This is a genomic window from Bacillus sp. S2(2024) (assembly GCF_050474045.1).
GTDB classification, from domain to species: domain Bacteria; phylum Bacillota; class Bacilli; order Bacillales; family Bacillaceae_G; genus Bacillus_A; species Bacillus_A yunxiaonensis.
Genome location: NZ_JBFLUS010000003.1, coordinates 2,676,647 through 2,734,317, shown reverse-complemented (window position 1 = coordinate 2,734,317; position 57,671 = coordinate 2,676,647). Strand labels below are relative to the sequence as shown.

The following is a 57,671-nucleotide window of genomic DNA, read 5'->3' as shown; positions in this document are numbered from 1 at the left end:
CTACTATAAACGAAGGGAAGAATAGCATGTCACATTCAATCGAACAACTTTCTATCAACACGATTCGCACATTATCCATTGATGCGATTGAAAAAGCAAACTCTGGTCACCCAGGAATGCCAATGGGTGCAGCGCCAATGGCATATACAGTATGGACGCAATTTATGAAACATAATCCAAATAATCCAACATGGTTTAACCGTGATCGTTTCGTATTATCTGCAGGGCATGGCTCAATGTTACTATACAGCTTACTTCATCTATCTGGTTATGACGTAACAATGGATGATTTAAAGAGTTTCCGCCAATGGGGAAGTAAAACACCAGGTCATCCTGAGTTCGGGCACACACCAGGTGTAGATGCAACAACAGGTCCACTTGGACAAGGTATCGCAACAGCTGTTGGTATGGCAATGGCTGAAAGACATTTAGCAGCGAAGTACAATCGTGATGAGTATAACGTTGTTGATCATTATACATACGCAATTTGCGGTGATGGAGACTTAATGGAAGGCGTTTCTGCTGAAGCATCTTCATTAGCGGCTCATTTAGGATTAGGCCGTCTTGTTGTGTTATATGATTCTAACGATATTTCATTAGATGGCGATTTAAATCGTTCTTTCTCTGAAAGCGTAGAGGATCGCTATAAAGCATACGGCTGGCAAGTAATTCGTGTTGAAGATGGGAACGATATCGGAGCGATTGCGAAAGCGCTGGAAGAAGCAAAAGCTGACGAAAAACGTCCAACATTAATCGAAGTAAGAACAACAATCGGATTCGGTTCACCAAACAAATCTGGTAAATCAGCTTCACACGGTTCTCCACTAGGTGTAGAAGAAACGAAATTAACAAAAGAAGCATATACTTGGGCATTTGAACAAGATTTCTATGTACCAAAAGAAGTGTATGAAAACTTCCGTAAAACAGTACAAGATGCTGGACAAACAGCAGAAACTGAGTGGAATGCAATGCTTGATGGATACGCAAAAGCTTATCCAGAATTAGCAGCTGAACTACAAACAGCAATGAAAGGTCTTCTTCCAGAAGGTTGGGATAAGAACTTACCAACATACGAAATGGGTTCAAAAACAGCAACTCGTTCATCTTCAGGACAAATTATTAATGCAATTGCTGAATCTGTACCATCATTCTTTGGTGGATCTGCAGACCTTGCTGGTTCTAACAAAACATACATGAACAAAGAAAAAGACTTCACAAGAGAAGACTACAGCGGTAAAAATATTTGGTACGGTGTACGCGAGTTCGCAATGGGTGCAGCAATGAACGGTATCGCACTTCATGGCGGTTTAAAAACTTACGGTGGTACGTTCTTCGTATTCTCTGACTATTTACGTCCAGCAATCCGTCTTGCTGCGTTAATGCAACTGCCAGTAACATATGTGTTCACACATGATAGTATCGCAGTTGGAGAAGATGGACCAACGCATGAGCCAGTCGAACAGCTTGCAGCTCTTCGTGCAATGCCAAACGTATCTGTTCTTCGTCCTGCTGATGGTAACGAATCTGTTGCAGCTTGGAAGCTAGCGTTAGAATCTACAAAAACACCAACAGCATTAATCTTAACTCGTCAAGATCTTCCAACATTAGAAGGTGCTAAAGACGATACGTATGAAAAAGTAGCAAAAGGTGCATACGTAATTTCTGCAAGCAAAAAAGAAACTGCTGATGTAATCTTACTTGCAACTGGATCTGAAGTAAGCTTAGCAATTGAAGCGCAAACAGCATTAGCGCAAGACGGTGTTGACGCAGCTGTTGTCAGCATGCCGTCTATGGACCGCTTTGAAGCACAATCTGCTGAATATAAAGAATCTGTATTACCAAAAGCAGTAACAAAACGTTTCGCAATTGAAATGGGTGCTACTTTCGGATGGCATCGTTACGTTGGTCTTGAAGGAGATGTACTAGGTATCGATACATTCGGTGCTTCTGCTCCTGGTGAAAAGATTATGGAAGAATACGGATTCACTGTAGAAAACGTTGTTCGCAAAGTAAAAGAAATGCTTTAATGATTTTGGAAAAATCTCTCCGGCATGGAGAGATTTTTCTATATAAAAGAGTTTATTCCGTTGCTCAGGAGCAGTAAGAATCTAATCGGTGAGAATTTTCTATCAATGGAGGGGGAAAATCTCTATTGATGAAAGTGTCACTTTATTCGACAGAAAAAGTTTTTTCTTTCTCCGCAGTCAGACAATCATTGCATATTTGTTTCTATATAATGAAAAGAAATGAAGTTGTCCAATGCGGGAGGGAAAGTATGAGAACGTATGAACTGTACTTAATTCAAGAAGATGTTACGAAGTTATATTTCGGTCGTGAGTTTTTATTGTTTGATTTGTTTGCTAGTTTTGCACAGTCTCGTTCCCTTTCAGAAAAGAAAGTGTTGTATAAACAAATGAAGTATATTACGTTGCCCTTACAAGTAATGAAATTACATCATAAAATAGAACAGGTACTACGAACTTACGGGAAACATGAAAGAAATGAGCATATGCATATTGTATCCAATGAAAATGTGTATGGAGAAGTGAGTATTAAACCACAATATATTCGAATGCGTACTTCTAAAAATGTTGAAATGGAAACAGCCATTTTTGAAGTACTTAGAAAATGTGAATTAACATTTCTTGCGATGGATTATGAGAGTAAACAATACGGATGGTTAAATCCTCTCAAACAAGTGCGTACTTATATATAAAAAATGTCGAATACAATCTTGTCTTATTGAAAAGGTTTTAGTACACTGTAAGGTAGACAACATGAAGGAGGAAAATATATGTCAATTTGGGTAGTTGTTCTAGTGGGCGTATTAGCACTAGTAGCAGGCGTTGCGTTAGGGTTTTTCATCGCACGCAAATATATGATGAACTATTTACAAAAAAATCCACCAATTAATGAACAAATGTTAAAAATGATGATGATGCAAATGGGACAAAAACCATCCCAAAAGAAAATCAATCAAATGATGAGCGCAATGAATAAACAACAACTGAAATAAGCGCTATAAAAGGCACTCGTATTCGAGTGCCTTTTTATTTTGTTTCTTGAAAATGTTTTAAACTTTAAAAAATTCAGTAATTTTGATAAACTGAAAACATCGCTCATTTGGGATAGGAGGTATAAAATGAAAGTTTTTTTAGATTTGGCATGGTTTTTTAAACAAGAGAAACGAGCGTACATAGCTGGTATTTTTTTATTGTTTGGCGTTGCTCTTCTTGAACTTGTGCCACCAAAAGTGATCGGCATTGTTGTTGATGAAATTAGCAATCATTCATTAACAGCTGAGAAGCTATTACAATGGGCAGGGATTTTAGTTGGTTCTGGGGTGACGATGTATATTTTGCGTTATGTGTGGCGCATAATGATTTTCGGCTCTTCTTTAAAGTTAGCCCGTCAATTACGTCAAAAATTGTATAAGCACTTTACAAATATGAGCCCATCATTCTACCAACAGCATCGTACTGGTGATTTAATGGCACACGCGACAAATGATATTCAAGCAGTTCAGCAAACAGCTGGTTCTGGGGTGTTAACGCTTGTAGACTCATTAGCGGTGGGCGGATGTGTTCTTGTTGCGATGGGGTTTACGATTAGTTGGAAGTTAACATTAATCAGTTTAATTCCAATGCCAATCGTAGCGGTTGCGACAAACTATTATGGAACGTTGTTACATCGTCGTTTTCATAAAGCGCAGCAGGCTTTTTCAGAAATCAATGATAAAGTTCAGGAAAGTATGAGTGGAATGAAGGTAATTCGTTCACTTGGTCAAGAAAAAGAAGATTTACAAGCATTTCGTGATAAATCGGAAGATGTAGTACAGAAAAATATTCTTGTTGCTCGCATTGATTCATTATTTGACCCAACAATTTCTTTAATTGTAGGTTTTTCTTTCCTAATTGCAGTATGTTATGGTTCTGTATTGGTTGTTCGTGGTGAGCTTACGATAGGAGAACTTATTACGTTTACTTCTTATTTAGGGACGCTCGTATGGCCGATGTTAGCGTTTGGTTGGCTATTTAATATTATGGAGCGTGGGCGTGCTTCTTATGATCGTATTCAAAAATTATTCATGCAAGTATCGGATGTTGTGGATAGAGAAGGGGCAAGTAAAGAAGTAGCAAGTGGTAATATCAAGTTTGATATTGATACATTCTCGTACAAGAAAAATGAAGTGATAAATCTACAAGATATTCATTTTTCTTTACAAAAAGGGGAAACTTTAGGGATTGTAGGGCGTACCGGTGCAGGAAAAACAACATTATTAAAGTGTTTAATTCGAGAATATGATCATTTTGATGGAGCGGTACGTGTTGGAGAAACCGATATTCGAGATATGACGTTACATGCCATTCGTTCCGCTATTTCGTATGTACCACAAGATCATTTCTTATTTTCTGCAAATATAGGAGAAAATATCGCATTTGGAAAACCGGATGCTACATATAAAGATATTGTACACGCAGCTACGATTGCATGTATTCATGAGGACATTACGAAATTCCCAGAAGGATATGAAACAGTGGTTGGTGAACGCGGCGTTTCTTTATCAGGTGGCCAAAAACAGCGTATTTCGATTGCGCGTGCATTATTAACAAATGCTGAAATTTTAATTTTAGATGACTGTTTATCAGCAGTAGATGCAAAAACAGAGGAAACGATTTTAGCGGCATTAAAGCGTGAACGTGAAAATAAAACAACTATTATTACAGCACATCGGTTAAGCGCTATTCAGCATGCAAATTTAATTCTCGTTATTGACGATGGAAAGATTGTACAGCGTGGAACGCACGACAGTTTGATGCAACAAGACGGCTGGTATAAAGACATGTATGAAAGTCAACAATTAGAATCACTAGTTGAGAAAGGAGGGGTATGATGAACGAGAAAAAGCGAAGTGACCTATGGCGTCTATTATCCTATATGAAGCCATATAAGAAACTGCTGACGCTAGCGTTTTTATTTTTAGTTGGTGCAACTATAGCGGAAATGATGGGCCCTTTTTTAATTAAGAAATTTATTGATGAGCATTTAGTTCCGAAGAGTTTTGAACAAAATGTATTAGTGACGTTATTTGTTGTGTATATAGTCTTTCATTTATTAAAAGTGTTCTTTACGTATTTGAATTTATTATATTTCCAAAACATTGCCTTCAAAATTGTGCAAGATATGCGTGTAGAGGTATATGAACATGTACAAAGTTTATCGCTTAGCTTCTTTGATCGTACACCAATTGGAACGCTCGTTTCTCGGATAACGAACGATACGGAGGCGATTAAAGATTTTTTTGTAAGTGTATTATCTACTTTTGTAAAAAATATTGTGTTTTTAATCGGTATTTTAATATCTATGTTTCTACTAGATGTGAAGCTTGCCTTGTTTTCATTACTTCTTATTCCAACTATGATTACGATTATGGCTTTTTATCGTCGCAAGAGTTCAGTCTTTTATTTAGAACTTCGCAATCAATTAAGCATATTAAATGCAAAATTGAATGAATCTATTCAAGGTATGAACATTATTCAAGTATTCCGCCAAGAAAAACGGATGCGTAAAGAATTTGAAGTAGTAAATGAAAAACACTACGGAGCAGGACGCCGCAATTTGAAATTAGATGCACTGCTTTTACGTCCGGCGACTGATCTTGTTCATATTTTGGCAATTGTATTGGTGTTGACGCTGTTTGGAATTGATGCAATGCATAGTCCTGTTGAAGTTGGTGTATTATATGCTTTTGTTAACTACATTCATCGTTTCTTTGATCCAGTAAACGAAATGATGATGAAATTATCTTTCTTCCAGCAAGCAGTTGTCTCATCATCGCGTGTGTTTCATTTAATGGATGAAAAAGATTTAGCACCAGTACAACAAGGGAATGGAACTCCTTTCATGACGGAAGGGGAAATTGAGTTTAAAAATGTTACGTTCTCTTATGATGGAAAACGTGACGTACTGAAAAATGTATCTTTTCATGTAAAACCGGGGCAAACTGTTGCTTTTGTTGGGCATACAGGTAGTGGGAAAAGTACAATTATGAACTTATTGATGCGTTTTTATCATGTTAATCAAGGAGAAATTGTAATTGATGGAGTTCGATTAGAGAACTTTCAAGAGATGGAAATACGAAAACGTATCGGTCTTGTATTACAAGATGCTTTCTTATTTGCTGGAACAGTTAAACAAAACATTCGCATGTATGATGAAAGTATTACGGATGAGGAAGTGGAAGAAGCTGCAAAATTTGTGCAAGCTAATACATTTATCGAACAGTTATCAGATCAATATGATACAGAGGTAGTTGAAAGAGGAGCGGCGTTTTCAAGCGGTCAAAGACAGCTTGTAGCATTTGCGAGAACTGTTGCTACAAATCCGAAAGTATTAGTGCTGGATGAGGCAACAGCGAACATCGATACAGAAACAGAAGAAGCAATTCAAACGGCATTGCAGCGTATGCGAAAAGGGAGAACAACTATTGCAATTGCGCATCGTTTATCGACAATTCAAGATGCTGACCAAATCTTCGTGATGCATGATGGTCAAATTGTTGAGAGAGGAACACATCAAGAGTTGTTGACGCAACAGGGGTTATATTACAATATGTATTTGTTGCAGAATAAAGGAAGCCTTCAGAAAGCCTTGTAAGAACAAGGTTTTGAGGGCTTTATTTTTTTAAAATGAGCATATTAAATTTAATGCTGGATCCCCAGAAAGTTTTTATATTATGTTTAATAGGATTTAAATATTTGTTTTTTGTTCATTCATTACTTAACAATAAGGATTGTATGAAATGGTGTAATTTATATTTTAATCGAACGAATATTCTTTGGATGGGTTGAAATATGGTATAAATAGCTTAATTATAGGAGGAGGAGAACTTGACGATACATCGTTCACATATGTTATTATTTATTAGTTTTTGGATCGCTTTATTTATCTCAGGAATACAGCCGAAAGATTTGTTTACATGGTGGCTAGAAGTATTACCGGCTATTATTCTTGTATTGATTTTAGCGGCGACATATCATCGTTTTCGATTTACGACATTTACGTATGTTTGGATTTGGCTTCATATGCTTATATTACTTATTGGCGGACGTTATACATATGCAGAAGTACCTCTCTTTAACTGGTTACGCGATACGTTTCATTTAGAAAGAAATTATTATGACCGCGTAGGTCATTTTGCGCAAGGCTTCGTTCCTGCTCTTTTAACACGTGAGGTTCTCATTAGAGTGGTAGAAATTCAAAAGAGAGGATGGTTATCAATCCTTGTAATTGCTATGTGTCTAGCATTTAGTGCACTATATGAATTGCTTGAATTTTTAGTTGCCAAATTGACAGGAACGGCAGCAAGTGCCTTTTTAGGTACGCAAGGAGATCCATGGGATACACAGTGGGATATGACTTTAGCGCTAATAGGTGCAATTTTAGCTCTACTATTGTTTAGAAATGTACAAGATAGAAAGATGAAATAAGAGATTAATATGTATTACATATTAATTATATATGTAATACATATTTCACATATAAAGAAGATTACTATACTATAATAAATGTAACATTTGAATGTTTGATGTATTACCGGTAATATCCCTATCCCTTTTTTAAAAATGCGAACTCGATTGATTTCTTTTCCTGTACGGAAAATATTGTTCGATATCCATTATGGAACGTACATAATGGAAAAAATCCCGATTTCCTAGAGGATGCCCCTAATCTTCATGTGATAATGTGTACGGAGAAAACATAAATGTTTCTTCCGTTTACAATCGGAAAAAAGAAAGCTGGCCATTTTGGTCAGCTTTCTTTTTTTCCTGCAATGATGTCCTCTTTTACAATCTCTGTTTTCAATAATAATGCTTTTCCAAAACGGCGCTGACATTCTTCAGTTATTTTTTGAACTGCCAATGTGTTAGAAGAAGCAGCAACAGTTACTAATGTTTGTCGTGTTCCTCGATTTTCCTCACAAAACACACAATCCACAACATACTTAGAAATTTTCACAGAATCCTTCCTTTCTGTTTTTTAGGAATGCGCTGTCTTTGAAGTTGCTAAAAGTATTCGATAAATTACAAGCTTCTTCCTCTTTTTTCGAGGAAAAATTAGGTGAAAGACAGAATAATATGTATGGGAGGGATAGAGGATGAAGCGTTGGATTGGAGCAGCAGCAATTTGTATGAATGATAATAATGAAGTATTAATGGTCTTACAAGGAAAGCCAGAAGAAGAAAAACGTTGGTCTGTACCTTCAGGTGGCCTAGAAAAAGGAGAAACGTTAGAAGAGTGTTGCATACGTGAAGTATGGGAAGAAACAGGGTATCGTGTTGAAGTTATTGAAAAAGTGCACGAAAAAATAGGTGTTACATTCAATATTCCTGTACAAGTTCACTATTATGTTGTGAAAATAGTAGGGGGAGAAAGAAAAATTCAAGATCCGGATGGATTGATTTATAGGATTGAGTGGAAGCCGCTTCAAGAACTTAAAAATCTTCCTCTTTCATTTCCGGAAGATTATGAGTTGTTGTGTCAGTTGTGTATATGCTAGGAAATGATTGAGGCAGGAAATACAAAAATGGATAAAGGGAGATAATTAAATATTGAAGGGGATAAAAGAAAACGTATATTAGGACTCCCTTGTATACGTTTTTTTAAATCCCGTAAAAGCCCGATTGGTGAGAGCTTTCCATCATTGAGGGCGTTTTAAAAATATTTGTCTAATATATAATTCTTATGTTATTAATTTATTATATATATTAATAAAAAAGGGTGTTCTATATGGAATTACGGCATTTACAATACTTTATTGTTGTAGCAGAAGAGCTTCACTTTGGAAGAGCGGCAGCTCGCTTACAGATGACGCAGCCACCGCTTAGTCAACAAATTCAACAATTAGAACAAGAAATGGGAGTTACACTATTTTCAAGAACGAAACGAAGAGTAGAGTTAACAGAAGCAGGAGAATTGTTTTTAAAGGAAGTGAAAAAAGCTTTTACGCAAATTGAGAAAGCGGTCGAAGTTGCTCAGAGGGCACAAAGAGGAGAGATTGGATCGCTGTCTATTGGTTTTGTTGGTTCAGCAATGTATGATATTTTGCCGCCAATTGTTCGAGAATATCGAAATAAATTTCCGAATGTATCCGTTGTACTGCATGAATTATCTACACCAGAACAAGTAGATGCACTTCATGATAATCGAATTGATGTCGGGATGCTGCGTCCACCTATTACAAGTCAGTTATTACAATTGGAAACAGTTCAACATCTTCCTTGTACACTTTGTTTACCGAAGGCACATCCGCTTGCGAGTAAACAAGCAATATATATTGAAGACTTGCAAAAAGAATCCTTTGTTTTTATTTCTCGAAATGTTTGGCCAACATTATATGATAATATTCTCTCTTTATGCCGAGATGCAGGATTTAGTCCGCAAATTGTACAAGAGGCAACAGAGTATCAAACAGTAGTAGGACTTGTTGCCGCTGGAATTGGGATAACGGTAATACCAGTGTCTGCAAATAAATTATATCAATCAGAAGTTGTATATAAAGAAATATGTGATTCTAATTTTGTGGCGGAACTAGCGGTTGCGTATCGAAAGGCAAATATAAATCCAGAATTACAAGAGTTTTTGAAAATAGCGAAAGCAAGGAGAATGAATTTATCCCGCACTAACGGGCAGTAAAACTGCGGAAGAACAGGAAGGAAAACTGCCCGTAAGAGCCCGATTGGTTCAACTAACCATCTGAGAAAAGGCACTCCGATGGAAGTTTCACGTTATCCCGCACTAACGGGCGGTAAGGCTGGAGAAGAACGGGCAGTAATACCTCCACCTCAAAATTCCGAGAGAAGCGTAGAAGATAAGTGGAGGGTAAAGAATCCCCCGCTGATAGAAGTTTCACTTTATAAAATGACGAGAAAAATGACAAAACTGTAAGACTGTACTGAAGCATGTAAGGAAGTTCGATGTTTTCCTCATTCTTTTTTTATTATAGTGAAAGAGAAGAAAGAATAAGGAGATGTCATGCTCATGAAGATACATATTTTGATAAAAATAGAAAAAGCGTGGGAGGGGAAAAGAGATGACGTTTTCTCAACTTGCGTTTAAAAACGTTAGTCGAAATATACGTGCATATGCCGCGTATTTTTTAAGCAGTGCATTTTCAGTTATGATTTTCTTTTTATATGCTTTATTTATTTTTCATCCTGATATTTATGGAAGTAAGGAATTTCCGGGTGCTGTGCGGCAAGGAATGCTTGTTGCAGAATACATTATTTATTTCTTTTCTTTTTTCTTTATTTTTTACTCTGTTAGTTCATTTTTAAAGGTTAGGAATAAAGAGTTTGGTATTTTTGTTATTCATGGTATTACAAAGCGGCAATTGATTCGGATGATATTCTTTGAAAATATGATTGTCGGTATAAGTGCTCTTATAAGCGGTATTGCTTTCGGTTGTTTATTTGGAAAGTTATTTTTCATGTTAGCAAGTACAGTGATGAACTTAAAAAGTTTGCCGTTTTATATGCCATGGCAAGCTATGAAATTAACAGCGGTTGTGTTTTTGGTATTGTTTTTCATTGTTGCTTTTATGACAAGTTTATTTGTGCAAAGCAAAAAAGTGATTGCGCTATTAAAAGGGAATAAGAAGCCCAAGCCTGAACCGAAAGCTTCTATTTTATTATCTATAGTTGCAGCAGGTCTGATTGCAATTGGATATATTTTATCTATGGCAGCAACACCTGGTACTATCATGTTTTTATTATTACCTGTTACAACAATTGTAATTATTGGTACTTACTTTTTATATTCACAACTTAGTGTATTTATCATAAGGTTTTTAAAACAATGGAAACATATATATTGGAAGAAAACAAATTTATTATCCTTTTCTATGTTAGCCTACCGCATGAAAGATAATGCACGTATGTTCTTTATGGTAACGATTGTGTCGACTGTTTCTTTTTGTGCCATTGGAACGTTTGCTGCTTTTTTAGAAGCACAAAAGAATGAAACGATGAATAACATACCATTTGCTTTTAGTTTGATGACTTATAATGAACATCAAGCACAGAAAGAACAATACGAAAAAGAAATTGAAGCTACTTTTCAAAAGGAAAAAATTATCTATAAAAAGGTCAGTGCAAAGTTGAGTTTTCAAGCAATTTCTAATCAGACGCAATCAGCGGTTATTATGAGTCAGGCTGATTATAATATATTTGCAAAGCAGCTTGGTTATGAAACGGTGGCATTAACAGGGAAAGAAATAGCTCGTGTCCCTTCTTTTGGACAAAGTAATCTTATTGATACTTCTAAAGAAACAGATGTAACGTTACAAGAAAGCGAAACACAATTTCATGTTTCTCGTGTGTTGCAACATAATATTTTTTCCGGCGCTGTATTTCCGGGACAAATTCTTGTTGTTTCTAATGAAATGAAACAATTGATTACAGAGGGACAAAAAACAGTAAGTTATACAGCGTATGAAGTGAAGAACTGGGAAGAAACGACGCAAGTAGCAGAGCAATTAGAGAAACAAATAAACCAAAAAGGGCAATATGAATTTTCATCACGCATTACAACTTATAATGAGATTAAACAAATGACAAGCATTATTTTATTTATCGGTTTGTTTGTCGGAGTGATATTTTATTTATCTGCTGTCAGCTTTTTATATTTTCGTTTATTTACTGATTTAGAAACGGATAAACAATACTATCAATCGCTTATGAAACTAGGTATGGGCGAAGACGAAATGAAACGAATTATGACTGTACAAATGGGAGCATTATTCTTTGTTCCGATTCTCATAGCTGTTTTACATACGAGTGTAGCTTTAATGACGTTGCAAAAATTATTCATAACAGAGATTCTTCGTTCTTCACTTATTGTTATGGGGGTATTTTTATTCGTTCATACATGTTACTTTTTACTATTAAAAAAACGATACTTTTTACAACTGAAAAAGCAAATTATGCGATAAAAACAGCGATGTTACTTTGTAACATCGCTGTTTTTATCGTCAATACAATATGTATTTTTCAATCTAAGTCTAAAGACTTAGATATAATTCCTATTGGAGTTCGATGCGAAGGCACATATCATTTTATATACTAATTTGTAGTATAGGAAGTTGTACGGAGGAGTTGTTATGTCGTTATTTCAATTAGCACGAAAAAATATACAAGAGCATGCAGTAGAACGTATACAACATTTTGTTGTTATTTCTTGTAGTGTGATTGTATATTTTCTTTTCGTATCCATTCAATATAATAAAGCTGTTGTAGGGGCAATAAATCATAGATCGTTACTAATGAATTCTTTATATTATGGATCAACAATAGCCCTCGGTTTTTCATGTCTTTTCATACTGTATGTACATGCTTGTTTTATGAAAAAGCGACAAAAAGAATTACAATCGCATCGATTAACTGGCCTGAAAAGAAAGCAAATAGGGCTTATTTTATGCTATGAGCAATTTATGATAGGGGGAGGAGGGCTTATAGTAGGGCTTCTTCATGGTATGTTATTTTTAAAGTTATTTACTATTGTTATTTTGAGAGTAACGGGTTGTCACGGAATAAGCAGTGCACCGATTACGATATATGGCCTTTTGTATACAGTTATTTCATTTATTATGATTATTTTATTGACAGCGGGACAATGTTATCGATGTGTGTATCAATTGAGTAGTGTAGATTCAAATGAAGTGACTGGCAAATTATGAATGTTTGATGTATATGTTAAACATAATATAAAATGAAAACCGGGCTTCTTAGAGAAGTCCGGTTTTCATTTTATGCTGCCACTTTTTTATGTGTATGCTGTCTTGTGTATCGGCCGCGCATTTTATATGCAATTTGAGGAATTGTAATGCCGACAAGGATAAGCGCAACACCAAGCCATTGTGAAGTAAGTACAGCTTCTTTTAAAAGAACTACCGACATGATTGTTGTAACAGGTAATTCAGCAGCACCTAAAATTGTAGCTAAACCAGAACCGATTTTGGGAATTCCGATTGTAAATGTAATGGTGGGAATCACAATACTAAATGTTCCTAATGCTAGCCCATATTTCCATAATCCATTTGTAAGTGCACCATTGTATATAAACGTTGGTGGGAAAGTAATCATTACTAATGTTAACGCGCCTGCCATAAGCAATACGCCGCGAGGTAATGATGGGACTTCTACTGCCACTCTTCCGCTCACGAAAATATAAAAAGCAAATGCAATTGCTGATAATAATCCGAAGAAGATACCTTTCATATCAAAACTTCCTGCCGATTGTTCGAGTAATCCGCTTGAAAGAAACGTTCCAGCTAGTAAGAAAAGTACAGAAATCATTTTCTCTCTAGAAGGAAATGTCTTTGTTGCAACTGCTTCAATAATAATCCCGATCCAAACAAATTGGAATAATAAAACAATAGCGATAGAAGCTGGTACAGTCTGTAAGGAACCGTAATAAAAAATACCTGTTAAGCTGGCTGATGTGCCTGCGATAAATAAAATAATCATTTGCTTTAATGGTACACGATGCCTAGAGATTACTAATGTAATCGCAAGTAAAATGAGCCATCCGAACAAATATTGACTTCCGATTACTTCTCCTAGTGTAAATCCTTCACTGTACGCAAATTTAACAAAGATTGCTAAAATACCGTAACTGCATGCTCCTAATAAAACGAGTAATGAATAACGAAGCACCCTATATTCCTCCAATCTATTTTATTAGTAACTATGTTCCAAAACGAACAAATATAGCTAGATGGAAGTATACAAAATTAAAAATGTAGGGTCAACTGAAAGAAAAGTGTGACATTTTATAGAATAATAATAAAAGTATGATATTTATGCATAATGATGAAAAACGAGGGATATATTGCTGAAGAATATAACAGGAATATGAATATAACTTTCATTATAAAAAAATATTTTATAATAATAAATGAAGTGAAATATATAAGTCCAAATTAAAAAACGACATAAAACCCTTTTTCTTTTTAGGTGGGCAAAAGCATCTAATGCATAGCAGCGACTTATATGTTGAAAAATCAAAATGGATTTATCCTGCTATTCGCGGACAGTAAGACTCCCGACTGATGGAAGTTTCACTTTATATAAAAAAGTAAATATCAATATTACGAATAGAATTTTACGATATTCATAGTGATAATAGTAAGTTCATGAATTTTTCATGGTATTCGCTGTGAATTTTGCTACAATAAATGAGAAGAGAGGAGGCGGAATATGCAAGACATTAATATCTTTTTAGCGTTTGGGGCAGGTTTTTTATCGTTTATTTCTCCATGTTGTTTACCGCTCTACCCAGCATTTTTATCGTACATAACAGGGATGTCTATTTCTGATTTAAAAGAGGAGAATGCCATGCTTCGTAAACGAAGTATGTTGCATACAGCATTTTTCTTAATTGGGTTTTCGATTATTTTTATTGCAATCGGTTTTGGAACAAGCTTTGTAGGGACATTTTTTGTAGATTATCAAAATCTAATTCGTCAATTAGGAGCAATTTTTATTGTTGCTTTTGGTCTTGTTATAACAGGGGTGTTTAAACCAACATTCTTAATGCAAGATAAAAAAATTACATTTAAAAGTAGACCGAGTGGTTACTTTGGCTCTACTTTAATTGGAATCGCATTTGCTGCGGGATGGACACCTTGTACAGGACCGATTTTAGTGTCAGTTATTGCACTTGCTGCGACAAATCCACAATCAGCGATGTTATATATGATTGCTTACATACTTGGTTTTGCAATTCCATTCTTTATTTTGTCGTTCTTTATTACAAAAATGACTTGGATTAAAAAGCATAGTGCATCGTTCGTTAAAATTGGCGGTTATATTATGATTGCAATGGGTGTATTACTTTATTTTAATGGTCTTACAAAAATCACTATATTCTTTTCGAATTTATTTGGTGGATTTAAAGGATTTTAGTTTTTTTTATAGAAAACTGGCAATACTAAAAGAAAAGCATATAATGAGACTATATTTCCAAAATAAAGGGTGAGTACGAATGAATTTAGCTCTTTTATCAAGTATTATGGCGGTTTGTATGGCTGTCGGAGTCATGTTTATTCGTTTGAAAGCAGCAAAGAAACCAGCTACTTTGAAGAAAATTGTACTTCCACCAATCTTTATGAGTACGGGTGCAATTATGTATCTTCTCCCTGAATTTCGTCTAACAGGACAAGAAATATTAGAAGCAATTATTGTAGGGTTAATCTTTTCTATTTTTCTTATTAAAACATCAAAATTTGAAATACGTGGACAAGAGATTTATTTAAAACGTTCTAAAGCGTTTGTCTTTATTTTAATCGGTCTACTTGTTGTTCGCATTGCGTTTAAATCATATTTAAGTCAGTCACTTGATGTAGGACAATTAAGTGGAATGTTTTTCTTACTTGCATTTGCTATGATTATATCTTGGCGCGTTGCAATGTATCGTTCGTTTACGAAGTTGCAAAAAGAAATGAAAAAACAAGATGATTTTTATAATAAAAACGATATGAAATTAACGTAAAAACCTCAAGAATTCTTGAGGTTTTTATCATACATGGTAATTCATCCCCGCACCTCAAGCGCGAAGCATTAGGTGCGGGGAAGCTCAATTGGCTAGCAATGATTGATAACGTGAGTAGTCAATTTGCTTTTCTTTTAATTTTTTAATTAAAAATTTATGATCCCGTTTTGGAGTTGCTAGAATATATCCTTTAATGATTAAATCTTCCGTTATTTGTGATGCTTGTTCTTCTAAGGCGAGTTCTCCAATTTTACCAGCAATTTTAGACCGAGCGACGTCGCGAAATAGCTCTGGAACAGGGCTGACAAGTTCTTCTAATAAAGCTTTTTGCTCAGCTTTCCATAAATGCCTCGTTTCATCGATATAATGTTGTTCCCAATCTAAAATGGACATACCATCTTCTTTCGGTAATCGTTTTAAGAATTTTCGGAACATAAAGTATCCACCAATGGACATGAGCCCTAGTAAAATAACTGTCCATATGACAATAAACCAACTGAACCATCCTTCAAGCAACATAATTCCCCCTTTATGTTATTAGAAACCGATTCTTTTTTTTATTATAAGCAGTGAGATTCATAGAAAGCAAGAAAGCTTGACCTATTGGCCAAGCTTTCTTATACAAAGTATAATTGTTCAATTCGGAATGTTTCTGTATCATCTTCGAAATATTCGATGATTAGCGTGCCAACTTTGCGATTTTTATCCTCGGTAGTGAAAATAGAATAAGAAGTAAAGCGTGCTATTGATAAGCCGCTAATATGTGTAGGAAGGGCAATATATTCGTTGTTTTGAAAGAAAGTCATAAGTTCAATGTCTTCAAACTGCTTGCGATTTTCAACTGCTTCTCCAGTATAACGCTTTTGTAATTGTTTCAATGTTTCGTTCCATGATCGTACCTTTGTGTCGTATACCATTGTTCAAGCTCCTTACTGTATGTAGTAAAAAGAACATATGTTCCTATATAGTATACTCCTTTTAAAAGAAAAGGAAAAGCAAAAAATAATGTAAGCTTGGTTTTTCAAGCTTACATAACGGAAAAATACGTTCAATTTAATCTCTGTTTTTTATTATAAGACAGATGGAAAAAGGAAACAAGGTAAGAAGTATCTTGCTTATAATTTTGAAAATTCCATATAATTAATAGAGAAGATTTTTGTAGGGAGGAAAATTATGAAAACGATTGGGCTTATTGGTGGAATGAGCTGGGAATCAACTGTAGAGTATTATCGGATTATTAACGAAGAAATAAAAAACAAATTAGGAGGATTACATTCAGCAAAGTGTCTTTTATATAGCGTTGATTTTGAAGAAATTGAACGTTATCAATCAGAGGATAACTGGAAACAAGCAGGTGAAGTGTTGGGGGAAGCTGCATTTTCATTAGAAAAAGGTGGGGCTGATTTTATTATTATATGCACAAATACGATGCACAAAATTGTAGATGACGTAAAAGAAAAAATCGATATTCCTATTTTACATATTGCCGATGCTACAGCTAATCAAGTAAAAAAGAAAGGAATTAGCAAGGTAGGTTTACTTGGGACAAAATATACGATGGAGCAAGATTTTTATAAATCACGATTAGAATTCAATAGTATAAAGGTTATAGTACCAAATGAAAATGATAGAGAAATTGTAAATAAAGTGATTTACGAAGAATTGTGTTTAGGGAAAGTGTGTCAAAAATCAAGAGATTACTACAAAAAGGTAATTGAACGCTTAGTTGATAACGGAGCTGAAGGAATTATATTAGGTTGTACAGAGATTGGATTATTAGTAAAACCAGAGGATTCTAGCGTTCCATTATTTGATACGGCTTTCATACATGCTGTTGAAGCTGTTAATAAATCTTTAGAAGATTGAGGGGATCCAACTACAATTAAAGGAGCAATCGGATTAATGGTTAAACAAAAAACTGTTTGAATAATAGGTTTAAAGAATAATAAAAAGGATGAAGAAAATGAGAGGGATTATATCATTACAAGGGTCTATGGCAAGTGGAAAAACAACGTTAGCAAAAAAGTTAGAACAAAAGGGAATACGGATTGTGTACGAAAATCCGTATTCAATTGTCCAAAAGAGGAAAGAAATGCAGTTAGATATTGGTACAAAAGAAGGATTTATCGCAAATCAGAAACTTTTTATTGAAGCGAAAATAGAAGAATTTCAGCAGTTACCTAATGGTATTACCATTTTTGATCGCGGACCCGAAGATATTGAATTTTATACATTGTATTATCCGAAATTAATAGGGAAAGATTGGGATATTGAAAAAGAAATGTCCGATGAATTAAGAGAGCTACGGAAATGTCGTTCACAGGCTATTTTTTATTTAATTGCTTCAAAAGAAGTGCTACAAAAAAGAAAAGAATTGGATGTAAGACAACGAAGTACATTTGAAGAACAAATAAAATTAATAGAAATAGAGAAAAGATGGTATGAACAATTTCCAGTCACGTATTTGAATGTAGATGCAAAGTCAGTAGAGGAAGTGGAATACTGTTTTACAAAATGGTTAGAGGAGACTGGTAAGTGGGGGATTGATCTAACCCTGTAAGCTGACCTTGGTGACCAAATTTTTGTAATGTTATAAGAAACTTTCCAGATGCACAGCCAATGTCTAATATTTTTTCTTGTGCTGTTAATTGCAATTGAGAGATTACTATTTTATCTAAATCTACTGGTTTTTCTTCATATTTTAGATGTGTATCGACTCGTACTTGCAGATGGTCATTCACTGTATATTGCCGTTTTACATCATTCATCTTTTGAGATTCCACTTGCACACAAAAATTTCGAATGGCATGCGTTAACACTTCTGTTTTGTTAAGCCCTTCATATGCCAAAGCTGAATCAAATCTTTCTAGCAAGTCTTTACATATTCTAAAATGAATATCTTTTCTTTTGACCATTTTCTTCCTCCTCTAAGCCGTTAGAGAGAATATAGCATGCGTCAAATTTTGCTGTAAACAAATTGTGTACACAATTGCAGGTTACTTTTGTAAAAAAATGTGTGATAAATATTTTTTATTAAAATTTTTATAGTAAACCATTGACGATTTAAACGTTTTCATTTATTCTTAAATTAAGAAATATTTAAACAATTCAAAAGAAAAGAGAGAGTCACATGCTTCTTCATGGAACACAACGAATTGGTCGCATGGCGATGCTTCTTGCACTTGCGGAGGAACACGAGAGTCCGATTTTATCCCTTCCAAAAGGATGGACATATTGTACGGGCAAAGTTGGTTCAATGAATTCGCAAAAAGTTGTTGCTGCAATGGAAACAGCTGCACGTAGTAACCATGTTATTCAAACAGACGTTTACAGAGAAACACACGCGCTTTACCATGCAATTATGGAAGCGTTGTACGGAGTAACGAGAGGACAGATTCAGTTAGCAGACGTTCTTCGTACAGTAGGGCTTCGATTTGCGATTGTGCGCGGCACACCATACGACGGTGAAAAAGAAGGCGAATGGGTTGCTGTGGCGTTATATGGTACGATAGGTGCGCCTGTGAAAGGATCTGAGCATGAGGCGATTGGATTAGGTATTAATCACATATAAAAAACTGCCCATAGTTAATTAGTTAAGAGGGGGCCTTACTTTTTAGGACATTAGTCTGTCTTAAAAAGATAAGGTCCCCTTTTGCTTTTTTTAAAAGGAGGAAAATTATGATTACGTTAACTGGACATTCATTAACATTACAAGAAATGAAACGAATACTGTTTGAAAGAGAGCAGGTAACTGCTTGTCCAAATAGCATGCAAAAAGTTACAGAATGTAGGCAAGCTGTAGAACAAATTGTTGAAGAAGGTAAAGTAGTTTACGGCATTACAACAGGATTTGGAAAATTTAGTGATGTACTAATTCAAAAAGAAGATGTGAAAGCGCTTCAACATAATTTAATCCAATCTCATGCATGTGGTGTTGGGGAACCTTTCTCTGAAGAAGTATCACGCGCTATGCTTGTGTTACGTGCAAATACAATGTTGAAGGGTATTTCTGGTGTTAGACCACTTGTTGTAAATATGCTTCTTGAACTTGTGAATCGTCAAATTCATCCCGTTGTTCCACAGCAAGGCTCACTTGGAGCGAGTGGAGATTTAGCACCGCTTTCTCATCTTGCTCTTGCTTTACTAGGAGAAGGGGAAGTGTTTTATAAAGGCGAGCGTGTTCACACGATGATCGCTTTGACAAAAGAAGGTTTAGAACCAATCACATTAGAAGCAAAAGAAGGATTAGCGCTTATTAACGGAACACAAGCAATGACTGCACAAGGGATTGTAGCGTATTTAGAAGCAGAAGCAATCGCTTATCAAGCGGAATTAATTGCTTCAATGACGATTGAAGGATTACAAGGCATTATTGATGCATTTGATGAAGATGTTCATCTTGCACGTGGATATAAAGAGCAAGTAGAAGTTGCAAATCGTATTCGTAATGTGCTTCATGATAGCAAACTTGTTACGAAACAAGGGGAACTTCGTGTACAAGATGCGTACTCACTTCGCTGCATTCCACAAGTGCACGGAGCATCTTGGCAAGTGTTGAATTATGTGAAAGAAAAGTTAGAAATTGAAATGAATGCTGCAACTGACAATCCGCTTATTTTTGACGGAGGTCAAAAAGTAATTTCTGGTGGAAACTTCCACGGACAGCCAATTGCGTTTGCTATGGATTTCCTAAAGGTAGGAATGGCAGAGCTTGCAAATATTTCTGAACGTCGTATTGAGAGACTTGTCAATCCGCAGCTAAACGACTTACCACCGTTTTTAAGTCCAGAACCGGGTCTTCAATCTGGTGCGATGATTATGCAATATGCTGCAGCAGCGCTTGTTTCAGAAAATAAAACGTTAGCTCATCCAGCGAGTGTAGATTCTATTCCATCATCAGCAAATCAAGAAGATCACGTAAGTATGGGAACAATTGCGTCGCGTCATGCACATCAAATTATTCAAAATGTACGCCGCGTGCTAGCAATTGAAACAATTTGTGCGATGCAAGCAGCTGAGTACCGCGGTATTGAACAAATGAGCACGCAAACGAAAGCGTTTTATCACCAAGTTCGCCAAATCGTACCATCTATTAAAAATGATCGTATTTTTTCAACAGATATTGAAAACACGGCTCATTGGTTAAGAACAACAAATTGGACAATGGACCGCATTAATGCAAATACAACACTATAATAAGGGAGAGATTACAATGGAAAATGTAAAACAAACAATTCGCGCACCAAGAGGTACTGAGTTAAATGCAAAAGGTTGGGTACAAGAAGCAGCACTTCGTATGCTTATGAATAATCTTGATCCTGAAGTAGCAGAAAAGCCGGAAGAGCTTGTTGTATACGGTGGTATAGGCCGTGCTGCTCGTAACTGGGATAGCTATCATGCAATTGTAGAATCTCTTAAAAATTTAGAGAGTGATGAAACATTATTAGTTCAATCTGGGAAACCGGTTGCAATTTTCAAATCTCATGAAGATGCACCGCGCGTTCTTCTAGCAAACTCAAATTTAGTACCAAAATGGGCAACATGGGAGCATTTCCGTGACCTTGAGAAAAAAGGCTTAATGATGTATGGCCAAATGACAGCTGGTAGCTGGATTTACATTGGTACACAAGGGATTTTACAAGGAACGTATGAAACATTTGGTGAAGCAGCACGTCAACATTTTGGTGGTTCATTAAAAGGGACATTAACAATTACTGCTGGTCTTGGCGGTATGGGTGGTGCACAGCCGCTTGCTGTTACGATGAACGGCGGTGTTGTGATTGCAATTGACGTTGATAAACGCAGCATCGATCGCCGTATTGAAAAGAGATATTGTGATATGTATACAGAATCTCTTGAAGAAGCATTAGCTGTTGCGAAGGAATATAAAGAAAAGAAAGAGCCTATTTCCATTGGATTATTAGGTAATGCAGCTGAAATTTTACCAGAGCTTGTAAAACGCGGCATTACACCAGACTTAGTAACAGACCAAACATCTGCACATGATCCGTTAAATGGTTATGTTCCAGTTGGTTATTCATTAGAAGAAGCTACTGTGCTTCGTCAAGAAGATCCAGAGCGCTACGTACAATTATCAAAAGAAAGCATGAAAAAGCATGTGGAAGCAATGCTTGATATGCAAAAGAACGGTGCAATTACGTTTGATTATGGTAACAACATTCGTCAGGTTGCATTTGATGAAGGCTTAAAAAATGCATTCGATTTCCCAGGATTTGTTCCAGCATTTATTCGTCCGCTATTCTGTGAAGGAAAAGGACCATTCCGCTGGGTAGCACTTTCTGGTGATCCAGAAGATATTTATAAAACAGATGAAGTTATTTTACGTGAATTTGCTGATAATGAGCATTTATGTAATTGGATTCGTATGGCTCGTGACCAAGTTGAATTCCAAGGACTTCCATCTCGTATTTGTTGGTTAGGATACGGAGAGCGTGCGAAATTTGGCCGTATTATTAATGAAATGGTAGCGAACGGTGAATTATCTGCACCAATCGTTATCGGCCGTGATCATTTAGACTGCGGATCTGTTGCTTCGCCAAACCGTGAAACGGAAGCAATGAAAGATGGCAGTGATGCTGTAGCTGACTGGCCAATTTTAAATGCGTTAATTAACAGTGTAAACGGCGCGAGCTGGGTGTCTGTTCACCACGGCGGCGGTGTTGGTATGGGATATTCTCTTCATGCGGGAATGGTTATTGTTGCGGATGGAACGGAAGCTGCGGCAAAACGAATTGAGCGCGTCTTAACTTCTGACCCTGGAATGGGTGTTGTTCGTCACGTTGATGCTGGATATGACCTTGCGGTGCAAACAGCGAAAGAAAAAGGCGTTAATATTCCGATGATGAAGTAAGGGGGAGAAACTATGCTAGACATTTTACTAACGAATATCGGTCAATTATTAACAATGGATCAAGAAGATGGATTACTACGACGGGAAGCGATGAATACGCTTCCTGTCATTGAAAACGGTGCGGTAGGTATTGAAAATGGTGTTATCACATTCGTAGGAACAATGGAAGAAGCGAAGGAACTACATGCAAAAGAAGTTGTGGATTGCGAGGGGAAAATGGTTTCACCAGGTCTTGTGGATCCGCATACACACCTTGTATTTGGCGGCTCTCGTGAAAATGAAATTGCTCTCAAACTACAAGGTGTACCGTATTTAGAGATTTTAGAAAAAGGCGGCGGAATTCTTTCTACTGTAAATGCTACAAAACAAGCAACAAAAGATGAACTTGTTGAAAAGGCAAAATTCCACCTAGACCGCATGTTGTCTTTTGGTGTAACAACAATGGAAGCGAAGAGCGGTTATGGATTAGATGACGTAACTGAGTGGAAACAATTAGAGGCGGCAGCACAAGTTCAGAAGGAGCATCCAATTGATGTTGTGTCAACGTTCTTAGGGGCTCATGCAGTGCCGAAAGAATATAAGGGAAAATCAAAAGAATTTTTACAGTGGATGCTTGACTTGTTACCAGAAATTAAGGAAAAGCAATTAGCAGAGTTTGTTGATATTTTCTGTGAAACAGGAGTATTCTCTGTTGAAGAATCAAAAGAATTTTTACTCAAGGCAAAAGAACTTGGTTTTGATGTGAAAATGCATGCGGACGAAATTGATCCACTTGGCGGTGCGGAAGCAGCTGCTGAGATTGGTGCAGCATCAGCTGACCATTTAGTTGGAGCATCTGATAAAGGGATTGAGATGTTAGCAAATTCAAATACAGTTGCTGTACTGCTGCCAGGTACAACATTCTACTTGAATAAAGAAAGCTTTGCTAGAGGCCGTAAAATGATTGATGATGGTGTAGCAGTAGCTTTAGCGACTGATTTCAATCCTGGTAGCTCGCCGACAGAAAACATTCAACTCATCATGAGTATTGCGATGTTAAAGTTAAAAATGACACCAGAAGAAGTATGGAATGCTGTAACAGTAAACTCAGCGTATGCAATTAATCGCGGTGATATAGCTGGAAAAATCCGTGTTGGGCGTAAGGCGGACATCGTATTATGGGATGCATACAATTATGCGTATGTACCGTACCATTACGGTGTTAGTCATGTAAATACAGTATGGAAGCAAGGGAATATTGCGTATACAAGAGGTGACAAGGTGTGGAGCAAGGCCACTATTTAAAGAAAAATGCAAAGTTTATTGACCGTGAAGTAACGAAATGGAGCGATATGATTAAGAGATGGGATGAAAGCGAAGAAATCTTCGGAGCAGCATTAATTGGTGCTCCGCTTTCAAAACCATCCATTAGCCATTCAGGAGCATGCTTTGCACCGAACACGATTCGAGCGATGTTAGATGCTTATAGTACGTATGCAATTACAGAAGAGCATGATATGAAAGATAGTGTTCTGTATGATTGCGGTGATATTACGATGCATGTCACGGATATAAAAGAAAGTCATGCTCGTATTGCGAAGACGTTAGAGAGTCTTACAAAGTTGAATCCACAGATGGTACCAGTTGTTCTTGGCGGAGATCATTCTATTAGTTTTCCAAGTATAAGTGGTTTTGCAAAAAGCAAAGGCAAAGTTGGGATTATTCAATTTGATGCCCATCATGATTTGCGAAATTTAGAAGATGGCGGACCGTCAAACGGTACACCATTTCGTAGTTTACTAGAGAATGATGTGATTACAGGGAAACAATTGGTGCAAATTGGGATTCGAAACTTTTCTAATGCCCGTACCTACCATGAATATGCAAAAGAACATGGAGTAACCGTATATACGATGCAACATGTTAGAGAGCGTCATATAAAGGACATTATTACAGAAAGTATTGAATTACTACGCCATCAAGGTGTTACATCTATTTATATTTCTGTTGATATGGACGTATTAGATCAAGCTTTTGCACCAGGGTGTCCGGCAATTGGGCCAGGCGGTATGGATAGCACCACGTTACTTGATGCAATGACGGTACTTGGGCAAGAATCTCTTGTGGCGGGTATGGATATTGTGGAAATCGATCCAACGCTGGATTTTCGCGATATGACAAGCCGCGTGGCAGCACAGGTAATTATGAGTTTTTTACTAGCGCGCGAAACGGTATTTGCTTCTTGTGAAAAGTGAAATTGCCCCATGGATGAGATATCATACTAATGTATAAATGAAACAGAAAAGCTAACAATCAGTCGGCTTTTCTGTTTTTTATTTGTGAAGGGTTATGTTTTATGTTGAAAAATGATATTTTTTTATTTAAATTGTCGAAATATATTTACAATTATTAGAAAATAATGTATATTCTAAATAATTGGTTTTTCAGTTATGGATATAAAATTTATATTATGGAAACCATTTATTTCGTTTTATGGGGGTAAAGACGTTATGGGACAAAAAAAGAAAAATAAAGCGGTTGTAGCGGTGCTTACTACAGTGCCTTTGTTGTTTTCAACAACGGCATTCGCGGAAACAAATCAAACGGGACAAGCAGTACAAATAGCGAATGTAGCAAAAGAGATAAAACAACAGCTAGCTAATACTTCTTCACCTGATGTACAGTTTAACAAGAAAGAAGAAGTGCGAGTTATTGTGAAATTAAAAGAGAAGTCTGTTCTTGAATATGCACAAGAAAAAGGGATGGACTATGCAAAAACTTCTAAAAGTAAAAAAGAACAAATTCAAAATCAGGTGCAAAGTCAGCAAAGCAGTGTAAAGAAAAAGATTAAAAAAGAGGGCATTCAAATGTCCTATAAGGAAAGTTTTGATACTGTATATAATGGTTTCAGCGGTAGTGTAAAAGCGGAGGAGATTCAAAAAATACAAGACTTTCCAGAAGTGGAAAGTGTACATATTGTAAATGAATATAAACGTCCAGAAGTGAAACCAGATATGATTACAAGTAAAGAGATGGTACAATCACAGCAAACATGGGGGGATTATGGTTATAAAGGACAAGGTATGGTTGTAGCTGTAATTGACTCAGGAATTGATTATACACATAAAGATATGAAATTGTCAGACCCTTCCAAAGAGCGCTTGACGAAAGAAAAAGTAGCAAAAACAGTTGATCAAAATGATATGAAAGGGAAGTATTATACAGATAAAGTTCCATACGGATATAATTATTTTGATAATAATGAAGAAGTGCGTGATATAGGACCTGGGGCAAGTATGCACGGTCAACACGTATCAGGAACTGTTGCGGCAAATGGTGACGAAAAGGCGGGCGGTATTAAAGGTGTTGCACCAGAAGCACAGATATTAGGTTTAAAAGTGTTTAGTAACGATCCAAACTATGAGTCTACATTTGGAGATATTTACATTAAAGCTATTGATGATGCGATTAAGTTAGGCGCGGATGTTATAAATATGAGTTTAGGTTCATCTGCTGGATTTGTTATTGATAGCAATCCTGAATCAGAAGCCATTCAAAATGCGGTTGATAATGGAATTGTTATGTCTATTTCAGCTGGAAACTCTGCGTTTGCAGGTTCAGGAAAGGATACACCGTTTGCTTCTAATCCTGATTATGGTACAGTTGGCTCTCCAGGCATTGCCCATGATTCTCTGCAAGTAGCTTCTGTAGAAAATTCTCATATTCAATTAGATGCTATGCAAGTGAAAGTAGATGGAGATAAAACTATTAAACTAGGTTGGAAAGCTCAGTCAGGTCCTAATTTCTTAGACACAGTGAAAGATAAAGAAGTAGAGCTTGTATATGTTGGTGATGGAGCTGAGAAAGATTACGAAGGAAAAGATGTAAAAGGAAAAATTGTTGTAGCGATTCGTGATGCTGCAAATCCAAATTATACGGAAATCCAAAAGAAAGCAGAAGAAAAAGGAGCTGCTGGTATTATCGTGCGCCCGCGTGTTGCTCACGGTGACTACGTGTCTATGGCACTGGATGCACCGAAAATCCCACTTGCTTCTGTAAGTATTAAAGATGGAAATACATTAAAAGAATTGTTAACAGCAGGTAAAAAGGCATCAGTTACATTTGATGGATCTCGTCTAGAGATTGTAAATCAAGAAGCTGGCACAATGTCTGACTTCACATCATGGGGAGTAACACCAAATTTAGATTTTAAACCAGAAATTACAGCACCAGGAGGAAAGATTTATTCTACACTAAATAACGACCGATATGGTTTAATGAACGGTACATCTATGGCAGCACCGCACGTAGCTGGGGGGGCTGCACTTGTTCTTGAGCGTGTTGAGAAAGAATTTAAATTATCAGGCGCGGAGAAAGTATTACGTACGAAAAATTTATTAATGAATACTTCAAAGCCAGTTTTGGAGAAAGGCGACAATAATATACAATTAGGTTTAGAAAATTATGCATCTCCGCGTCGTGAAGGTGCTGGACTTATGCAACTCCATGCAGCTGTTGAAACACCAGCTATGGTATATAACAAAAAGACTGGTGAGGCAAAAGTTGCACTAAAAGAGATTAAAGGAAATACAGCAACATTCACGTTAGCTGTCCAAAACTTTAGTGATAAACCGTTAACGTATAAAGTGAGCGGGAATGTACAAACAGATTTAGTTGTAAAAGAAAAAGACGGCATTGATCATATGGCGCTTGAGTCGCAAGAATTAAAGGGTGCCAAAGTAAATGCTCCAGCCGCAATTGAAGTAGAAGCTGGGAAAACAAAATCTTTTGATGTAACAATTGATTTATCGAAAGTGACAGTTCTCGATTCTTCACTATCGTCACAAGTATCACCAGAAACTGTATTCCCAAACGGATACTTTGTTGATGGTTTCATTAAATTAGAAGCAGCCGATAAAGATGGACAGCCAACGTTACATGTTCCGTTTGTTGGTTTTAAGGGAGATTGGAGCAAAGCACCAATTTTTGATAACGGTGTATACGATGAGAAGTCATACTATGGACGCACAGGGTTAGTAAATGAAAAGGGTGAGTACTTAGGGAAAAGTGAAATTACAAAGCAGCTCCAAAAAGATAAAGTTGCAATTTCTCCAAATGGAGACGGATTAAATGATCGTGTAACACCAGTGTTTTCTTTATTACGTAATGCGGAAAAAGTAGAAGTTGCTGTTGTAGATGAAAAAGGAAAAGTGCTTAGAAAAATTCGTACAGATGAGTTGTTAACAAAGAATTATGATGGCAGTCGCCCTGAAAGACAATTTTATATCTCGGATAATTATACATGGGATGGCAAGATAAACAACAAAGTAGCCCCAGATGGCACGTACTACATTCAGTTAAAAGGAACATTAAATGGAAAAGAACAAACGGTAAAATATCCGGTAATTGTTGATACGAAAGCACCGGTGGTAACATCGTTTATTGACAATGGAGATGTAATAATTGGAGCGCAAGACAGTGGGGCGGGTGTGAACTATTTACGCGTTGCTTACGTTGATAAAGATGGAAACATTGCGAAAGTATTCCCAGAGATGTTAGCGCCAGATACAAAGAAATTTACATTACCAGAAGATGTGCCGGCAGGACTACATGTAGCAGTTATTGCGTTTGACTATGCAAATAATGCGACTGTGTCATTTGTAAATGACAAGAAAGAAACAAATCTTCCGGTTATTGATTTGAAATCTCCAGAAACATTGAAGGCGTGGAATACAAAGGACGTTGTCTTTGAAGGAAACGTATCTGATGAATCTGGTATTGCTGAGTTTAAAATTGACGGAAAAGATATTCAATTAAAACCAGACGAAAAAGGAAATCTATATTCGTTTAAAACAACTTTACCATTTGAAGATGGTATACATGCTGTAGATGTGTATGCAAGAGATGGTTCTGGAAATAAATTTTCTATTCAGCGCCAATTTATCGTTGATACGAAAGCGCCAAAACTTACTGTAACACGTGCACCAAAGTATGTCGGTAAAAATGAAGAATCAGCGAAAATTAGTGTTGATATTGAAGACAATTTTGATGAAGCACGTTTATATGTGAATGGCAGCGAAGAGTACGCACATGCATTTGTCGAGCCGTATGAAATGAGGGCATTTAAGCATACTGTCGAAAATATTGAAGTACCATTAAAAGATAGCGTAAATACATTTAAGATTGAACTTGTTGATGTTAGTGGTAATAAAACAGTAAAAGAAATTCAAATTGTAAAGGGAGCATCTGGTTGGGTTTATGACCAAGGTGTATGGTATTACTACGATAATAACGGAGTAAAGAAAACAGGTTGGGTATCAATAGGGAACAAATGGTATTACCTAAATGACAGCGGAGCGATGGGAACAGGTTGGGTATCAGTAGGAGGCAAGTGGTACTACTTAAATAACAGCGGAGCGATGGAAACAGGCTGGGTGTCAGTAGGAGGTAAATGGTACTACTTAAATAACAGCGGAGCGATGGAAACAGGCTGGGTATCAGTAGGAGGTAAGTGGTACTACTTGAATAACAGTGGAGCGATGGAAACAGGCTGGGTGTCAGTAGGAGGCAAGTGGTATTATCTTTACAAAGATGGCTCAATGGCAGTGAATACCGTTATTAATGGTTATAAACTTGGATATGACGGTGCGTTAATATAAGGGGAAGAAAGGAGAGGGTGACGCACCTTCCCCTTTTATAAACTTACGTATCCCGGAATTATTGTTTGTATTTGGAATTATTGGAAGAGCTAATGAAAAGTTTCGTTTTAACGGAATTTTGACTGTTAGCTCTTTTTTCTTTTGGATAACATTTAATATAATATGTTTCTGATGTGGGACATAATACATAGTTCCTTCTTTAAATAGAAATGCTAAGAATAATATTTGAAATGACATAGAAGGAGATACTCTTATGGACTATAAAATATTTAGAATTATTAATCATTTGATTGGTCGTTATCCATCTGTCGATGCTATTATGGTAATGATTTCTCAAAAAGCGCGCTATGTGTATACTCTTTTATTAATCCTAATGTGGTTTCGTAACAAGTTTTATAAAAAAATTACGATACAGGCAACATTCTCTGCAGGTATAACGTTACTTATTGATTTTTTTATAAAACAATTCTATTTTAGAGCTCGTCCTTTTTTGAATCATAATGTGCATATGTTGCCTCCGATTCCATCAAGAATGAATTCTTCATTTCCGAGCAAACATACGATGCTCTCATTTGCCGTTGCAACCTCTATCCTTTTTTATAAACGTTTTCTTGGGTGCGTTATGTGGTTGTTAGCATTTTTAACAGGATTCTCACGTATTTGGAGTGGACAGCATTATCCATCTGATATTATAGGAAGTGCCTTAATCGGGAGTCTAACTAGTATTGTTGTTAACGTTATTGTATGGTTATGGAATTCTTTTGTTTTATGCATTGTGAAAAGCTACAATCGTGCTTGTGCTTTCGTAAGATTACGTTAATCATGAATGAAATATGAAATGCGTGTAGCATCTTATTAAGGTAGATTCGAATTATATTGTTGGGAAATAAGTGGGATATGAGGCAAGAAGTCTTGTATATCAATGTTTCCTAGTTCGTCCCAATAGTTAAAATAACAAATTTATATTGAAATTTTGAAGTGAATTGTTCAGTACCAAGAGGGTTGTATAGTAAGTATGTCAACTCCTCATCCTCCCGATCTCTTTCGAGTTCGGTCCGGTACCGTTGACATACCCAAGCAGCTACCTCTTTTACTGGACATTTTCTTCCCATTCTGTAAGAGCGGCAAAATTATCAAGTTCTCCCGTTATCCTTGAATATTCTAACCCGCCATCGATGGATATTGCCTGATCCGAGCAATATTTGAAATCGTGAGTAGACTTTAACTCTAGCACTAGTACTAAACAAATAAGTCTCGATTAGTACTCTATTAATTTTAGTAATATAGTATGTAGGTTTATTTTTGTTTATCAAATTGAATTTAAATAACTATAAAACTAATCTTTTTCAACTGTATATCTAACTTGTTTAAAGGTTACTATGTCTCCATTTTCGGCATCATCTTTAGTTTGCAAAAGTTGAACTTTTGGTTTGTAGTCCGTCCTATGAGCATCTTTAATACCCTTAATGTTAAGTTTGTAGGATTCATCATTTTTTATTTTTTGTTCAAATACTTTTTTATTGGCAACAAAAATAAAGGTCACTTTATTTTCATCAATTCCCTTAGTCATAAATTCTAATTGATTATCTTTTGTTGTAATTGTCGGTGTTAATAATTCAATACTTCCGTTTCCAGTTTCTTGTTTAGTAGCAACTTCATAAGCACCTCTATCACTTGAATCTAAAGAATTTTCTATTATACCTGAACATCCGGATAATGTGATACCAACAAATAGAATAAAACTTAATCCAATTCTCTTTTTCATAAGATCACCCCAACCCCAAAAAAATTTTCGACTTCGTCAGCAAGGGAATGAATTGTCATTCCCAACTCGTTAGCGTGGAACATAGATGATTAAATGTAAATCAATTGAAATTATACCATTATATGATAATTATAAACAAGGTGTATATGGGGTGATCCCCCTATAAGTTCATCCTTTTTTAAAATTTTTTACGTTTCCTAGTATAGATGTTCCTTCTATTTCAATGAAGGATTATGTTAACTTTTACATGAATATGATATATACTTAAATCTGAACATTCGGAAAAAAGAGGTACAAAAATGCTAACTTGAAATTATTGAGAGATAGGGGGAGGATTTATGGAAAGACAATATACAATCTCAAATTTTTCACCAACATTAGAAGAATATAAATATTTATGTTCAGTTGTGGGTTGGGAAGATTATATGAACTTTGATGTTGCCGAAATATCATTAAAAAATTCTGTTTTTTCCGTTACAGTTAAGGATGAGAGTAAGGCCATAGGAATGGGAAGAATTGTTGGGGATGGAGCTATTTACTTTTACATTCAAGATGTGGTAGTTCATCCAGATTATCAAGGAATGGGTATTGGCAAAAAAATTATGAATACGTTAGTAGAGTATCTAAAAGAAAACGCACCAAATAAAGCGTTTGTAGGATTATTCGCATCAGAGGGAAAAGAAAGATTTTATGAAAAATATGATTTTAAGGATTACTCACCTAGTATGACAGGAATGTTTACTGTAATAACGAAATGTGATTAAAAAATTTATATCGGGGTCCCGCCCCGTCGCTATCAAGCTAACAAAACAAAATTCCCCCTAAAGTGAAAAAAAACGCCATCCTTTCTGTATATTTCTACAAAAAGAATAACGCTTTCTATGAATTATGGATATAAATTCCTCTTAGGTTGATAGGCATGTGACTCTACCCCATCGCCATCAACTTAAGAAATTGATTGTTCCCCAAAACGGAAAAAATGAGCCGAATTCTTATAAATAACTGTAAAAAGGGAAAATTCTCGTTATGGGGAGTATCTTAAAATCTTAGCTTGATGGGCATGTGGGAATCCTATATGGAGGCTCACTTCTTATTCCTTTGTCGATTATCATGATTGGAGTCGGAGTTGCCTTTAGCTTAGCAATGATGTTTTTTAGTTTAAGTACCAAAAATATTTAGGAAGCTTCAGAATTATCCGGTATGGCTCAATCATTAGGGTATCTTTTAGCAGCTATAGGTCCTATTTTGTTCGGATGGCTACACGATATTACTCATAATTGGACTACCCCTTTATTGATGTTAATTTCCACATCAATAATCATTTTCATTACAGGTATGAGGGCAGGAAAAAATGTATATGTAACCTCTAAATAATCAATATCTTCTATAGCATTGCTGTTCTGAAGAGAGCTCTCTTCGATTGTATTTTTAGAGATAATGTATTCCAACTTTATTTATTTTCTATTTTTTTTAGTAAAACAAACTCATACCAATCCCTGTTATAAAAAAACCTTTATAATACTTTTTATGTGTATCATAAAGGTGAAATAATTAATATTTTATTTTTGCTGATAAAGGTTAGTAAGTTTATCTAAAAAAGTATATAACTGATTATTCATTGCTGTATAATCATTCTTTCTTAATTGCTCTGGAGACTGAACGAAACGATTTTCCTTATACTTTTCTAGTTATCGTTCAGAATGTTCAATTAATAATTCTATTAATTCAGGTGTAAACTCCATATGGCATTGGAAACCATAAACGAGTTCACTATATTCCACAATTTGCCGTGCACACCCCTCACTAAACGCTAATACTTTACTATTTTTAGTTAAACCAGGCATATCATTGTGCCAGTGGCCAACCGTACTTGTAGTAGCGAAATGAGAGAAAAGCTCATTCGTTTTTCCTTCTTCAGTTAAAGTAATAGGGAAGGTTCCTATCTCTTTTTCTGGACTATGTTCATAAGGTGTACCTAAGGCTTCACCAATTAACTGGGCACCCAAACAAACTCCTATAATAGCTTTATTAGACTCTATGCATTTTTTAATGACAGATATTTCTGCGGCTGCATCCTCCTGCACCTGGATAAACGGATGAAAAGGAATCTGGGAGTTGAAATGCAGTTGAATCTAAAATACGAATACTCTTGAAAACAGAAGTATATAGAGAAGAAATCGGTATAGATGAGACTAGTTAATGCCATTTTTGGCTCCTATATGTTTGAACACCTTTTAGGTAATTTATAGGTACTCTCTTTGTCTTCTACTTTGCGGTCTATGACAAGAACCCTGTGCTCAAGCCACTTTGATTTGCGTTGCAAGCTCATCCAGTGACCTAGCCTTATATGAAGTTCGTGTTCCTCAGACTTGAGATTTGCCGCCGACTTCCTTCAGATTCCGCGTCACCACGGACACACCCTTGTCTTAAGCTAATCGTTACTACTGCCTTCACGATTCGGTACTGGAACCCTAGAAAATAGACGCATACTAGGCGCACAATAAAAGCACAGCCTTCAAACAGACTGTGCTTTTTTCTGCGTATAAAGAATTAAAAAAGTTAATAATGGTTGCATAACATTTACCAGCAATCATCTCAGCCGTTTTGTGTGTGAAGAAACTTTGCACCAGAACCTTCCTCCAGTTTTATAGATTCCTTGCACTAAAACCGTTTAATCTAAGACTAGTGTTTGATAAATCTTTGATGATCCTTTAATCTCCTCGATTATTTCATGATTTAATAGTTCCTCAGTTTCAATTACCAATAGAGATATTTGTCCTTCCTCTTTTCGCGATACACGTATCATATTAATATTAATTTTACGTTTTGATAATATAGAAGTTACAGACGAAATTGTACCAAAATGATCATTGTTTATAATAAGAAGAGCTGATCTTGTTTCATTTAACTTCAAATCAAAACCGTTAATCTCAATAATTTTGATTTTTCCCCAACCAACCGAACAAGCAATCATCTCAATTTTATCTTCACCTTTGTATAAAGTAATCTTTACTGTATTGGGATAAGACGGTTTTGCAATCTCTTCTATACAATTAATTGTAATTCCTCTTTCTGTTGCAATTGTAAGTGCATTAGAGAATAGTGAGTCCTCCATTTCAAAGCCTAAAATACCACCAACAATTGCTACATCGGCTCCAACAGTGCAATTAATTTTTTTGAATGCTCCATATAAAGAAATTTCAATTTTTTCTGGGTCTTTTAAAAATAGCTGACGAACAATATGTCCTATCTTTGTTGCTTCTACTCCATAAGCACTAGGTGTTCCAATAGTAATAGAACCAATAATATCAAATACTGATTTATATTTCATGATTACTCATTCTCCTTAATATTAGTAGTAGGGATGTATTAATAAGATGTTTTTGTATTAAGAACATATTGTTGGTTTGAAATAAAGTTCAATTAAAAGCAATCTCGCAGCCACTAAGAATTTGATATATGGTCAGTTGTTATTTTAAATAAAGTTTGATCAAAATAAGAATCATCCGTTATTTTTAGTAACTTACTTTTTTAAGAAAGTTTAATCAAAATTTCACATAAAAGCTGATATCACTGTATTTAATTTGTTTTCACACCATTAAAACAGTTAAACTTTCTCCAAAACATCGCAACTTTTTTAAAAACGGTTCATCTTTTTTATAAACGGTACGACTTAATTTCAAAGCTACACATATTTCATAACTAAAAGTTAACGAAAATAATGACTATAATAAACAATCCATCCTCCTATCAGGATTTGTATCCAATTTAAAGGTTTTTTTTGATATTTTTAACAATAATTTTTAATAAAAAGGTGTATTGATTTATTTATCAGTATTAAAGATGAACAATCATGTTTATTTAAAAAATCAATAAATAGAGAATGCACTCTACTAGATAGTTACGCCTTATTTACAATTACACTAGAAATCTTGAAGATCTGTTCACAATAGAAGAAAACAGCATTATATTTTATAAATAAAGCCCATGGGAATTTTTTAATTCCATGGGCTTTCATTTTTCATAACATTCCGATTCCTGTATGGTAAGCGAAATCCTAGTGCAATTGCTGCTCCAATGCAACTAAATAAACATCCGAACAGTAAATAGAGAGTAGGTGTAGAGTCTCCAATCGCAACAGAGGCGACACCACCTATTGCAGGAAAAAGTGCCACCATATAACTACTGACTGATGCACCGATTCGTTCTACTAGCTTGAGGTAGAACATCCATGCCCCAAAGGAAGCAAATACAGTTAAAAATGCCAAAGCCCCAAGATAAGAAACTGACGTTGGTAGTGTAAAGTTCTGTTCTTGAAAAACACAAATAGCAAGTAAAAGTATCGAAGCCACAACAAAGCCAACACTATTCGAATAAACTGCATTAATACCACGACGTGCATTTTGGGCTGAAGCTGCATCACCAATAGCTGTAAGTATAGTTCCAATCAATGCAAGGCCTATTCCTTTTAAGTCACTTGTACTAGAGCTCTTTATTAGTAATGGATAAACCAATATAGAAACACCCGTAATACCGACTATTCCCCCTATTAGAATTCGGGGATGAAGACGCTCACCTAGAAATATACGAAGTGCAATCGGTGTCAGAACTGTCTTCAGTGAAAACAGCAGCGTTACTAGTGCGGCAGAAATCCAAATTGTCGCGTAGTATAAACACAAGTAGCTTAGGGCTAAGTTACATACCCCAAAAGTAACAAGGGGGAAAACATCTTTACGAGAAGGCCTACCATTTGGACGTACCACACACATGAGAACAATAAACATTAGTGCAGCCCCCATCAAGCGATAGGTCAATGACAATTCAAGACTTACAGGTGTACCTTGTATTTTTACTACAATAAAGTTTAATCCCCAAACTATTAAGCAGAAGATATACATAAAAGCTGTCATACATGTACCACGTTGTTCTCCTGTGCAAAAGGAATATCAAAATAATTAAAAACTTCTGTTAATGCAACAGCCAGTTGCGTTATCTGTTCCTCAGTGTGATTCGGTGTAACGTTAACCCGGAAGCGTTCTGTGCCGACAGGAACCGTTGGTGAATTAATAGGCTGCAGATAGACGTGATGTTGTTCAAGTAGACGCTGGGCAGCAGCTTTACATTTTTTTGCCTCACCAATTAGTACAGGAAGAATATGTGTTTCACTTGAATCCATTATCGGAATATTTGCTTGAGCAAGTGCTTCTCTTAACATGCTAGTCTTTTGGTGCAGGACATTTCGCTCGTTATCTGAAGATTTTAAGTGTTCAACGCTAGCATGACAGGCCGCAACAACAGCTGGTGGTAAAGATGTAGTAAAAATAAAACCGGATGCAAAAGAACGAACAGCGTCAATTAGTAATGCCGAAGCTGCAATGTATCCCCCGATTACTCCAATACCTTTTGCCATTGTTCCTTGAATAAAGTCCAATTGATCCACAAGACCTAGTTTAGCAGCTATTCCTGCTCCGCGAGGACCATACATACCGATTGCATGTACTTCATCAAGAAATGTTAAAGCATTATATTTATCTGCGAGATTCGCAATTTTCTGAATCGGTGAGATATCACCATCCATTGAGTATACTGACTCAAATACAATAATTTTTGCTCGATCATGTGGTTGAGCTGCAAGTAACTCTTCTAAATGGTCAACATCATTATGTTTAAATATCGCTCGTTCGGCTTGAGTGCTACGTATACCATTGATAATTGAAGCATGGTTTCGTTCATCAGAAAATACTATGCAATTTGGAAATAAACGAAGTAAACATTGTAATGTTGCATCATTCGATCCATATCCTGTAGGAAAAACTAGTGCGGCTTCTTTACCATGCCATTCCGCAAGTGAAGATTCAAGTGCAGCGTAATGATAATGTGTACCACCTATATTTCGAGATCCGCCTGAACCAGCACCAAACGCTCGAATTGCATCGTGCATTGCTTCAGTAACTACTGGGTGCTGAGACATTCCTAGATAGTCATTGCTGCACCAAACGACAACTGGCTCTGCATCTTCCTGACCATTCAATTGTGCTAAAGGATATTGGCCCCGTATCCGATTAATTGTGACAAATTCTCGATATTGTCCACTTTTTTTTAAAGATTCGAGCTTATTTTCAATAATTTCTGCATACATGACTTTTCCTCCTAGTATAATTTACGGCTCATCCAGTTTGATATTTAAATTAACAAAAAAAGGTAAAGCCGTTATAAAATTACTTTGTAAGTATATTGATAAAATACAAAAAAAAACAAATAAAAACAAAATTATGCATATTTTTATAATTTTATCAATAAACAATAATAACTATCATTAAAGAGATGGTCATATTACGCCATATATAATTAAGAAGAGACTCGTTTCCTCTCAAAGAATTATTGCCACAATTTTGTCAAATTCATATAAAACAACTCTTTTAGGGATAATCACAGGGTTGCTGCTCTAGTCCGTCACATGAATCTTAATAAAATGTAAAAAACCCAAAATTGTTTTACCTGCCTTTGCCTCCTTGATGATTTTCTGTTATTGAAACTATACTAGTAGTAAATAACATAGATGAGAGGGGGTTCTGGTGCAAAAACTTCAGGGTAATTGCAAGTAATCTCTAAGTCTTGGACATCCTAATACTATTACTCTAAAAGGGTGTGTGATCGGTATGGAAAAGAAAGATTTGTTTAAATGGAAACACTATCAGCCTGATCTTATTTTATTAACAGTAAGATTGTACCTACGGTACAATCTAAGTTTTCATGATTTGGTGGAAATGATGGCGGAACGGGGCATAACCGTTGCTCATACAACGATTATGCGTTGGGTTCATCAGTATAGTCCTGAATTAGACAAGCGACTTCGTCGGCATCTAAAACGTACAAATGATTCATGGAGAGTGGATGAAACGTATATCAAAGTAAAAGGTCAATGGATGTATTTATATCGCGCAGTGGATTCTGAAGGAAACACCATTGACTTTTGCCTAAGCAAAACAAGAGACCAAAAGGCTGCAAAGCGATTTGGTCTTACCCCTGTCAAGTGGACAGATTCAAAAAAGACTATGCAATCAGTGTGTTCCGATATTCGATTGGAGCACACTGATTCAGTTTTTTCTGAAATCGTTCATGATTATAGAACCAAATATAATCCTCAATGGCTCGATAGAGATCGTTTTCTGTTTTACATCCAGAAAAATACATATTCTCTGTTTTGACATGTGAAAAGAAGGATTCAATGCATGCATTATCTAGACAGTTTCCCTTGCGAGAATGACTACCTATTATCCCGAATGTTTTAATTTGATCATTGTATGTTTTAGATGTATACTGGAAACCCTGATCTGAATGAAGGATTGCTCCTTGTACTTCTCTTGTTGTAGCCAGTTTTTTGACAGTATCACTCACCAGTTTCAAATCATTTCGTTTGGATAGCTCCCACGCGACGATTTCATTATTAAAAAGATCTTGGATGGCAGACAGGTAATAGAAACGATCTCCAAGATCTAGATAGGTTATATCTGTAACATAAAGACGGTTCGGTTTATTCGTTTTAAATACACGATTGAGTCGATTCGGTTGTATGATAGAGGCCTTCCGCCCAAAGAAACGGCGTTTCTTTCGAATTACAGACCGAATATTCAGCTCTTTCATTAACCTATACACACGTTTATGATTCACATGAAACCCTTCTTTTTTCAGTGCTATTTGCAAGCGGGGACATCCATAAAAAGGACGTGTATGATGGATAGCCATTAAATGTTTCTTCAAGAGTTGTTCATATTGGTACCTTTTTCTTCGAACTTTCTCCGTTTCTCTCCATTTATAGTAGCCAGATCGGGAAACACCCGCAATCGTTACGAGCCAGGTAATAGGATAATTCTTGTGTAATTCGTGAATGATTTCAAAACGTTTTACTTTTGGAACCCATCCTTCCCATGTAGATTTGGATACTGCTTTTTTAAGTATTCAACCTGCGCTTTTAAATAATCTCTTTCTTTCTCGATACTTTTAAATGTTGTTTTAGATAAGCGATGAAAGGGATTGAGTTCTCTTGATTCTCCCCCTCGTTGATCAGCCAAAGGCTCACCCTGCTTATGCTTCTTTACCCAATCTTTCAATTGAGTAGGACTTCTAAGCCCTAGTTCATTTGCCAGAATCTGATAACTCTTTTCTCCATTTACATACAGCATGACTGCCTTACGTTTGAATTCTTCTGTATACGGTTGAAATGTTTGTCCTTTTTTAGCCAAAGAAAATCCCCTCCAAATAGAGTGTAACACTTACTTATCAAAAACAGTCTTTTTACACTGTCTACTCAAAAGGGATAATACCAATTCTTCAAGAAAGCTTTGCAGTCTTTTCATATCTCTGAGCCTCGTGTCGTGACGGTCGATAAGAATCCAGCCTATCCTATAGCAGTTGAAGAATTGAGAAAAGAAAAAAAGATGCCATTAGGCATCCAACTAAGGCAAGTGAAATATCTCAATAACATAGTGGAACAAGATCATCGGTTTATTAAAAAGCGAGTTCGTTCGATGTTAGGATTGAAATCCTTTCGCACAGCTACATACATTATTTCTGGAATAGAAGCTATGCATATGGTAAAAGAAGGGCAACTTGTTTTACTGGATAAGTCTGTCCAAAATCAAGTGAATTTCATTCATCAACTATTTGGAATTTCTGCTTAAGACTAGATTCCACTAGGAAACTTTTGCTTCTTTATATCTTTCCTAAGTATTTGCACCAGAATCGCCGACAGCTACTAAAATAATATCTTTCTTGAAGTGTTTTCCTTAAAAATATCTCATGTCTGATTCCCCTAGATCCTGTTTTCTAGAGTGTAGCTTTATGTGGAAATTTTGCAACAGAACCAAATAAACCCTGATGGGTTTTGTCTTTTTTCAATTAAACCGCTTGCTCTTTTTCAATTTTAAGATAAGCAGAAGTAACAGCGGTTGTAAACCAAATAAAAAAAACGCAAAGTTGCCCATCACATCCCCGAATTTAAATAGGTCATTAGTATTTTTCGGAATCATAGAAATGATGTAAATAACCGGGAGTAAGCCAAATATAAATGGATGAATGTTCTTTTGAAAAAGTTGCGCCAGTCCCAAAGAAGCAGCATAATAACCAATGCTAAAGCAAGTAAACATTTTCATAATCCATATTGCGAGCAAAAAAGACTCAAATCGTTCAAATAACAAACCAGGTATTTCAAAACTTCGCATGAGGTCAACCGTCGGCCATGTTCTTGTTATCACTCCATCGATGGAAAACACACCGATGACTATTATAACAGTTATCAAGTAAACGATCAGTGAGATAGAAATTCCAACTAGAACAGCTTTTACTGCTTTATTTGGCTGTTTCATAAACGCCATTATAATCAACATGCTTTCAAAACCTGTATATGAGAGAGCGGTTGTTTTGATTCCTTTTAGTACTGGTATGATTCCCAATCCCAGTACCGGGCGGAGATTATCTATCTCAAATATTTTGAGACTCATAAAAGCAACCAACAAAAAAAATCCAATCGCAATGGGGAGGATAATTTCAAGCAAGCGTGCAATGGGATTTATGCCACCCATGATTAGATAGAGACTCACCCACATAAATGGCATCACGATGGCCCAAGACGGGGTGTCTTCCAATAAAAAGAAACTGGTTATTTCTGCTAATGAACGGGTATGAAACCCACTCATCATTACAAAATAACATACAAGGATTAAACTTAGTAACCCGCCCATCCATTTCCCTACAATTTCTTGGCTGTATTGATAAAAGGTTTTTCCAGGAAACTGTTGACCTAATTTGATCATAATAAAGCCTAGTATCATCGCGATTAGCCCACCTAAAATTACAGCTAACCAGATATCTGGTGTTTTCACTTTCTCTGTAGATGCTCGTGGCAAGGTTAAAATCCCCGTTCCAAGTGTATAATTGGTAACGATAACAGCTGTTTGAATTGTTGTAATACGATCTTTTGGGTTCGTAATCATCGTGGATCACTTCCTTATCCATAATTCAAGCTTACTATTTTTAGAAGGTTCATTATTCCATGTTTTTTCATATAAATGGAACTATTTTATATTTCCAAAAAAGAACAAAATTATGCATATTGTATTCATGTGGAGTTTACATAACAGGGGTCACCATACATGCTCATCAGCTTAAGAAATAAGGCGTTCCCCAAAACAAAAAAATGAGCTGATTAGACGATATGAAATCCTTTATAGAAGAAGCACTGGATAGAAAACGTCTTGGAGAAGAGTTTCCATTTGTTATTTTACTTCGTGAGAATAATGGGGTCCCGCCAACCAAATGACATAAAATCCACGTTAAGACATTTTTGGGAAGTGAAAACCTTGATTTTTGTACGCTAAGGATTGTAACTAAAATGAACGTTTTTGTTACAACATAGGTTTTAATAAGGGTTAGCCTTCATTTAGCCAATTTAGTTGTAACAAAATAGTGTATCAAAAATAATTTGTAACATTATTAATCGTAATCCTTTTTGTTACGCAAGGAACGCTTTTATATTAAGCTTTCTTTTCCTTAGCGTGGGTTTTATGTTAGTACGTTGGCTGTACCCCATAATGAGCATCTAATAGGATGTTTTTGCTCATCCCCCTCGAAAAAGGGGAATAAGGGAAAAGTACACTCTATTATGTTTCAAGTGAATATTCTCGTACCAACCTGGTTAGAATATCAACTTCATTGATGTTCTTAATAATTGCGTCCAAATCTCTATCTTTATGCTGGGAATACGGTCAAATATGACTAGCAAAATGATTCTCTTGGAATAATGTAAATTGGTTTTGGCGTATATAAAAATGGAAGTTTAGTTTCAAAAGAATTGCTTGCAGTGGGAAGGATTGGAGAAAACTTCAGATTTTATACTTCTCCAACCAGTGGATGCTATTATTTAGGCGCGCTTTGTGAAGGTAGAAACGATAAAAGGTGTCAGGGGGGCGCAAGTTACTATTAGTAATCATGATTGGCGTAATCAAATAAGACACTTTATAAATACATTAAGAGTTTAAGAAAGAAGGAATAATCATATGAATACATTTAATCTTTCTAATGATGGATCTATTCAAACAAATTTGAAAGGGAAAAATCTTCTTGCTCAACCTTACTTAAATAAAGGATTAGCATTTACAAAACAAGAACGTAAAGATCTTGGCTTAGAAGGGATATTACCTCCAACAGTTTTAACGTTAGAAGAACAAGTTAAACGTGCTTATCTACAATTTAAAGGACAACCTAATAACTTACGGAAAAATATTTGGTTAAACGATTTATCTAATCGTAATACCGTATTATTCTATCGATTACTAACAGATCATCTTAGTGAAATGTTACCTATCATTTACACTCCGACTGTTGGACAGGCCATTCAAGAGTATAGTCATGAATATCATCGTCCAGACGGTGTTTATCTTTCTATTAATGATATAGATGGAATTGAAAAGGCATTTGCAAATAGTGGAGTTAAAGCAGAGGATATTGATTTAATTGTAGCTACAGATTCTGAAAGTATTCTGGGTATTGGAGATTGGGGAGCAAATGGAATTAATATTTCTGTTGGTAAATTGGCTGTTTACACGGCAGCTGCAGGTATCGATCCCAGTCGTGTGTTATCTGTTGTATTAGATGTAGGGACAAACAACGAAGAATTGTTACAAGATCCTCTTTATATTGGAAATCGACATGAACGTGTTCGAGGCGAAAAATACGATAAATTTATTGATGCATATGTTGAAAAAGTATTAGAAATGTTTCCAAATGCTTTATTACATTGGGAAGACTTCGGTAATGTCAATGCGCGCAACATTATTGAGAAATACGGAAATAAGGTTTTAACATTTAATGATGACATTGAAGGTACTGGAGCTATTACGTTAGCAGCTATTCTTTCTGCTGTTCAAGTTACTGACGTCCCATTACGAGAACATCGAGTAGTGGTATTTGGACCAGGAGCTGCAGGGATTGGTAACGCTGATCAAATTCATGATGCGATGGTGTTCGATGGTCTTCCGACAGAAGAAGCATATAGTAGATTTTGGGCCGTTGATTACCGAGGCCTTTTAACAGACGATATGGATGATATTTTAAACTTCCAAAAACCTTACTTACAAAAAGCGGAAGAAGTAAAAGATTGGGCACGTGATGAATCCGGTAAAATAACTCTTCTGGAAGTGATTAAACAAGCAAAACCTACTATTTTGATTGGAACATCAGGTGTAACGGGAGCCTTTTCAGAAGAAATCGTAAAAGAAATGGTCAAACATGTGAAACGCCCAGTCATTATGCCAATGTCAAACCCAACGCCATTAGCAGAGGCAACTCCGCAAGATTTACTTACTTGGACAGATGGAAAAGCATTAATTGCAACAGGAAGTCCATTTGAACCCATTTCTTATAAAGGTACAGTATACGAAATTGGTCAATCTAACAATGCATTTGTATTCCCCGGTTTAGGACTTGGTTCGATTGTCGTAAAAGCGAAAGTAATTACAAATGGTATGTTTACTGCTGCTGCAAATGCTGTAGCTAATATGACTAATAGTCGTAAAACTGGTGCTTCATTGCTTCCAAGTACAAAGGACTTGCGTTCTGTTTCTATAGCAGTAGCAATTAAAGTTGCAAAAGCAGCTATTCAAGATGGCGTGGCTCAACACGTTCCAGAAAATGTTGAACAAGCTGTAAAAGATGCCCTGTGGCATCCAACTTATAAATCAATCAAAGCTAGTGAAAATTAGGGGATAGCTATTTAATGGGAATTGTTCACTTTGAAGTTAAATCGTAATTTAAGATATATGTGCTTAGATCGAAGTGAAGTATGGAGGATTTTAAAATGGGAACTAGTCAAATCTTTATTATTCTAACACCTATTTTCTTTACCATCCTATTAGGATATTTAGCTGGATATTTTAAAAAATTTGATGCGGCGACATCAAAAGGATTAAATACATTAGTAACTAAATTTGCATTACCAGCCCATCTATTTGTGGCGATTACAACAACCCCTAAGCAAACATTAATTGAAGAATGGTCATTTTTACTTGCCTTAGTTATTGGTATTGTAGGTTTTTATATTGTTTTCCTGTTAATTGCTAAATACCTATTTAAATTTTCATTAACAGGAGCATCAATGTTTTCTTTAAACTCAACCCAACCAACTTTTGCATTTATGGGAATTCCAGTTTTAGGAAGTTTATTTGGAGCAAGTGTGGTCGCGGTTCCAATTGCCATTACAGGAATCGTTGTGAATGCCATGCTAGATCCATTAGCTACTATTATTGGTACAATAGGTCAACATCAGAATAAAGAGACCAGTGAGAAAGAAAGTCTTTTTAAAGTAACTATTAAGTCAATTTTACATGGTCTTTCAGAGCCGTTAGCCTGTGTTCCTTTAGTTGGGGTTGTTCTTGTGCTATTCGGGTTCCAATCACCACATTTATTAGTGACGAGTTTAGAGCAAATTGGTGGTATTACATCGGGTGCAGCGTTATTTGCTGTTGGGGTTACAATCGGAATTCGTAAAGTTCAATTTAGCCCAACTGCATTGGGGATTGCAATACTTAAAGTGATTGTTCAACCACTTGTCATGCTTGGAATTGCGCTTGCAATAGGATTATCTTCAGGTGACGTAACAAAGTTAGTTTTATTAGTAGCATTCCCAGGATCTGCAGTAGCTGCTATGATTTCTGCGAAATTTGACAGTCTAGCAGGTGAGACAGCCTCTGCTTTTGTTATTAGTGCGCTTATGTCTCTCGTCACCCTTCCCTTTTTGATTTCTTGGTTGATGTAAATAAGTTACTGTCAATCAATTGAGATTGTAAATTCCTTCTAAGCAACGACTTTAGATTGAATGACAGATATGAGATTATACGAGGCGTAGAAAAACGCCGGTGACCTTAAGTAGGTGACCGGCGTTTCCATATTAGCGTTTCGGCATTTTGCTCTCATCCATGTACAGCAGGTTCCAGCGGTGACCGTCCAGGTCAGCAAATCCTGCGCCGTACATCCAGCCATCAATTTCACTCGGCTTGCCAAAGATGTTTCCTCCGGCAAACTCTACTTTTTGAATAAATGCATCTACTTCTTCTCTGCTTTCAGCGCCAATGGAAAATATTACTTCTGCGCTATGGGAAGTATCTGCGGTTTTTGAACCTGTAAATTTCTCAAATGCCGCATCCGGGAACAGTAGAATCGTTGTTTGTCCTATGGCAAGCTTGGCTCTTTCGTTACCAACGCTCGCCGCATGGAATCCAATCTCATTGAAAAAGGCAGTTGACCTCTCAACATCTTTGACCGGCAGGTTAATCCAAATCTCCTGTGACATGGCTGTAGCCTCCTGGAATATATTTTCAACTACTCCTACTATACTATACTTCTGGCAACAGAAGCGAATCTTATAAAAGAAACCTCGTCAAGAAAATGAGCTTAGCGTTGTAAATCCACATTTTCCTTACGGGGCCTCAGGTAGGGGAATTACCCCCTATTTTATTTATAAAGTGCATTAGAATGAATAGTAATTGTATAATTTTTATATAATAAATATGAATAATCCCGAAGAAATGTATAACAAAAGTTATACTCTATACTTCTCCTTCCTACTAAAAAAGTTGTTCCTTGATGAAAAATGAGCACTATCCATCATGGAGATTTCAATTATTTCCTTCTTTAAATGTATTCATATATGTCTTAACAGCTTGAAATAAAAATTCTTCTTGCCCTAAACCTGCAGCCGTCGCCATTTTAATGACTTGTTTTTTAAATTCATGTTCTGCATGGAAAGTTAATGGCTCTGATATTTCAACATATAGAAACAATGGCAGTTGAATTTGCAATAATAAAGCAAGAATTACAAGATATAAAAGCTCAAAATGAGCACTTAAAAGAAATAATTCATAATCAGGCAAAAAACAAGCTCAAATAGAACATGAACGTTTGACAAAGAAAGTAAGCGTGATGAACAACTTATGTCACTTATTCGTGATATGCAGGAAACAAAGAAAATCATTGCGGCCACAGAACAACAAAAGAACAGCATATTTGGCTGGTTTCGGCGCAAAAAATAAGGCATGCATGGAGATATCATGCATGCCTCGATCCCAGAGGGTACATTATTACTTTATTCAGGATCAAAATTACATTTCGCACATTTAAAGTATACTATAGCATGAGTTAATTTCCAATGTTTCCCTTTTGTTTTTATGCAAGATTTTATACAATTTCGGATTGGGAAATAAATGGTAAGGATACTAAAATCCTTGTTGTTTCTGTATTGCACAAAAACATGTACAACCTGAAATTTTATGGACTGTATAAATTATAGGAATAATGCGGGTTTGGGAAGTAGGAGAACTACTGATAATGGTATGTCATGTTAATCGTATATGTATAGAATATTCATTATTCTTCTTTCCCTTTTTCCTGTGGGAAATTAATCTAAATATTTGATTTTTTTTGTATGTTGCTTTATAATTAGACTAAGTGTAATTCCTCTATACGTAACTGGCGAAGCGTGGAGTACCACGAGGAAGCGTATAGTTCATATAGTCGTACGCCTGGGCAAAAGTATTTGATTGTAAGTAACTTAACAATCAAATACTTTTTTGTTTTTGAGAATGATTAAAAACAAAAATAGGAGATGAAGTAAAGTATGTATAATACTAAAAATGCAATCATCGGATTTATTGGTACAGGTGTTATGGGAAAAAGTATGGCTACCCACCTTATAAAGGCAGGATATACAGTTTTAGTTTATAATCGAACTCCTGCCCGTTCTCAAGAGTTAATAGAAAATGGTGCCATTTGGAAAGAAACTGTAGCTGAAATTGCTGCTCAAGCGAATATTATTATTACAATGGTGGGTTACCCGAAAGATGTAGAGGGAATTTATTTCGGGGAAAAAGGGATTTTACACCACGCTAAACCAGGTACATATGTTATCGATATGACTACATCAAGTCCTATTTTAGCGCAAAACATTTACGAAATAGCCCGTGGGAAGGGAATTTATACATTAGATGCCCCTGTGTCAGGGGGAGATATTGGGGCCAAAAAAGCAACTTTAGCCATTATGGTAGGAGGAGAACAACAAGATTTTGATGCAATGAAACCTATATTTGAGCTAATGGGAACTAATATTATCCTACAAGGAAAAGCTGGGGCAGGACAACATACGAAAATGTGTAATCAAATTGCTATTGCTTCAAATATGATAGGGGTTTGTGAAGCAATGGTGTACGCTAAGCAAGCAGGTCTTGATCCAAAAGATGTATTAAGAAGTATTGAAACAGGAGCAGCAGGAAGTTGGTCTCTTAGTAATCTAGCTCCTCGGATGATTAATGGAGATTTTGAACCAGGATTTTATATTAAACATTTTATAAAGGATATGAGAATTGCTCTTGAATCAGCAAAAGAAATGGGATTATCAACACCAGGATTACAATTAGCTAAATCATTATATGATGAGCTCGCTGACAAAGGAGCAGAAGATAATGGAACCCAAGCATTATACAAACTATTAAATAAACAACCTTTACATAAATCTTAGTAACTCTAATATAAAATTTATTTACTAGAAAAGAAAATACTCCAAGCAAGTGGTTCCTTATATGATGATAATACTGGGTAGGATGGCACGAGTGGCTATCAAGGTATCTGGCGTAGGTGGGGCCGATACTAGGGACAGGGGAGAAATATTGTTTTTTTACTATTATAAAACTCTATATATTATAAAGAAAAGTGGAAAAGGAACTGACTTATGAAGTGAACCCCAAAAGTTAGACACATATTTTTAAGCAGCTTGCGAGGTATGAATTCTGTATTGTACAGGACTCATACCTTTTAATTTTGTTTTGATTCGATTGTTATTGTAGTAATGAATATATTGTTCTAATTCCAACGTAAAATGCTCCATGCTTTCAAACTCTTGTAAATAAAGTAATTCAGACTTTAATAAGCCAAAGAAGTTTTCAATGACTGCGTTATCTAAACAGATTCCCCGGTGGTCGATAACACTCAGCTATATTAAAGTGATGAAAGGTCATGACGGTTTATATCGAGAGAGTAGAGAATCGGCAATTTCGTGGTAAATAAATTTTTGTTCGAATGTTATTCAGGTCAATCGGATTCCTTCAAATGCATTCATTACCAAATGATGCACATAGGAATCATCCAACTTTTCGCCAGTTACGAGCAAACGATAGAAAATCGGCCCGTAAATGAGAACGATGCTTATTTCAATATCGAGAGTTTCTTTCAATTCTCCTCTTTGAATTCCCTTCTCCAGAAGATGCTTAGCTTGGAGTCGCCGGGGCTGAAAATATCGGGTACGATATTCCTTAGCCAATTTTGAATCAAACTGCCCTTCGCCTATTAACTCCGTAATAAAGAAATAACGCAATTGAGATGTCTATATATTACCAATTAATTTATTAGGATTCCATACGTCTCATGTTGAGAAATAAATTATAAGTGGTTTGATAAAACTAAAATGAATTATTGACATAATATTTTGACGATCATATAATAAATCTCGAATTAGAAGTATTTTACAAAGGATTGGTGATTATGAGTGTGATTAATAATGATGAGAATTTATCTTTAAAGTTATTTGTTATATTATCACGAGCAGTACAGTCAATCACAAAGCGTATTGAAGAAGATATAAAAAGTTATGGACTTAATCCAACTGAATTTGCAGTTCTTGAGTTACTATACAATAAAGGCGATCAGCCTATACAAAAAATTGGAGACAAAATATTACTTGCAAGTAGCAGTATCACGTATGTAGTTGATAAGTTGGAAAAGAAGAGGTTCTTAATACGAAAACCATGTCCTAAAGACCGCCGTGTCACGTATGCGTCAATTACTTCAGAAGGTATTGAATTGATGGATACTATTTTCCCTCAGCATAAAGAGGGGATTCGGCAAATATTTGGTGGTTTGGACTCTGGTGAGAAAAAAGTGATAATCGAACAGTTGAAAAAATTAGGATATTATGCGCAAGAACTATAAATTTTCAAACATATATCTCGAATTAGTAATATCTTAATTAAATATAAATTAAATAAAAGTAAATAAACAGGAGGGGAGAAATCAATAAATGTAGTACATTTATTGGTATCCAAAATAAAGAAATCATGGGATTACAATTAGTATAAGCAGGGAAGATAGTTGTTATACCAACGCATACATAGTGTTCTTTTAAGTGTGAATCTTTCATAAAGCTGAAAGTGGGTGCCAAGAATGGAATTACGTCATTTAGAGTATTTTATTCAAGTTTGTAATAATGGTAGTTTTACTAAAGCTGCGGAAGTTCTAGGTATTTCACAGCCGACTTTAAGTCAACAAATACGTGTGTTAGAAGGTGAACTTGATACACCTTTATTTCATCGAGTTGGAAGAGGCATCAAAATTACAGAAGCAGGTAAGTTACTATTTGATAAAGGTAAATTTATCATGCAGCTATTTGATGAGGTTCATAATGAGATCTTTGAATTAAAGGGTGTGAAAAGAGGTGTGATTACTATAGGAGGGTTATTAGAGGACCTCACCTATTTAACACCTTATATAATGCAATTTCAACAGCATTATCCCAACATCTTAGTAAAAATTATAGAATCAGAAGTTGCTGTAAATCAAATCGTTGAAAAAAATATTGATATAGGGATCACACGTAATTTTCAAACTTCAGACACATTAACAAGTACTCTTTTGTATAGCGAAGAGCTCGTCCTTGTGATTCCAAAAAATCATCCTTTGAATGAAAAATTATTTGTTTCTTTTCAAGAATTAGTAGGGCTAAGTAGAATAATGGTTTCAAGCAGTTGTCGTGAATCAATTAAGATATATTGTGAAAATTTAGGGTTATCTTTATCTGAGGCAAATATAGAAACAAAATCTTCTATTTCTCTATTGAGTCTTGTATGCAATGGACATGGGGTTGCCATAATACCACTCTCACTGGTTGATTATGTTAATAATGATTCCTTGAGCATAGTTCGTATTGTTGATCCAACACCAAGTCAAGATATTAATCTTATTCACTTTGATGATAAATTTTTAAGTTTTGCAGCACGTATCTTTATGCAGAAGTTAAATGATCCTGAAAAAGCATCAGTATAATAGAAACAATAATGATTCTAGTGCAAGAATTTAAAGAAAATTGAAAATGGTCTATAAATCTTGGAATAAGACCTATATTAAAGTCAAAGGGCAGTGGATGTATATGTATGGTGCAGTCGGTTCAAAAGGGAATACCATTGATTTTTATTTAAGGAAAAATGGAAAAATCAAATCAGCCAAGTATCTTTTCATATGCGCCTGTTCCTCATTTTATCATATCTGGCGAGAAGACCCCCACCTCAAGCGCGAAACGATAGGTGGAGGGAGTTCAATAAGAGCTGAGTCCTTCCAATGTTAAGGTTCAAGTCTTTTGACACGGCTACATCTATTATTTTGAGATTAGCAGTCATGCAAATGATCAAAAAAGAACAGATTAATTTACGGCATCAGTCTGTTCAAAACTAGAAAGAATTCATCCATCGATTGTTTGGACCTACAGCATAAAATAGAATTCCGATAGAAATATATAAGCTATATTCTCTTTTATTGTATCTTTGCACCAGAACCCATATTACCATTACTATTTGGGTCCGTCCTCGGCCCCAAACCCTTATTGTAGAAAGAAAACCACCGGCATTAGACCGGTGGTTCTGACTTAGAAAGCAAAGCAAGTACAACCAATACCCCATTTAGTTCCATCTTTTCCTATTACGGTATGAGTGTGTTGATGGAGAGGGTTACTGCAACTATGTAATTTGTGATCATGGGTATCGTGAGAAAGTATATTGTGGGCTAGGTTAGCACCACCATAACCATAAACTCCCGTTGGTGCCCAATCAGGTGATGCTGGCGGCAATTCAGGTGACAAATTTTTAAATTCATCATTTCCATAAACAACCTGCCCACCCATAATGGTGAGTAATGATTCAAGGTCTTTGATTTCTTCTTCCGGCACAGTAAAGTAGTCAGCAGACAATACAGCAATATCAGCAAACTGACCTACTGCAAGGGTTCCCTTTTTACCTTCATCACCAGAGAACCACGCACTTCCCTTGGAATATAGTTCCAGGGCTGTTTTTCTATCAAGTTTATTTTTTTCATCGTATATCGAAAGACCACCAATGGTTTTTCCGGCAACCATCCAGTAAAGAGCAACCCAAGGGTTATAGCTGGAAACCCTGGTTGCATCACTACCTGCGCCAACAGGTATACCCAGGTCTAGCATACGATAGATCGGAGGAGTGCGCTTTGCAGCTTCTTTTCCGTATAAATCAACAAAGTATTCACCTTGGAAAGCCATGCGATCTTGGATGGCGATACCGCCATTTAAAGCCTTAACACGTTCCATACTACGATCTGAGATTGTTTCTGCATGATCAAACCACCAGCGTAGACCATTAAAAGGAATTTCTCTGTTGACTTCCTCAAAAACATTTAAGAAACGTGTTATTGACTCGTCATAAGTTGCATGTAAACGGAATGGCCAACGGTTTTCCACCAATAGAGAAATTACTTTCTTTAAGTCAGCTTCCATCACCGTAGCTAGTTCGGGCCGCGGCATTTGAAATTTTTCAAAATCGGCTGCCGAGAATACTAACATTTCTCCGGCACCATTCATTTTATACTTATCATTTCCTTGACCTGGAGAAACAATTTTTGCCCATGAAGCAAAGTCTTCATATTCATGATTTGGATTTTGCGTAAATAGATTATACGCAATACGCAAAGTTAATTGTTCCTTCTCGGCTAAATGTTCAACAACTTTGTAATCATCAGGATAATTTTGGAACCCACCACCTGCGTCAATAGCACTTGTAATACCTAATCTATTTAATTCGCGCATAAAATGGCGAGTTGAGTTAATCTGGTCGTCAAAATTAAGTACTGGAGCCTTACCCAAACTTGAATAAAGAATAGAAGCGTTAGGATTGGCAATTAAAAGACCCGTTGGATTACCTCGTTTATCCCGCTCAATTAAACAGCCTGGAGGGTCTGGGGTATTTTTTGTGTATCCCAGTGCACGCAGCCCAGCACGATTTACAAGTGCTCTATCGTAAAGATGTAGCACAAAGACAGGTGTGTCTTCAGAAACAGCATTAATCTCTTCCAAAGTTGGCATACGTCTCTCTTTAAATTGAAATTCAGACCAACCTCCAACTACTCTTACCCACTGAGGAGCAGGTGTACGCCTTGCCTGCTCTCTGAGCATTTCCAGAGCAATAGCAAGTGATGGAACACCTTCCCAGCGCAATTCCATATTATAATGAAGACCTCCACGAATAACGTGTATATGAGAGTCATTCAAGCCCAGAATAGCTCTCTTTCTTTTAAGGTCTATTTTTTTGGTTTTTTCTGTGGCACTATTAAGAAGTTCATCTCCACCTACTGCAGTGACTAAACCATCAGTTATGGCGATAGCCGATACCTCAGGTTGAGATGGGTCAAGGGTAGTGATTTTTCCGTTATATAAGATCATATCCGGTAAATTCATGTTTACACCTCATCTACTTCCTATTATTCTGTAACCATGGATGAAATGCTTTACCGAGAATCGGCATGATTACCCATGATAGTAAGGACACTATACATACAGAAACAAAAAAAGCTGACATAATAGGATTCATATTTTTTATAATAGGTCCTATCACTTTAGGAACCAACATGCTAAGAGGCCATACACCCAGAAGGGTAACAATAGACATTTTCCATTTTGGCGGTGGAACTGGTGTTTTCGGAGTAACAAACCAATAAGCCAAACTGCTTTCAGTTTTGTAAGTTGGGTTAGTAGCTTGAAATTGTTCTGCCTTTTTTAACAAATCTCGACGAATATCTGATTCTTGCCAAGCACGTAGATGTTCATAAGTATCAAAGCGAAAAATAACAGTATACTCCCTGGATCCGTTATTGGGGACTATTAGATTTACGCCTAAATGCCCTGGAAATTTAGTAGCGGCAGCTTCGATTTCATGTCTCCATGTTTCAAACTGTTTTTCTCTACCTTCTTGAATTTTCCATGTAACAATCGTTGTTACTGCACCGCCAGCATCCATCGTGTTCCCTGTATGAGTTTCTCCGACAGTTACTCTTTCTTGTTTCATATTTTCCTGCTTGGAAGCGCGCCATGTACCATAGTATATGCGTATTCCACGCCTTGACCATAAGCGCCAGTGTGTTCTTTTACAATTTCCATAACAGCATCATAAGTGTCTTTGCGTGCCCAATCACGTTGGTATTCAAGTAAAACTTGAATTGCTGTCACTGGAATTGCTCCAGCTTGTTCTACACGACGCATAGCAGCATTATGTGCTGTCAAACTAGTACCACCTGAAGCATCATCAACTGCATAAACTTCATAGCCAGCTTTAATTGCTTCAAGTACAGGGAATGCAAGGCAAACTTCAGTCCAAAGTGCTGCAAATATCAATTTCTTTCTACCTGTTGCTTTAACTGCCTCAACAAATTTTGAATCTTCCCAAGAGTTCATTGAACTACGTTCTATAATTTCATGGTTTGGGAATATGTCAAGAATTTGTGGCCAAAAATAACCAGAAAAGCTACGTGTTTCAACTGTAGTAAGAATAGTAGGTACGTTAAAAGCTTTTGCTGATTTAGCAAGCAGCATAACGTTATTAATCAATGTTTGTCTGTCAATGCTTGCAACTCCAAAAGTCATTTGAGGCTGAAAATCGATCAAAACTAATGCACTGTTTTCCGGAGTTAACAATTCTAAATTACTCATGATAAAACTCTCCTTTTTTAAAATTGTTTCAAATAAAGTTTTTTGAAACAATTATATTTTCTATTAGTTTCAGCTGTAATCGTAAAAATAAAAGCTTTGCTATACTTCTTAATTTAAAAAGGAGCGCTGATTTAGCCAGCGCTAAATTTATGCTATCCACTTTTTAAAAAAGTGATTTATAGCTATTTCTTAGGAATAAATTTATGCATTTTGTTTACTAAGATCTCGCTGAGCTCCCATATAGCTTCCAATTATATTTTGATAACCTGGAAGATTACTAGCAAGCAAATTGCCAAAACCTTCGACATCGTTGCGCCAATCGCGTTGTAATTCGCACGCTACGCTAAACCAGTTCATAAGTTGCACGCCACTATGTGCCATACGCGTATTGGCAGCATCTGCAACTTGCTTGCTGAAAGTTCCTGAAGCATCAGTAACAGCAAATACTTCATACCCAGCTTTTATAGCGGAAAGTGCCGGGAAAGCAACGCAAACATCCGTAACTACGCCCGCGATGATAAGTTGTTTTTTTCCAGTTTCTTCGATTGCTTTTACAAAATCATCATTATCCCATGCGTTAATTTGTCCAGGTCGAGCTATTTTTGGTGCGTGAGGAAATAGATCAACCAGTTCTTGCATTAAAGGTCCGTTAGGTCCGTGTTCAAAGCTTGTAGTTAAAATAACTGGTAAATCAAAAAACTTAGCAGTGTGAGCCAGAGCTAAAACATTGTTCTTGAATTCATCAACACCATAGTCACGTACTAGTCCGGACATAAGGCCAGTTTGATGATCCACTAAAAGAACGACAGCATCATCTTTGTTAATACGAGAATAGAGATCAGACATTATGTATTCCTCCTAAAAATTAAGTAATCGAAGAAAGTTTAAACAATGGAATATTATCATAAATTTCTTCGTTTGTTACGATTAGTTTATAACTAAACTGACCGTTAATATTAGTTATAGCATCATTCACAGAACATGAAGCGCTATACAAATTTATAGTATTTGAAAACCAATTCATTAATCAATTCTAAATTACCTATAATTTCTATAGATGGTAACTATAATTATTTTCACCATAAAATTGATTGGTTTTACCTATACATTCTATAGATAGAACAATATTGATAGTCACCTATTTTTGTTATTAGAATTGAATATGAGGAATCCTCAGCAATTATTTCATGATGAAAAAAGGTATTAGATGGGGAATTGTTACAAAAACAGAAAATGAATTCATCGGAACAATAGAGTTTCATGCTTAGAGTCCACAACATAAACGTGCATAAATAGGTTACGAGATTCATCCGGATTATTGAAGAAAAGGATATATATTAGAATATTTTTTGGAGGTAGAAGAATGGCAAAAATTACTGTAGGAACCGAAAATCAAACACCCATTGAGCTATATTATGAGGATCATGGTACAGGGAAGCCAGTAGTATTAATTCACGGTTGGCCATTAAGTGGTCGATCTTGGGAATACCAAGTTCCTGCTCTCGTTGAGGCTGGATACAGGGTCATAACTTATGACCGTCGAGGGTTCGGGAAATCTTCTCAGCCATGGAACGGTTATGACTATGATACGTTTGCTACTGATTTACATCTGTTACTAGACCATATGGATCTCCAAGATGTCACACTGGTCGGATTTTCAATGGGTGGTGGAGAAGTAGCTCGCTATATCGGAAACTATGGAACAAATAGAGTAGAGAAGGCTGTATTTGCAGGAGCTGTACCACCATTTCTTTACAAGTCAGCAGATCATCCTGAGGGAGTATTAGATGATGCAGCAATTCAAGGATTTGAAAATGGAGTAAAAAGTGATCGTCTAGCATTTCTTGATGAGTTTACGAGAGGGTTTTTTGCTGCTGGAGATCGAACTGACTTAGTCAGTGAACCATTCCGACTTTACAATAGGGATATTGCAGCGGGTGCATCGCCTAAAGGAACACTAGATTGTATCGCTGCTTTCAGCAAAACGGACTTCAGAGGGGATTTAGCCAAGTTTAATATACCTACTCTTGTTATTCATGGTGATTCAGATGCAACTGTTCCATTTGAATATAGTGGGAAGCTAACACATGAAGCAATTCCTAATTCTAAGGTAGCTTTAATAAAGGGTGGTCTACACGGGTTAAATGCAACACATGCCAAAGAATTTAATGAAGCACTGCTATCATTTTTAAAGGACTGATTACAAATGAATAGTTGTTAACTGATAGAAGAGAGGCATTTTACCTTTTCTGAAAAGGTTGTTGGTAAGCGATTAGTTACACTCTTAAATATCAACTTTTATCATACATAAAGAAAAAACCGAAATCACAGATAGATTTCGGTTTATCATTTTTATAAACGGTTGAACTTTGTTTTAAATCCACAAATTATTTTGCTTGTATCTATCCTCTTCTTTTATTCTTATATAATGTATAACATTATATATTTGTTCTTGTTGAAACCAAGATTGATTCAAATTTCTTGGATCTAAATAAAAGTATCGTTTCTGTTTTCTTTTCTTATTTATCCCGCTACTTTTGGGCAGTAATAATTACACCTCAAGATTAAGAGAAGACGAGGAAGATAGCTAGGGGATAGCCCAATTGATGAGAGTTTTCCATCAGTGAATGATGAAGAACTTCCCACTAATAGTTAGTTTCGCTTTATTTCATTTTTGTTTCAGAAATGATAGGTAACCGAATATCTACAGTTGTTCCCTTGTTTAACTTACTTGTAATTTGTAACTTTCCGTTATGCTCTTCAATTATTTTATAACACATCATCAAACCTAATCCAGTTCCTTTTTCTTTTAAACTATAGAAAGGTTCACCTAAACGTGAGATACGATCTTGTGGAATGCCGCAGCCTTCATCTGTAATGCTGATTAAGATAGAATGTTTTTCTATCTGCATTGTTTGAATGAAAATATTTCCGCCTTGTGGCATTGCTTCTATCGCATTTTTTAAGATATTGATAAATACTTGTTTCAGTTGATTTCCATCACAATGAATTGTTGGTAAAACAGAGCCGTAATCCATATTGATATGTGTATTATGCATGATTGCTGTTGGTAAAATAAATGTTACTACTTCTTCAATTAACGTTTGAATTTGACAGGACTTTATAGATATAGCTTGTGGCTTGGACATTGCCATAAATTGATTTGTAATCGATTCCATTTGAGTAATTTCATTTAACATGACATCAACATACCATTTGTTTTTTTCAATAATATCGGGTTCTAACAATTTCAAAAATCCTTTTAAAGAAGTTAATGGATTTCGTATTTCATGAGCAATTCCAGCTGTTAGTTGCCCAACAACTGCTAGTTTCTCAGATTTTCTCAATAGTTCTTCTGTTTTCTTCAAATCTGTAACATCCTGTCCCATAATGACGATTCCTTTTCGGGACCCATCAGGATGAAAAAGAGGTACTTTTATAATATCGAGAATAAGAGGAGTGGAACTAGAATGCATAATAATTTCTTCACCACGTATGCTCTCTTTTTTCTCCCATGCAAATTCATCAGATTTTTCACAGTATAAGAAGGAGTTACGATATAGTTTATTATATTGGATTAACTCACTATCTTTTTTGCCGCGATATGGCACATTTTCAAAATTTAAACTAGAAATGGCATAATCATTTGCTTCAAGCCATCTTCCTTCTTCATCTTTCAAAAGGATAAATGCTGGCATTGCATTTATAAGAGTCCGTAAACGTTTTTCATTCTCTTTTAATGCGTGTTCCATTTTTTTACGCTCTGTAATATCTCTTAAACTACTTACAAACGCTACTACTTCTCCGAATGTATTTACAATAGGAGAGATAAAATTACTTACATTAATTAAATTCCCGTTTTTGTGCTTTCTAAGTGTTTCTTGCGATGTGAAAAGTTTGTTATTAGCAAGTTCTTGATAGATTTTGTTGTATTTCTCTTTTGAAAAATCTGGGATAGTAGGTATTGTTTTTCCGAGCATTTCTTGTTCAGTCCAGCCAAAAAGATTTTTAAAAGCTTTATTTGCT

At 35.9% G+C, this 57,671-nt stretch carries 45 protein-coding genes, 11 pseudogenes and 1 riboswitch (1 of these 57 cut by a window edge); of the genes and pseudogenes, 34 read left to right on the top strand and 22 right to left on the bottom strand.

Translation table 11 applies throughout. The annotated features are described in order from the left end of the window. The first annotated feature begins 26 nt into the window (after positions 1-26). The 6 genes from tkt to AB1284_RS13700 all read left to right on the top strand — a co-directional run bounded on the left by tkt (position 27) and on the right by AB1284_RS13700 (position 7,490). Entirely contained in the window at positions 27-2,027 is a 2,001-nt protein-coding gene (tkt, locus tag AB1284_RS13725) for a transketolase (protein ID WP_429748671.1), read from the top strand. A 248-nt stretch (positions 2,028-2,275) separates the two neighbouring features. Continuing rightward, positions 2,276-2,716, top strand: coding sequence for a sporulation inhibitor of replication protein SirA (sirA, locus tag AB1284_RS13720; RefSeq protein ID WP_429748673.1), 441 nt, complete (start codon positions 2,276-2,278; stop codon positions 2,714-2,716). Positions 2,717-2,794: 78 nt separating this feature from the next. Further along, a complete protein-coding gene (locus tag AB1284_RS13715; RefSeq protein WP_098309636.1) occupies positions 2,795-3,016 on the top strand; it encodes a YneF family protein in 222 nt (73 codons plus the stop codon). A 126-nt stretch (positions 3,017-3,142) separates the two neighbouring features. Continuing rightward, positions 3,143-4,894: an ABC transporter transmembrane domain-containing protein gene (locus tag AB1284_RS13710; protein WP_429748675.1), complete on the top strand. Its 1,752-nt coding sequence runs from the start codon at positions 3,143-3,145 to the stop codon at positions 4,892-4,894. Continuing rightward, the gene (locus AB1284_RS13705) at positions 4,894-6,657 is read left to right on the top strand and encodes an ABC transporter ATP-binding protein (RefSeq protein ID WP_429748676.1); all 1,764 of its coding nucleotides are present in this window, start codon (positions 4,894-4,896) and stop codon (positions 6,655-6,657) included. Before AB1284_RS13710 ends, AB1284_RS13705 begins: the two co-directional genes overlap by 1 nt. 254 nt (positions 6,658-6,911) lie before the next feature. Beyond that, positions 6,912-7,490, top strand: a complete 579-nt coding sequence (locus AB1284_RS13700; RefSeq protein WP_429754268.1) for a DUF2238 domain-containing protein — start codon at positions 6,912-6,914, stop codon at positions 7,488-7,490. Between the two features lie 322 nt (positions 7,491-7,812). On the opposite strand, the gene AB1284_RS13695 is transcribed toward AB1284_RS13700, so the two are convergent. Further along, positions 7,813-8,019 (bottom strand): DUF3903 domain-containing protein, encoded by a 207-nt coding sequence (locus AB1284_RS13695; RefSeq protein WP_429748677.1) that lies wholly within the window; start codon positions 8,017-8,019, stop codon positions 7,813-7,815. A 139-nt stretch (positions 8,020-8,158) separates the two neighbouring features. Between AB1284_RS13695 and AB1284_RS13690 the strand changes: the two genes are divergently transcribed. The 4 genes from AB1284_RS13690 to AB1284_RS13675 all read left to right on the top strand — a co-directional run bounded on the left by AB1284_RS13690 (position 8,159) and on the right by AB1284_RS13675 (position 12,736). Further along, positions 8,159-8,560: an NUDIX hydrolase gene (locus tag AB1284_RS13690; RefSeq protein ID WP_429748678.1), complete on the top strand. Its 402-nt coding sequence runs from the start codon at positions 8,159-8,161 to the stop codon at positions 8,558-8,560. Positions 8,561-8,790: 230 nt separating this feature from the next. After that, entirely contained in the window at positions 8,791-9,696 is a 906-nt protein-coding gene (alsR, locus tag AB1284_RS13685; RefSeq protein ID WP_429748679.1) for an acetoin biosynthesis transcriptional regulator AlsR, read from the top strand. A 397-nt stretch (positions 9,697-10,093) separates the two neighbouring features. Beyond that, a complete protein-coding gene (locus AB1284_RS13680; protein ID WP_429748680.1) occupies positions 10,094-11,992 on the top strand; it encodes an FtsX-like permease family protein in 1,899 nt (632 codons plus the stop codon). A 168-nt stretch (positions 11,993-12,160) separates the two neighbouring features. Then, positions 12,161-12,736 carry an FtsX-like permease family protein gene (locus tag AB1284_RS13675; protein ID WP_429748681.1) on the top strand — a complete coding sequence of 192 codons (576 nt, stop codon included), beginning with the start codon at positions 12,161-12,163 and terminating at the stop codon, positions 12,734-12,736. Between the two features lie 70 nt (positions 12,737-12,806). Here AB1284_RS13675 and AB1284_RS13670 read toward each other — a convergent pair whose 3' ends face one another. Further along, complete coding sequence (locus tag AB1284_RS13670) at positions 12,807-13,715, bottom strand: EamA family transporter (protein ID WP_429748682.1); 909 nt, start codon at positions 13,713-13,715, stop codon at positions 12,807-12,809. A 543-nt stretch (positions 13,716-14,258) separates the two neighbouring features. On the opposite strand from AB1284_RS13670, the gene AB1284_RS13665 reads away from it, so the two are divergent. Both AB1284_RS13665 and AB1284_RS13660 read left to right on the top strand, forming a co-directional pair. Beyond that, positions 14,259-14,966: a cytochrome c biogenesis CcdA family protein gene (locus tag AB1284_RS13665; RefSeq protein WP_429748683.1), complete on the top strand. Its 708-nt coding sequence runs from the start codon at positions 14,259-14,261 to the stop codon at positions 14,964-14,966. A gap of 79 nt (positions 14,967-15,045) precedes the next feature. Continuing rightward, the gene (locus AB1284_RS13660; protein WP_429748685.1) at positions 15,046-15,552 is read left to right on the top strand and encodes a CcdC family protein; all 507 of its coding nucleotides are present in this window, start codon (positions 15,046-15,048) and stop codon (positions 15,550-15,552) included. An 84-nt stretch (positions 15,553-15,636) separates the two neighbouring features. On the opposite strand, the gene AB1284_RS13655 is transcribed toward AB1284_RS13660, so the two are convergent. Together AB1284_RS13655 and AB1284_RS13650 are read right to left on the bottom strand one after the other, a co-directional pair. After that, the gene (locus AB1284_RS13655) at positions 15,637-16,068 is read right to left on the bottom strand and encodes a DUF2621 domain-containing protein (protein ID WP_429748687.1); all 432 of its coding nucleotides are present in this window, start codon (positions 16,066-16,068) and stop codon (positions 15,637-15,639) included. 101 nt (positions 16,069-16,169) lie between these two features. Continuing rightward, complete coding sequence (locus tag AB1284_RS13650; RefSeq protein WP_429748688.1) at positions 16,170-16,469, bottom strand: hypothetical protein; 300 nt, start codon at positions 16,467-16,469, stop codon at positions 16,170-16,172. 256 nt (positions 16,470-16,725) lie between these two features. On the opposite strand from AB1284_RS13650, the gene AB1284_RS13645 reads away from it, so the two are divergent. Next, the gene (locus AB1284_RS13645) at positions 16,726-17,418 is read left to right on the top strand and encodes an aspartate/glutamate racemase family protein (RefSeq protein ID WP_429748689.1); all 693 of its coding nucleotides are present in this window, start codon (positions 16,726-16,728) and stop codon (positions 17,416-17,418) included. A gap of 97 nt (positions 17,419-17,515) precedes the next feature. Beyond that, positions 17,516-18,112, top strand: coding sequence for an AAA family ATPase (locus AB1284_RS13640; RefSeq protein WP_429748691.1), 597 nt, complete (start codon positions 17,516-17,518; stop codon positions 18,110-18,112). Here AB1284_RS13640 and AB1284_RS13635 read toward each other — a convergent pair. Then, a pseudogene (locus AB1284_RS13635) lies at positions 18,069-18,467 on the bottom strand (class I SAM-dependent methyltransferase); the annotation flags it as partial. The gene AB1284_RS13640 and the pseudogene AB1284_RS13635 overlap by 44 nt on opposite strands. 215 nt (positions 18,468-18,682) lie before the next feature. On the opposite strand from AB1284_RS13635, the gene hutP reads away from it, so the two are divergent. From hutP to AB1284_RS13600, 7 genes are all read left to right on the top strand, one after another. Further along, positions 18,683-19,123, top strand: coding sequence for a hut operon transcriptional regulator HutP (gene hutP, locus AB1284_RS13630; protein WP_429748692.1), 441 nt, complete (start codon positions 18,683-18,685; stop codon positions 19,121-19,123). 107 nt (positions 19,124-19,230) lie between these two features. Further along, on the top strand, positions 19,231-20,748 hold the full coding sequence (gene hutH, locus AB1284_RS13625) for a histidine ammonia-lyase (RefSeq protein WP_429748693.1): 1,518 nt from the start codon (positions 19,231-19,233) through the stop codon (positions 20,746-20,748). 16 nt (positions 20,749-20,764) lie between these two features. Continuing rightward, positions 20,765-22,423, top strand: a complete 1,659-nt coding sequence (gene hutU, locus AB1284_RS13620; RefSeq protein WP_429748694.1) for a urocanate hydratase — start codon at positions 20,765-20,767, stop codon at positions 22,421-22,423. A gap of 12 nt (positions 22,424-22,435) precedes the next feature. Then, on the top strand, positions 22,436-23,707 hold the full coding sequence (gene hutI, locus AB1284_RS13615) for an imidazolonepropionase (protein ID WP_429748695.1): 1,272 nt from the start codon (positions 22,436-22,438) through the stop codon (positions 23,705-23,707). Beyond that, the gene (gene hutG, locus AB1284_RS13610) at positions 23,686-24,657 is read left to right on the top strand and encodes a formimidoylglutamase (RefSeq protein ID WP_429748697.1); all 972 of its coding nucleotides are present in this window, start codon (positions 23,686-23,688) and stop codon (positions 24,655-24,657) included. The genes hutI and hutG overlap by 22 nt, the downstream gene beginning before the upstream one ends. Before the next feature lie 255 nt (positions 24,658-24,912). Beyond that, complete coding sequence (locus tag AB1284_RS13605; RefSeq protein ID WP_429748699.1) at positions 24,913-29,061, top strand: S8 family serine peptidase; 4,149 nt, start codon at positions 24,913-24,915, stop codon at positions 29,059-29,061. Positions 29,062-29,314: 253 nt separating this feature from the next. Further along, entirely contained in the window at positions 29,315-29,881 is a 567-nt protein-coding gene (locus AB1284_RS13600) for an undecaprenyl-diphosphatase (protein WP_429748701.1), read from the top strand. Positions 29,882-30,151: 270 nt separating this feature from the next. On the opposite strand, the gene AB1284_RS13595 is transcribed toward AB1284_RS13600, so the two are convergent. Together AB1284_RS13595 and AB1284_RS13590 are read right to left on the bottom strand one after the other, a co-directional pair. Then, positions 30,152-30,295 (bottom strand): DUF7695 domain-containing protein, encoded by a 144-nt coding sequence (locus AB1284_RS13595; RefSeq protein ID WP_429748703.1) that lies wholly within the window; start codon positions 30,293-30,295, stop codon positions 30,152-30,154. A 102-nt stretch (positions 30,296-30,397) separates the two neighbouring features. Further along, entirely contained in the window at positions 30,398-30,826 is a 429-nt protein-coding gene (locus tag AB1284_RS13590) for a hypothetical protein (RefSeq protein ID WP_429748705.1), read from the bottom strand. 338 nt (positions 30,827-31,164) lie between these two features. On the opposite strand from AB1284_RS13590, the gene AB1284_RS13585 reads away from it, so the two are divergent. Then, positions 31,165-31,590 carry a GNAT family N-acetyltransferase gene (locus AB1284_RS13585; protein WP_429748707.1) on the top strand — a complete coding sequence of 142 codons (426 nt, stop codon included), beginning with the start codon at positions 31,165-31,167 and terminating at the stop codon, positions 31,588-31,590. A gap of 286 nt (positions 31,591-31,876) precedes the next feature. Next, a pseudogene (locus AB1284_RS13580) lies at positions 31,877-32,200 on the top strand (MFS transporter); the annotation flags it as partial. A 314-nt stretch (positions 32,201-32,514) separates the two neighbouring features. On the opposite strand, the gene AB1284_RS13575 reads toward AB1284_RS13580, so the two are convergent. The 4 genes from AB1284_RS13575 to hemA all read right to left on the bottom strand — a co-directional run bounded on the left by AB1284_RS13575 (position 32,515) and on the right by hemA (position 36,965). Then, positions 32,515-32,910, bottom strand: coding sequence for a glutamine amidotransferase-related protein (locus tag AB1284_RS13575; protein ID WP_429748708.1), 396 nt, complete (start codon positions 32,908-32,910; stop codon positions 32,515-32,517). Between the two features lie 587 nt (positions 32,911-33,497). Continuing rightward, positions 33,498-34,157 carry an L-serine ammonia-lyase, iron-sulfur-dependent subunit beta gene (gene sdaAB / locus AB1284_RS13570; RefSeq protein WP_429748710.1) on the bottom strand — a complete coding sequence of 220 codons (660 nt, stop codon included), beginning with the start codon at positions 34,155-34,157 and terminating at the stop codon, positions 33,498-33,500. A gap of 667 nt (positions 34,158-34,824) precedes the next feature. Beyond that, a complete protein-coding gene (locus AB1284_RS13565) occupies positions 34,825-35,736 on the bottom strand; it encodes a DMT family transporter (RefSeq protein WP_429748711.1) in 912 nt (303 codons plus the stop codon). Next, complete coding sequence (gene hemA / locus AB1284_RS13560; protein WP_429748712.1) at positions 35,733-36,965, bottom strand: 5-aminolevulinate synthase; 1,233 nt, start codon at positions 36,963-36,965, stop codon at positions 35,733-35,735. Before hemA ends, AB1284_RS13565 begins: the two co-directional genes overlap by 4 nt. 520 nt (positions 36,966-37,485) lie before the next feature. Between hemA and AB1284_RS13555 the strand changes: the two are divergent. After that, positions 37,486-37,842: pseudogene (locus tag AB1284_RS13555) on the top strand (IS6 family transposase); the annotation flags it as partial. Between the two features lie 37 nt (positions 37,843-37,879). On the opposite strand, the gene AB1284_RS13550 reads toward AB1284_RS13555, so the two are convergent. After that, positions 37,880-39,069 (bottom strand): IS3 family transposase gene (locus AB1284_RS13550; protein ID WP_429748714.1). Its coding sequence is split into 2 segments (ribosomal slippage): positions 37,880-38,769 and positions 38,769-39,069, totalling 1,191 coding nucleotides; the frame shifts between segments, so codons are not numbered across the junction. An 84-nt stretch (positions 39,070-39,153) separates the two neighbouring features. Here AB1284_RS13550 and AB1284_RS13545 point away from each other — a divergent pair. Beyond that, a pseudogene (locus AB1284_RS13545) lies at positions 39,154-39,507 on the top strand (DDE-type integrase/transposase/recombinase); the annotation flags it as partial. A gap of 213 nt (positions 39,508-39,720) precedes the next feature. Here AB1284_RS13545 and AB1284_RS13540 read toward each other — a convergent pair. Further along, on the bottom strand, positions 39,721-40,818 hold the full coding sequence (locus AB1284_RS13540) for a spore germination protein (protein WP_429748716.1): 1,098 nt from the start codon (positions 40,816-40,818) through the stop codon (positions 39,721-39,723). Between the two features lie 1,062 nt (positions 40,819-41,880). On the opposite strand from AB1284_RS13540, the gene AB1284_RS13535 reads away from it, so the two are divergent. Then, entirely contained in the window at positions 41,881-43,584 is a 1,704-nt protein-coding gene (locus tag AB1284_RS13535; protein ID WP_429748717.1) for an NAD-dependent malic enzyme, read from the top strand. Between the two features lie 95 nt (positions 43,585-43,679). Further along, entirely contained in the window at positions 43,680-44,636 is a 957-nt protein-coding gene (locus tag AB1284_RS13530; RefSeq protein ID WP_429748719.1) for an AEC family transporter, read from the top strand. A 132-nt stretch (positions 44,637-44,768) separates the two neighbouring features. On the opposite strand, the gene AB1284_RS13525 is transcribed toward AB1284_RS13530, so the two are convergent. Together AB1284_RS13525 and AB1284_RS13520 are read right to left on the bottom strand one after the other, a co-directional pair. Next, complete coding sequence (locus tag AB1284_RS13525) at positions 44,769-45,170, bottom strand: VOC family protein (protein ID WP_429748720.1); 402 nt, start codon at positions 45,168-45,170, stop codon at positions 44,769-44,771. A gap of 325 nt (positions 45,171-45,495) precedes the next feature. Then, positions 45,496-45,636 (bottom strand): annotated as a pseudogene (locus AB1284_RS13520) (helix-turn-helix domain-containing protein); the annotation flags it as partial. Positions 45,637-45,795: 159 nt separating this feature from the next. Between AB1284_RS13520 and AB1284_RS13515 the strand changes: the two are divergent. Both AB1284_RS13515 and AB1284_RS13510 read left to right on the top strand, forming a co-directional pair. Further along, positions 45,796-45,909, top strand: a pseudogene (locus tag AB1284_RS13515) (DUF3967 domain-containing protein); the annotation flags it as partial. A gap of 422 nt (positions 45,910-46,331) precedes the next feature. After that, positions 46,332-46,411: riboswitch (ZMP/ZTP riboswitch) on the top strand. A gap of 82 nt (positions 46,412-46,493) precedes the next feature. Next, complete coding sequence (locus AB1284_RS13510) at positions 46,494-47,390, top strand: NAD(P)-dependent oxidoreductase (protein WP_429748721.1); 897 nt, start codon at positions 46,494-46,496, stop codon at positions 47,388-47,390. A gap of 243 nt (positions 47,391-47,633) precedes the next feature. On the opposite strand, the pseudogene AB1284_RS13505 reads toward AB1284_RS13510, so the two are convergent. Continuing rightward, positions 47,634-47,840: pseudogene (locus AB1284_RS13505) on the bottom strand (IS3 family transposase); the annotation flags it as partial. 114 nt (positions 47,841-47,954) lie between these two features. Beyond that, positions 47,955-48,227 (bottom strand): annotated as a pseudogene (locus tag AB1284_RS13500) (TetR-like C-terminal domain-containing protein); the annotation flags it as partial. A gap of 182 nt (positions 48,228-48,409) precedes the next feature. Between AB1284_RS13500 and AB1284_RS13495 the strand changes: the two are divergent. The 4 genes and pseudogenes from AB1284_RS13495 to AB1284_RS13480 form a co-directional block, all read left to right on the top strand. Beyond that, positions 48,410-48,856, top strand: coding sequence for a MarR family winged helix-turn-helix transcriptional regulator (locus tag AB1284_RS13495; RefSeq protein ID WP_429748723.1), 447 nt, complete (start codon positions 48,410-48,412; stop codon positions 48,854-48,856). A 231-nt stretch (positions 48,857-49,087) separates the two neighbouring features. After that, positions 49,088-49,966 carry a LysR family transcriptional regulator gene (locus tag AB1284_RS13490; protein ID WP_429748724.1) on the top strand — a complete coding sequence of 293 codons (879 nt, stop codon included), beginning with the start codon at positions 49,088-49,090 and terminating at the stop codon, positions 49,964-49,966. 58 nt (positions 49,967-50,024) lie between these two features. Further along, positions 50,025-50,124 (top strand): annotated as a pseudogene (locus tag AB1284_RS13485) (DDE-type integrase/transposase/recombinase); the annotation flags it as partial. Positions 50,125-50,248: 124 nt separating this feature from the next. Continuing rightward, a pseudogene (locus AB1284_RS13480) lies at positions 50,249-50,371 on the top strand (IS6 family transposase); the annotation flags it as partial. A gap of 190 nt (positions 50,372-50,561) precedes the next feature. Here AB1284_RS13480 and AB1284_RS13475 read toward each other — a convergent pair. The 4 genes from AB1284_RS13475 to ycaC form a co-directional block, all read right to left on the bottom strand. Beyond that, entirely contained in the window at positions 50,562-52,397 is a 1,836-nt protein-coding gene (locus AB1284_RS13475; RefSeq protein ID WP_429748725.1) for an amidohydrolase, read from the bottom strand. 13 nt (positions 52,398-52,410) lie between these two features. Next, positions 52,411-53,004 (bottom strand): antibiotic biosynthesis monooxygenase, encoded by a 594-nt coding sequence (locus AB1284_RS13470; RefSeq protein WP_429748727.1) that lies wholly within the window; start codon positions 53,002-53,004, stop codon positions 52,411-52,413. Beyond that, positions 53,001-53,645: a hydrolase gene (locus AB1284_RS13465; protein ID WP_429748729.1), complete on the bottom strand. Its 645-nt coding sequence runs from the start codon at positions 53,643-53,645 to the stop codon at positions 53,001-53,003. The genes AB1284_RS13470 and AB1284_RS13465 overlap by 4 nt, the downstream gene beginning before the upstream one ends. Positions 53,646-53,846: 201 nt before the next feature. After that, a complete protein-coding gene (gene ycaC, locus AB1284_RS13460) occupies positions 53,847-54,491 on the bottom strand; it encodes an isochorismate family cysteine hydrolase YcaC (protein WP_017151637.1) in 645 nt (214 codons plus the stop codon). A gap of 517 nt (positions 54,492-55,008) precedes the next feature. Between ycaC and AB1284_RS13455 the strand changes: the two genes are divergently transcribed. After that, positions 55,009-55,845 (top strand): alpha/beta fold hydrolase, encoded by an 837-nt coding sequence (locus AB1284_RS13455; protein ID WP_429748731.1) that lies wholly within the window; start codon positions 55,009-55,011, stop codon positions 55,843-55,845. A gap of 463 nt (positions 55,846-56,308) precedes the next feature. On the opposite strand, the pseudogene AB1284_RS13450 reads toward AB1284_RS13455, so the two are convergent. Beyond that, positions 56,309-57,671: pseudogene (locus AB1284_RS13450) on the bottom strand (PAS domain-containing sensor histidine kinase); its annotated part runs 62 nt beyond the window's last position; the annotation flags it as partial.

Bases quoted from the DNA above. Each gene is read 5' to 3' on its own strand.
- tkt (WP_429748671.1), top strand. From the start codon at position 27: ATGTCACATTCAATCGAACAACTTTCTATCAACACGATTCGCACATTA.
- sirA (WP_429748673.1), top strand. From the start codon at position 2,276: ATGAGAACGTATGAACTGTACTTAATTCAAGAAGATGTTACGAAGTTA.
- AB1284_RS13715 (WP_098309636.1), top strand. From the start codon at position 2,795: ATGTCAATTTGGGTAGTTGTTCTAGTGGGCGTATTAGCACTAGTAGCA.
- AB1284_RS13710 (WP_429748675.1), top strand. From the start codon at position 3,143: ATGAAAGTTTTTTTAGATTTGGCATGGTTTTTTAAACAAGAGAAACGA.
- AB1284_RS13705 (WP_429748676.1), top strand. From the start codon at position 4,894: ATGAACGAGAAAAAGCGAAGTGACCTATGGCGTCTATTATCCTATATG.
- AB1284_RS13700 (WP_429754268.1), top strand. From the start codon at position 6,912: ATGTTATTATTTATTAGTTTTTGGATCGCTTTATTTATCTCAGGAATA.
- AB1284_RS13690 (WP_429748678.1), top strand. From the start codon at position 8,159: ATGAAGCGTTGGATTGGAGCAGCAGCAATTTGTATGAATGATAATAAT.
- alsR (WP_429748679.1), top strand. From the start codon at position 8,791: ATGGAATTACGGCATTTACAATACTTTATTGTTGTAGCAGAAGAGCTT.
- AB1284_RS13680 (WP_429748680.1), top strand. From the start codon at position 10,094: ATGACGTTTTCTCAACTTGCGTTTAAAAACGTTAGTCGAAATATACGT.
- AB1284_RS13675 (WP_429748681.1), top strand. From the start codon at position 12,161: ATGTCGTTATTTCAATTAGCACGAAAAAATATACAAGAGCATGCAGTA.
- AB1284_RS13665 (WP_429748683.1), top strand. From the start codon at position 14,259: ATGCAAGACATTAATATCTTTTTAGCGTTTGGGGCAGGTTTTTTATCG.
- AB1284_RS13660 (WP_429748685.1), top strand. From the start codon at position 15,046: ATGAATTTAGCTCTTTTATCAAGTATTATGGCGGTTTGTATGGCTGTC.
- AB1284_RS13650 (WP_429748688.1), bottom strand. From the start codon at position 16,469: ATGGTATACGACACAAAGGTACGATCATGGAACGAAACATTGAAACAA.
- AB1284_RS13645 (WP_429748689.1), top strand. From the start codon at position 16,726: ATGAAAACGATTGGGCTTATTGGTGGAATGAGCTGGGAATCAACTGTA.
- AB1284_RS13640 (WP_429748691.1), top strand. From the start codon at position 17,516: ATGAGAGGGATTATATCATTACAAGGGTCTATGGCAAGTGGAAAAACA.
- hutP (WP_429748692.1), top strand. From the start codon at position 18,683: ATGCTTCTTCATGGAACACAACGAATTGGTCGCATGGCGATGCTTCTT.
- hutH (WP_429748693.1), top strand. From the start codon at position 19,231: ATGATTACGTTAACTGGACATTCATTAACATTACAAGAAATGAAACGA.
- hutU (WP_429748694.1), top strand. From the start codon at position 20,765: ATGGAAAATGTAAAACAAACAATTCGCGCACCAAGAGGTACTGAGTTA.
- hutI (WP_429748695.1), top strand. From the start codon at position 22,436: ATGCTAGACATTTTACTAACGAATATCGGTCAATTATTAACAATGGAT.
- AB1284_RS13605 (WP_429748699.1), top strand. From the start codon at position 24,913: ATGGGACAAAAAAAGAAAAATAAAGCGGTTGTAGCGGTGCTTACTACA.
- AB1284_RS13600 (WP_429748701.1), top strand. From the start codon at position 29,315: ATGGACTATAAAATATTTAGAATTATTAATCATTTGATTGGTCGTTAT.
- AB1284_RS13590 (WP_429748705.1), bottom strand. From the start codon at position 30,826: ATGAAAAAGAGAATTGGATTAAGTTTTATTCTATTTGTTGGTATCACA.
- AB1284_RS13585 (WP_429748707.1), top strand. From the start codon at position 31,165: ATGGAAAGACAATATACAATCTCAAATTTTTCACCAACATTAGAAGAA.
- sdaAB (WP_429748710.1), bottom strand. From the start codon at position 34,157: ATGAAATATAAATCAGTATTTGATATTATTGGTTCTATTACTATTGGA.
- AB1284_RS13565 (WP_429748711.1), bottom strand. From the start codon at position 35,736: ATGACAGCTTTTATGTATATCTTCTGCTTAATAGTTTGGGGATTAAAC.
- hemA (WP_429748712.1), bottom strand. From the start codon at position 36,965: ATGTATGCAGAAATTATTGAAAATAAGCTCGAATCTTTAAAAAAAAGT.
- AB1284_RS13540 (WP_429748716.1), bottom strand. From the start codon at position 40,818: ATGATTACGAACCCAAAAGATCGTATTACAACAATTCAAACAGCTGTT.
- AB1284_RS13535 (WP_429748717.1), top strand. From the start codon at position 41,881: ATGAATACATTTAATCTTTCTAATGATGGATCTATTCAAACAAATTTG.
- AB1284_RS13530 (WP_429748719.1), top strand. From the start codon at position 43,680: ATGGGAACTAGTCAAATCTTTATTATTCTAACACCTATTTTCTTTACC.
- AB1284_RS13525 (WP_429748720.1), bottom strand. From the start codon at position 45,170: ATGTCACAGGAGATTTGGATTAACCTGCCGGTCAAAGATGTTGAGAGG.
- AB1284_RS13510 (WP_429748721.1), top strand. From the start codon at position 46,494: ATGTATAATACTAAAAATGCAATCATCGGATTTATTGGTACAGGTGTT.
- AB1284_RS13495 (WP_429748723.1), top strand. From the start codon at position 48,410: ATGAGTGTGATTAATAATGATGAGAATTTATCTTTAAAGTTATTTGTT.
- AB1284_RS13490 (WP_429748724.1), top strand. From the start codon at position 49,088: ATGGAATTACGTCATTTAGAGTATTTTATTCAAGTTTGTAATAATGGT.
- AB1284_RS13475 (WP_429748725.1), bottom strand. From the start codon at position 52,397: ATGAATTTACCGGATATGATCTTATATAACGGAAAAATCACTACCCTT.
- AB1284_RS13470 (WP_429748727.1), bottom strand. From the start codon at position 53,004: ATGAAACAAGAAAGAGTAACTGTCGGAGAAACTCATACAGGGAACACG.
- AB1284_RS13465 (WP_429748729.1), bottom strand. From the start codon at position 53,645: ATGAGTAATTTAGAATTGTTAACTCCGGAAAACAGTGCATTAGTTTTG.
- ycaC (WP_017151637.1), bottom strand. From the start codon at position 54,491: ATGTCTGATCTCTATTCTCGTATTAACAAAGATGATGCTGTCGTTCTT.
- AB1284_RS13455 (WP_429748731.1), top strand. From the start codon at position 55,009: ATGGCAAAAATTACTGTAGGAACCGAAAATCAAACACCCATTGAGCTA.